70 protein-coding genes (1 of these 70 cut by a window edge) are annotated in these 55,218 nt (G+C 39.3%); 49 read left to right on the top strand and 21 right to left on the bottom strand.

Annotated features, from left to right (window positions below):
• Nucleotides 1-46 precede the first annotated feature (46 nt).
• A complete protein-coding gene (locus FCL54_RS08320) occupies nucleotides 47-409 on the bottom strand; it encodes a DUF3899 domain-containing protein (protein ID WP_138125257.1) in 363 nt (120 codons plus the stop codon).
• 472 nt (nucleotides 410-881) lie between these two features.
• Between FCL54_RS08320 and FCL54_RS08315 the strand changes: the two genes are divergently transcribed.
• From FCL54_RS08315 to FCL54_RS08295, 5 genes are all read left to right on the top strand, one after another.
• Nucleotides 882-2,582, top strand: a complete 1,701-nt coding sequence (locus tag FCL54_RS08315) for a peptide ABC transporter substrate-binding protein (RefSeq protein WP_138125255.1) — start codon at nucleotides 882-884, stop codon at nucleotides 2,580-2,582.
• A gap of 189 nt (nucleotides 2,583-2,771) precedes the next feature.
• Nucleotides 2,772-3,698, top strand: a complete 927-nt coding sequence (gene opp3b / locus FCL54_RS08310; protein ID WP_138125253.1) for an oligopeptide ABC transporter permease — start codon at nucleotides 2,772-2,774, stop codon at nucleotides 3,696-3,698.
• Nucleotides 3,699-3,700: 2 nt separating this feature from the next.
• Entirely contained in the window at nucleotides 3,701-4,726 is a 1,026-nt protein-coding gene (gene opp3C / locus FCL54_RS08305) for an oligopeptide ABC transporter permease (RefSeq protein WP_425467115.1), read from the top strand.
• Between the two features lie 11 nt (nucleotides 4,727-4,737).
• A complete protein-coding gene (locus FCL54_RS08300) occupies nucleotides 4,738-5,808 on the top strand; it encodes an ABC transporter ATP-binding protein (RefSeq protein WP_138125251.1) in 1,071 nt (356 codons plus the stop codon).
• On the top strand, nucleotides 5,801-6,730 hold the full coding sequence (locus FCL54_RS08295; protein WP_138125249.1) for an ABC transporter ATP-binding protein: 930 nt from the start codon (nucleotides 5,801-5,803) through the stop codon (nucleotides 6,728-6,730). Before FCL54_RS08300 ends, FCL54_RS08295 begins: the two co-directional genes overlap by 8 nt.
• A 69-nt stretch (nucleotides 6,731-6,799) precedes the next feature.
• Here the strand turns inward: FCL54_RS08295 and FCL54_RS23910 are convergent, their stop codons facing one another.
• Both FCL54_RS23910 and FCL54_RS08290 read right to left on the bottom strand, forming a co-directional pair.
• Nucleotides 6,800-6,973, bottom strand: coding sequence for a hypothetical protein (locus FCL54_RS23910; RefSeq protein WP_171016743.1), 174 nt, complete (start codon nucleotides 6,971-6,973; stop codon nucleotides 6,800-6,802).
• 235 nt (nucleotides 6,974-7,208) lie between these two features.
• On the bottom strand, nucleotides 7,209-7,745 hold the full coding sequence (locus tag FCL54_RS08290) for an HD domain-containing protein (protein ID WP_138125248.1): 537 nt from the start codon (nucleotides 7,743-7,745) through the stop codon (nucleotides 7,209-7,211).
• 237 nt (nucleotides 7,746-7,982) lie between these two features.
• On the opposite strand from FCL54_RS08290, the gene FCL54_RS08285 reads away from it, so the two are divergent.
• The 3 genes from FCL54_RS08285 (at nucleotide 7,983) to FCL54_RS24575 (ending at nucleotide 10,326) form a co-directional block, all read left to right on the top strand.
• Complete coding sequence (locus FCL54_RS08285; protein ID WP_246055178.1) at nucleotides 7,983-9,194, top strand: putative glycoside hydrolase; 1,212 nt, start codon at nucleotides 7,983-7,985, stop codon at nucleotides 9,192-9,194.
• A gap of 381 nt (nucleotides 9,195-9,575) precedes the next feature.
• Nucleotides 9,576-10,151 (top strand): GNAT family N-acetyltransferase, encoded by a 576-nt coding sequence (locus FCL54_RS08280; protein ID WP_138125246.1) that lies wholly within the window; start codon nucleotides 9,576-9,578, stop codon nucleotides 10,149-10,151.
• Between the two features lie 46 nt (nucleotides 10,152-10,197).
• Nucleotides 10,198-10,326, top strand: a complete 129-nt coding sequence (locus FCL54_RS24575; RefSeq protein WP_281281356.1) for a hypothetical protein — start codon at nucleotides 10,198-10,200, stop codon at nucleotides 10,324-10,326.
• Nucleotides 10,327-10,378: 52 nt separating this feature from the next.
• On the opposite strand, the gene FCL54_RS08275 is transcribed toward FCL54_RS24575, so the two are convergent.
• Together FCL54_RS08275 and FCL54_RS08270 are read right to left on the bottom strand one after the other, a co-directional pair.
• Nucleotides 10,379-13,432 (bottom strand): efflux RND transporter permease subunit, encoded by a 3,054-nt coding sequence (locus tag FCL54_RS08275; protein ID WP_138125244.1) that lies wholly within the window; start codon nucleotides 13,430-13,432, stop codon nucleotides 10,379-10,381.
• 7 nt (nucleotides 13,433-13,439) lie between these two features.
• Nucleotides 13,440-14,642, bottom strand: coding sequence for an efflux RND transporter periplasmic adaptor subunit (locus tag FCL54_RS08270; RefSeq protein ID WP_138125242.1), 1,203 nt, complete (start codon nucleotides 14,640-14,642; stop codon nucleotides 13,440-13,442).
• A gap of 285 nt (nucleotides 14,643-14,927) precedes the next feature.
• On the opposite strand from FCL54_RS08270, the gene spxA reads away from it, so the two are divergent.
• Nucleotides 14,928-15,323, top strand: coding sequence for a transcriptional regulator SpxA (gene spxA / locus FCL54_RS08265; protein ID WP_138125239.1), 396 nt, complete (start codon nucleotides 14,928-14,930; stop codon nucleotides 15,321-15,323).
• A 44-nt stretch (nucleotides 15,324-15,367) separates the two neighbouring features.
• Here spxA and FCL54_RS08260 read toward each other — a convergent pair whose 3' ends face one another.
• The gene (locus FCL54_RS08260) at nucleotides 15,368-16,012 is read right to left on the bottom strand and encodes a TerC family protein (RefSeq protein ID WP_425467118.1); all 645 of its coding nucleotides are present in this window, start codon (nucleotides 16,010-16,012) and stop codon (nucleotides 15,368-15,370) included.
• Nucleotides 16,013-16,367: 355 nt separating this feature from the next.
• On the opposite strand from FCL54_RS08260, the gene mecA reads away from it, so the two are divergent.
• The 4 genes from mecA (at nucleotide 16,368) to pepF (ending at nucleotide 21,897) form a co-directional block, all read left to right on the top strand.
• Nucleotides 16,368-17,042, top strand: coding sequence for an adaptor protein MecA (gene mecA, locus FCL54_RS08255; protein ID WP_138125235.1), 675 nt, complete (start codon nucleotides 16,368-16,370; stop codon nucleotides 17,040-17,042).
• A gap of 121 nt (nucleotides 17,043-17,163) precedes the next feature.
• Nucleotides 17,164-18,675, top strand: coding sequence for a cardiolipin synthase (cls, locus tag FCL54_RS08250; RefSeq protein ID WP_138125233.1), 1,512 nt, complete (start codon nucleotides 17,164-17,166; stop codon nucleotides 18,673-18,675).
• Nucleotides 18,676-18,751: 76 nt separating this feature from the next.
• Nucleotides 18,752-19,933, top strand: a complete 1,182-nt coding sequence (locus tag FCL54_RS08245; protein WP_171016742.1) for a competence protein CoiA — start codon at nucleotides 18,752-18,754, stop codon at nucleotides 19,931-19,933.
• Between the two features lie 143 nt (nucleotides 19,934-20,076).
• Complete coding sequence (gene pepF, locus FCL54_RS08240) at nucleotides 20,077-21,897, top strand: oligoendopeptidase F (RefSeq protein ID WP_138125229.1); 1,821 nt, start codon at nucleotides 20,077-20,079, stop codon at nucleotides 21,895-21,897.
• A gap of 205 nt (nucleotides 21,898-22,102) precedes the next feature.
• On the opposite strand, the gene FCL54_RS08235 is transcribed toward pepF, so the two are convergent.
• The 4 genes from FCL54_RS08235 to FCL54_RS08220 all read right to left on the bottom strand — a co-directional run bounded on the left by FCL54_RS08235 (nucleotide 22,103) and on the right by FCL54_RS08220 (nucleotide 24,410).
• Complete coding sequence (locus FCL54_RS08235) at nucleotides 22,103-22,282, bottom strand: hypothetical protein (RefSeq protein WP_138125227.1); 180 nt, start codon at nucleotides 22,280-22,282, stop codon at nucleotides 22,103-22,105.
• Nucleotides 22,283-22,365: 83 nt separating this feature from the next.
• Nucleotides 22,366-23,244 carry a ClpXP adapter SpxH family protein gene (locus tag FCL54_RS08230; protein ID WP_246055190.1) on the bottom strand — a complete coding sequence of 293 codons (879 nt, stop codon included), beginning with the start codon at nucleotides 23,242-23,244 and terminating at the stop codon, nucleotides 22,366-22,368.
• A 62-nt stretch (nucleotides 23,245-23,306) separates the two neighbouring features.
• Nucleotides 23,307-23,687 carry a globin domain-containing protein gene (locus FCL54_RS08225; RefSeq protein WP_138125223.1) on the bottom strand — a complete coding sequence of 127 codons (381 nt, stop codon included), beginning with the start codon at nucleotides 23,685-23,687 and terminating at the stop codon, nucleotides 23,307-23,309.
• A gap of 132 nt (nucleotides 23,688-23,819) precedes the next feature.
• Nucleotides 23,820-24,410, bottom strand: a complete 591-nt coding sequence (locus FCL54_RS08220; protein WP_138125221.1) for a CYTH domain-containing protein — start codon at nucleotides 24,408-24,410, stop codon at nucleotides 23,820-23,822.
• A gap of 126 nt (nucleotides 24,411-24,536) precedes the next feature.
• On the opposite strand from FCL54_RS08220, the gene FCL54_RS08215 reads away from it, so the two are divergent.
• The 4 genes from FCL54_RS08215 to FCL54_RS08200 all read left to right on the top strand — a co-directional run bounded on the left by FCL54_RS08215 (nucleotide 24,537) and on the right by FCL54_RS08200 (nucleotide 27,429).
• A complete protein-coding gene (locus FCL54_RS08215) occupies nucleotides 24,537-24,920 on the top strand; it encodes a UPF0738 family protein (RefSeq protein WP_138125219.1) in 384 nt (127 codons plus the stop codon).
• A gap of 38 nt (nucleotides 24,921-24,958) precedes the next feature.
• Entirely contained in the window at nucleotides 24,959-25,576 is a 618-nt protein-coding gene (yjbM, locus tag FCL54_RS08210) for a GTP diphosphokinase (protein WP_138125217.1), read from the top strand.
• A 35-nt stretch (nucleotides 25,577-25,611) separates the two neighbouring features.
• Nucleotides 25,612-26,409 (top strand): NAD kinase, encoded by a 798-nt coding sequence (locus FCL54_RS08205; protein ID WP_138125215.1) that lies wholly within the window; start codon nucleotides 25,612-25,614, stop codon nucleotides 26,407-26,409.
• Between the two features lie 111 nt (nucleotides 26,410-26,520).
• Nucleotides 26,521-27,429: an RluA family pseudouridine synthase gene (locus FCL54_RS08200; protein WP_138125213.1), complete on the top strand. Its 909-nt coding sequence runs from the start codon at nucleotides 26,521-26,523 to the stop codon at nucleotides 27,427-27,429.
• On the opposite strand, the gene prpE is transcribed toward FCL54_RS08200, so the two are convergent.
• Nucleotides 27,418-28,155: a bis(5'-nucleosyl)-tetraphosphatase PrpE gene (prpE, locus tag FCL54_RS08195; RefSeq protein ID WP_138125211.1), complete on the bottom strand. Its 738-nt coding sequence runs from the start codon at nucleotides 28,153-28,155 to the stop codon at nucleotides 27,418-27,420. The genes FCL54_RS08200 and prpE overlap by 12 nt on opposite strands.
• A 332-nt stretch (nucleotides 28,156-28,487) precedes the next feature.
• On the opposite strand from prpE, the gene mgtE reads away from it, so the two are divergent.
• On the top strand, nucleotides 28,488-29,849 hold the full coding sequence (gene mgtE / locus FCL54_RS08190) for a magnesium transporter (RefSeq protein WP_138125209.1): 1,362 nt from the start codon (nucleotides 28,488-28,490) through the stop codon (nucleotides 29,847-29,849).
• A 39-nt stretch (nucleotides 29,850-29,888) separates the two neighbouring features.
• Nucleotides 29,889-31,739, top strand: coding sequence for a monovalent cation:proton antiporter family protein (locus FCL54_RS08185; protein WP_138125207.1), 1,851 nt, complete (start codon nucleotides 29,889-29,891; stop codon nucleotides 31,737-31,739).
• Between the two features lie 150 nt (nucleotides 31,740-31,889).
• On the opposite strand, the gene FCL54_RS08180 is transcribed toward FCL54_RS08185, so the two are convergent.
• Nucleotides 31,890-33,224: an N-acetylmuramoyl-L-alanine amidase gene (locus FCL54_RS08180; RefSeq protein WP_138125205.1), complete on the bottom strand. Its 1,335-nt coding sequence runs from the start codon at nucleotides 33,222-33,224 to the stop codon at nucleotides 31,890-31,892.
• Nucleotides 33,225-33,367: 143 nt separating this feature from the next.
• On the opposite strand from FCL54_RS08180, the gene FCL54_RS23905 reads away from it, so the two are divergent.
• From FCL54_RS23905 to FCL54_RS08170, 3 genes are all read left to right on the top strand, one after another.
• On the top strand, nucleotides 33,368-33,523 hold the full coding sequence (locus FCL54_RS23905) for a hypothetical protein (protein ID WP_171016741.1): 156 nt from the start codon (nucleotides 33,368-33,370) through the stop codon (nucleotides 33,521-33,523).
• A gap of 99 nt (nucleotides 33,524-33,622) precedes the next feature.
• Nucleotides 33,623-34,399: an enoyl-ACP reductase FabI gene (fabI, locus tag FCL54_RS08175; protein WP_138125203.1), complete on the top strand. Its 777-nt coding sequence runs from the start codon at nucleotides 33,623-33,625 to the stop codon at nucleotides 34,397-34,399.
• Between the two features lie 109 nt (nucleotides 34,400-34,508).
• Nucleotides 34,509-34,937: a CotO family spore coat protein gene (locus tag FCL54_RS08170; protein ID WP_171016740.1), complete on the top strand. Its 429-nt coding sequence runs from the start codon at nucleotides 34,509-34,511 to the stop codon at nucleotides 34,935-34,937.
• 37 nt (nucleotides 34,938-34,974) lie between these two features.
• Here the strand turns inward: FCL54_RS08170 and FCL54_RS08165 are convergent, their stop codons facing one another.
• Complete coding sequence (locus FCL54_RS08165) at nucleotides 34,975-35,481, bottom strand: CotY/CotZ family spore coat protein (protein WP_138125199.1); 507 nt, start codon at nucleotides 35,479-35,481, stop codon at nucleotides 34,975-34,977.
• A gap of 227 nt (nucleotides 35,482-35,708) precedes the next feature.
• Between FCL54_RS08165 and FCL54_RS08160 the strand changes: the two genes are divergently transcribed.
• Nucleotides 35,709-36,011, top strand: coding sequence for a hypothetical protein (locus tag FCL54_RS08160; protein ID WP_138125197.1), 303 nt, complete (start codon nucleotides 35,709-35,711; stop codon nucleotides 36,009-36,011).
• Between the two features lie 29 nt (nucleotides 36,012-36,040).
• Here the strand turns inward: FCL54_RS08160 and FCL54_RS08155 are convergent, their stop codons facing one another.
• The 4 genes from FCL54_RS08155 to FCL54_RS08140 form a co-directional block, all read right to left on the bottom strand.
• The gene (locus tag FCL54_RS08155) at nucleotides 36,041-36,724 is read right to left on the bottom strand and encodes a DUF421 domain-containing protein (protein ID WP_138125195.1); all 684 of its coding nucleotides are present in this window, start codon (nucleotides 36,722-36,724) and stop codon (nucleotides 36,041-36,043) included.
• A gap of 79 nt (nucleotides 36,725-36,803) precedes the next feature.
• Nucleotides 36,804-37,244, bottom strand: coding sequence for a GNAT family N-acetyltransferase (locus tag FCL54_RS08150; protein WP_138125594.1), 441 nt, complete (start codon nucleotides 37,242-37,244; stop codon nucleotides 36,804-36,806).
• A 6-nt stretch (nucleotides 37,245-37,250) separates the two neighbouring features.
• Entirely contained in the window at nucleotides 37,251-37,766 is a 516-nt protein-coding gene (locus FCL54_RS08145) for a YjcG family protein (RefSeq protein WP_138125193.1), read from the bottom strand.
• Between the two features lie 170 nt (nucleotides 37,767-37,936).
• Entirely contained in the window at nucleotides 37,937-38,662 is a 726-nt protein-coding gene (locus FCL54_RS08140; RefSeq protein WP_138125191.1) for an alpha/beta hydrolase, read from the bottom strand.
• A 127-nt stretch (nucleotides 38,663-38,789) separates the two neighbouring features.
• Here FCL54_RS08140 and FCL54_RS08135 point away from each other — a divergent pair, with 127 nt between their 5' ends.
• Nucleotides 38,790-39,338, top strand: a complete 549-nt coding sequence (locus tag FCL54_RS08135) for a phosphatidylglycerophosphatase A family protein (RefSeq protein WP_138125189.1) — start codon at nucleotides 38,790-38,792, stop codon at nucleotides 39,336-39,338.
• Between the two features lie 248 nt (nucleotides 39,339-39,586).
• Here the strand turns inward: FCL54_RS08135 and sat are convergent, their stop codons facing one another.
• The 3 genes from sat to FCL54_RS08120 all read right to left on the bottom strand — a co-directional run bounded on the left by sat (nucleotide 39,587) and on the right by FCL54_RS08120 (nucleotide 44,103).
• Nucleotides 39,587-40,723, bottom strand: coding sequence for a sulfate adenylyltransferase (gene sat, locus FCL54_RS08130; protein WP_138125187.1), 1,137 nt, complete (start codon nucleotides 40,721-40,723; stop codon nucleotides 39,587-39,589).
• 116 nt (nucleotides 40,724-40,839) lie between these two features.
• On the bottom strand, nucleotides 40,840-42,561 hold the full coding sequence (locus tag FCL54_RS08125; protein ID WP_138125185.1) for an SLC13 family permease: 1,722 nt from the start codon (nucleotides 42,559-42,561) through the stop codon (nucleotides 40,840-40,842).
• 414 nt (nucleotides 42,562-42,975) lie between these two features.
• A complete protein-coding gene (locus FCL54_RS08120) occupies nucleotides 42,976-44,103 on the bottom strand; it encodes a tyrosine-type recombinase/integrase (protein ID WP_138125183.1) in 1,128 nt (375 codons plus the stop codon).
• Between the two features lie 205 nt (nucleotides 44,104-44,308).
• Here FCL54_RS08120 and FCL54_RS08115 point away from each other — a divergent pair, with 205 nt between their 5' ends.
• Nucleotides 44,309-44,533 (top strand): helix-turn-helix domain-containing protein, encoded by a 225-nt coding sequence (locus tag FCL54_RS08115; protein ID WP_138125181.1) that lies wholly within the window; start codon nucleotides 44,309-44,311, stop codon nucleotides 44,531-44,533.
• Between the two features lie 221 nt (nucleotides 44,534-44,754).
• Here the strand turns inward: FCL54_RS08115 and FCL54_RS08110 are convergent, their stop codons facing one another.
• Nucleotides 44,755-45,081, bottom strand: coding sequence for a helix-turn-helix domain-containing protein (locus FCL54_RS08110; RefSeq protein WP_138125179.1), 327 nt, complete (start codon nucleotides 45,079-45,081; stop codon nucleotides 44,755-44,757).
• 160 nt (nucleotides 45,082-45,241) lie between these two features.
• Between FCL54_RS08110 and FCL54_RS08105 the strand changes: the two genes are divergently transcribed.
• The 24 genes from FCL54_RS08105 to FCL54_RS08000 all read left to right on the top strand — a co-directional run.
• Nucleotides 45,242-45,469, top strand: coding sequence for a helix-turn-helix transcriptional regulator (locus tag FCL54_RS08105; RefSeq protein ID WP_138125177.1), 228 nt, complete (start codon nucleotides 45,242-45,244; stop codon nucleotides 45,467-45,469).
• Entirely contained in the window at nucleotides 45,469-45,663 is a 195-nt protein-coding gene (locus FCL54_RS08100) for a helix-turn-helix domain-containing protein (RefSeq protein ID WP_246055177.1), read from the top strand. Before FCL54_RS08105 ends, FCL54_RS08100 begins: the two co-directional genes overlap by 1 nt.
• Nucleotides 45,664-45,677: 14 nt before the next feature.
• Complete coding sequence (locus FCL54_RS08095; RefSeq protein ID WP_138125173.1) at nucleotides 45,678-45,965, top strand: hypothetical protein; 288 nt, start codon at nucleotides 45,678-45,680, stop codon at nucleotides 45,963-45,965.
• On the top strand, nucleotides 45,966-46,205 hold the full coding sequence (locus tag FCL54_RS08090) for a hypothetical protein (protein WP_138125171.1): 240 nt from the start codon (nucleotides 45,966-45,968) through the stop codon (nucleotides 46,203-46,205).
• Between the two features lie 153 nt (nucleotides 46,206-46,358).
• Complete coding sequence (locus FCL54_RS23900) at nucleotides 46,359-46,526, top strand: hypothetical protein (protein WP_171016739.1); 168 nt, start codon at nucleotides 46,359-46,361, stop codon at nucleotides 46,524-46,526.
• 590 nt (nucleotides 46,527-47,116) lie between these two features.
• Complete coding sequence (locus FCL54_RS08085) at nucleotides 47,117-47,947, top strand: DnaD domain protein (RefSeq protein ID WP_138125169.1); 831 nt, start codon at nucleotides 47,117-47,119, stop codon at nucleotides 47,945-47,947.
• A 15-nt stretch (nucleotides 47,948-47,962) separates the two neighbouring features.
• The gene (locus tag FCL54_RS08080; RefSeq protein WP_138125167.1) at nucleotides 47,963-49,264 is read left to right on the top strand and encodes a replicative DNA helicase; all 1,302 of its coding nucleotides are present in this window, start codon (nucleotides 47,963-47,965) and stop codon (nucleotides 49,262-49,264) included.
• A 216-nt stretch (nucleotides 49,265-49,480) separates the two neighbouring features.
• Complete coding sequence (gene fbpA / locus FCL54_RS08075) at nucleotides 49,481-49,645, top strand: Fur-regulated basic protein FbpA (RefSeq protein WP_138125165.1); 165 nt, start codon at nucleotides 49,481-49,483, stop codon at nucleotides 49,643-49,645.
• On the top strand, nucleotides 49,638-49,778 hold the full coding sequence (locus FCL54_RS23895; RefSeq protein ID WP_171016738.1) for a hypothetical protein: 141 nt from the start codon (nucleotides 49,638-49,640) through the stop codon (nucleotides 49,776-49,778). Before fbpA ends, FCL54_RS23895 begins: the two co-directional genes overlap by 8 nt.
• 2 nt (nucleotides 49,779-49,780) lie before the next feature.
• Nucleotides 49,781-49,975, top strand: coding sequence for a hypothetical protein (locus FCL54_RS08070; RefSeq protein WP_138125163.1), 195 nt, complete (start codon nucleotides 49,781-49,783; stop codon nucleotides 49,973-49,975).
• 4 nt (nucleotides 49,976-49,979) lie between these two features.
• A complete protein-coding gene (locus FCL54_RS08065) occupies nucleotides 49,980-50,582 on the top strand; it encodes a dUTP diphosphatase (RefSeq protein ID WP_138125161.1) in 603 nt (200 codons plus the stop codon).
• An 82-nt stretch (nucleotides 50,583-50,664) separates the two neighbouring features.
• On the top strand, nucleotides 50,665-51,039 hold the full coding sequence (locus FCL54_RS08060) for a replication terminator protein (protein WP_138125159.1): 375 nt from the start codon (nucleotides 50,665-50,667) through the stop codon (nucleotides 51,037-51,039).
• The gene (locus FCL54_RS08055) at nucleotides 51,039-51,746 is read left to right on the top strand and encodes a hypothetical protein (protein WP_138125157.1); all 708 of its coding nucleotides are present in this window, start codon (nucleotides 51,039-51,041) and stop codon (nucleotides 51,744-51,746) included. Before FCL54_RS08060 ends, FCL54_RS08055 begins: the two co-directional genes overlap by 1 nt.
• A 56-nt stretch (nucleotides 51,747-51,802) precedes the next feature.
• Nucleotides 51,803-52,012 (top strand): DUF3954 domain-containing protein, encoded by a 210-nt coding sequence (locus tag FCL54_RS08050; protein ID WP_138125155.1) that lies wholly within the window; start codon nucleotides 51,803-51,805, stop codon nucleotides 52,010-52,012.
• A complete protein-coding gene (locus FCL54_RS08045; RefSeq protein WP_138125153.1) occupies nucleotides 52,012-52,191 on the top strand; it encodes a hypothetical protein in 180 nt (59 codons plus the stop codon). The genes FCL54_RS08050 and FCL54_RS08045 overlap by 1 nt, the downstream gene beginning before the upstream one ends.
• 14 nt (nucleotides 52,192-52,205) lie before the next feature.
• The gene (locus FCL54_RS08040) at nucleotides 52,206-52,649 is read left to right on the top strand and encodes a hypothetical protein (RefSeq protein ID WP_138125151.1); all 444 of its coding nucleotides are present in this window, start codon (nucleotides 52,206-52,208) and stop codon (nucleotides 52,647-52,649) included.
• On the top strand, nucleotides 52,630-52,860 hold the full coding sequence (locus FCL54_RS08035) for a hypothetical protein (protein ID WP_138125149.1): 231 nt from the start codon (nucleotides 52,630-52,632) through the stop codon (nucleotides 52,858-52,860). Before FCL54_RS08040 ends, FCL54_RS08035 begins: the two co-directional genes overlap by 20 nt.
• A gap of 1 nt (nucleotide 52,861) precedes the next feature.
• On the top strand, nucleotides 52,862-53,452 hold the full coding sequence (locus FCL54_RS08030) for an HNH endonuclease signature motif containing protein (protein ID WP_138125147.1): 591 nt from the start codon (nucleotides 52,862-52,864) through the stop codon (nucleotides 53,450-53,452).
• Nucleotides 53,453-53,469: 17 nt separating this feature from the next.
• Nucleotides 53,470-53,757 carry a hypothetical protein gene (locus FCL54_RS08025; RefSeq protein ID WP_138125145.1) on the top strand — a complete coding sequence of 96 codons (288 nt, stop codon included), beginning with the start codon at nucleotides 53,470-53,472 and terminating at the stop codon, nucleotides 53,755-53,757.
• A 44-nt stretch (nucleotides 53,758-53,801) separates the two neighbouring features.
• Nucleotides 53,802-54,128 carry a hypothetical protein gene (locus FCL54_RS08020; RefSeq protein WP_138125143.1) on the top strand — a complete coding sequence of 109 codons (327 nt, stop codon included), beginning with the start codon at nucleotides 53,802-53,804 and terminating at the stop codon, nucleotides 54,126-54,128.
• Between the two features lie 44 nt (nucleotides 54,129-54,172).
• Nucleotides 54,173-54,481, top strand: coding sequence for a hypothetical protein (locus FCL54_RS08015; RefSeq protein WP_138125141.1), 309 nt, complete (start codon nucleotides 54,173-54,175; stop codon nucleotides 54,479-54,481).
• Nucleotides 54,482-54,524: 43 nt separating this feature from the next.
• Complete coding sequence (locus tag FCL54_RS08010; protein ID WP_138125139.1) at nucleotides 54,525-54,818, top strand: DUF3310 domain-containing protein; 294 nt, start codon at nucleotides 54,525-54,527, stop codon at nucleotides 54,816-54,818.
• A complete protein-coding gene (locus FCL54_RS08005; protein ID WP_138125137.1) occupies nucleotides 54,778-54,996 on the top strand; it encodes a hypothetical protein in 219 nt (72 codons plus the stop codon). The genes FCL54_RS08010 and FCL54_RS08005 overlap by 41 nt, the downstream gene beginning before the upstream one ends.
• Before the next feature lie 120 nt (nucleotides 54,997-55,116).
• A protein-coding gene (locus FCL54_RS08000; RefSeq protein WP_171016737.1) for a hypothetical protein crosses the window boundary here: on the top strand, nucleotides 55,117-55,218 show its start. 105 nt of this gene lie beyond the right edge of the window; the window shows 102 of its 207 coding nt (coding positions 1-102); its start codon is at nucleotides 55,117-55,119; its stop codon lies off the right edge, out of view.

Here is a 55,218-nt window from a genome sequence, read left to right as displayed (position 1 = left end):
TATTTGTAAAAGTAGTATACAAAAAGCCAAAAGGAAAGGCAACTAATCAAATCATTGAAAAGCCAATAAAAATAGAAATCAGAAACAATGCTCCCCCTGCAATGATCATTGCATAAGTAAAAGGAAACGTATAATCAACAAAGTATGGGATCTCCTGTTCGTCGTCTTCGATCATTTTTCGTTTCTGTGTGCTTTTAATAAATCGCCTAAAGCTGTAAACTATTCCGTTGAAGAAACCAGTCTGCAATACATAAAAAATGCCGCCGATCATCAACAGGGCCAGACTGACAAGGAATACATTATTCACATAGTTCAATATCGAAAACCCTCCAAAGAAGAGCGTTAATCCAAAAGATATCAACAGAGATCCTGCTACTGTTACAAGGATTTTACCAAATAAATTTTTCATTTGTGCCTCCAGAGCCAAAAATATTCCATTCTAGTATATAAGAAGTTGTCTTAACGTACAATAAGATTTGTCGAAGTGATGCTTCAATAGGTTTGTAAAGAGGATTTACATATCCTTTATTTTTCAGAAAGTTGTGTATCTATTAAAAGATGTATAGGCTATACAATGTGTATTGAAGAATGACTGAAAAAGAAATTATAGGTATTTGTTTTCATGCAAAAGAATGCAATTTTTAAAAAACAGTTTCAAAAACACTAAAATAACACTAGGTCTTAGTACCTATTTTTTGTTACGAAACCGTAATGAACACGCGGTTTTTGTAAATTTTGATAAAAAAATCTTATGCAAAATAGTTAGAAAACTTGTATAATACGAATTGTGGATAGCAATTCACATCTGTTTTGGATGTGTAAAGCTTTTTTTGAAAGGTAGCTTTATATGGGCTGCAAAATTAAAGGGAGGTCATCACAACATGAGGAAGACTAAATGGACAGTATTTCTTTCGTTAATCCTTGTCCTGAGCATTTTCCTTTCTGCATGCGGAGGCGGCGGAAACAACAATGCTGGTGAGGGCGGCAACGAAGGCGGAAACGCTGAAGGCGGCGAAGGAAAAAGTGAACAAGTACTTAACCTGCTTGAGTCTGCAGAGATTCCATCAATGGATACGACTCAAGCGACTGACGCAACATCTTTTAATGCGATGAACCAGATTTTCGAAGGACTTTATCGTCTTGATGAGAACAACAAACCGGTTCTTGGTATGGCTGCAGATGAGCCGAAAGAAGAAGAAAAAGACGGAGAAACAGTATATACATTCACAATCCGCGATGATGCAAATTGGTCTGACGGTACTCCGGTAACGGCAAACGATTTCATCTTTGCATGGAAGAAAGCAATGAATCCTGATTCTTTATCTCAATATGCTTCTATGTTTGGTACCGCAGGCATCAAAAACGCTAACGCGATCATCACTGAAGGAGATCCGTTATACGGAAAAGTCGATGAACTTGGCGTTAAAGCAGTAGATGATAAAACACTAGAAATTACAGTTACACAAAAAGTACCTTATTTCAAATCATTGCTAACTTTTGCTACATTCTATCCACAACCAAAAGATTTTGTTGAAAAGCAGGGTGACAAGTATGCGCTTGAAACTGACACTATGCTTTACAACGGACCATTCGTAATGTCTGAGTGGAACCACGGTGACGGTTGGACATTCGAGAAAAACCCTGAATATTGGGATAACGAAACTGTAAGCCTTGAAAAAGTAACTTACAAAATCGTAAAAGACGTTGCTACTGGTGTTAACCTTTATGAAACTGGAAAAGTTGACCGTGCTGGATTGAGTGCAGACTTTGTTGACCAGTATAAAGGCAACGAAGATTTCGTTACACGTCTTGAACCAACAATGTTCTTCTTACGTCTGAATCAGAAGAACGAAGCGTTAGCTAACACAAATATCCGTAAAGCACTTTACCTTGCTTACGATAGAGAAGGTCTAGTTAATGTACTACTTAACAATGGTTCTGTTGCAGCAAAATACTTCGTACCAAAAGAATTCGCATTTGGCCCTAACGGAAAAGACTTCCGTGAATTCGCTCCAGATGGTTTCTTAGCGGACAAGGGAGCAGAGGAAGCAAAAGCAGCATGGGAAAAAGGTCTTCAAGAGATTGGAAAAGACAGTGTTGACCTAGAATTCCTGACTACAGACACTGAACTTGCTTCTAAAATTGCAGAATATGCAAAAGAACAGTTCCAAACTAAACTTGAAGGTTTGAATGTAACGATCAACAAACAGCCTTGGAAACAATTCCTAGAGCTTGAAACTGCTGGTGACTTTGATATCTCTACTGGAGGCTGGGGTCCAGACTATCCAGATCCGATGACATTCTTGTACATGTTTGAAACAGGTGCAGATTACAACCGTATGAACTATACCAGCGAAAAATATGACAAGCTAGTTTCCGGAGCTAAAAAGGAAACTGACCTTGAAAAGCGCTGGAAAATGATGCAGGATGCTGAAAAAGTTCTTATCGAGGAAGATTTTGCGATCGTACCAACATACCAACGTGGTACTGCAAGCCTTATGAAGCCTTATGTTAAAAATTACTTCCTTCACCCGTTCGGTGCTGATACAAGCTTGAAATGGGTTAAGATTGAAGGTAAATAATCTTCTCTGAGTAACTTAAAAGCATTTCAGGAGAGTATATGTCATCCTGGCATATACTCTCTTTTTACCTGTATTAACAATTGTCAAAAAAGTGTGTATTTCCGTTATTCACAGAAAAAAAACACTTGATATCGACAAGTTTTCGACAGATAATAAAAAAGCAGGTATTTTTTGAGGAGGTTGGTTGTAGTGGGACGTTATATTGGCGGAAGGGTAGTATCAATGCTAGTTACCTTCCTTATTATCGCTTCATTGACGTTTTTCTTAATGAAATTGCTTCCTGGTACTCCGTTTAACAACCAGGAAAAAATGTCAGAATCACAAATTCAACAAATGAATGAAAAGTACGGATTGAACGATCCGGTACCGGTTCAATATGTAACATACATGACGAACTTGTTTAAAGGCGACCTTGGAGTTTCATTCCAGCAGGACGGGCGTTCAGTAACAACGATCATTGGGGAAAGAATTGGGCCATCTGCATATCTTGGTTTTCAATCTCTTTTAATTGGTACCATTTTCGGGTTGTTGCTTGGTATAATTGCGGCTTTAAAACATAATACTTTTCTGGATTATGGTTCTATGATAATCGCAGTATTAGGTATTTCCATTCCTTCATTCGTCATTGCTGGTATGATGCAATACTGGGTTGGTGTTAAGTGGGGAATGCTGCCGGTTGCATACTGGGAAGGATTTGAATACACGATTATGCCGACAATTGCGATTGCTGCTGCTGTAACAGCAACGATTGCAAGGTTCATGAGAACAGAAATGCTTGAAGTATTAGGTCAAGACTATATCACTACAGCGAAAGCAAAAGGATTAACAAGTACTGCAGTTGTTATTAAACACACTATTCGAAACGCTTCCATTCCAATTATTACGATCATGGGACCGATGGTAGTAGCTTTGATGACGGGTACACTCGTAATTGAGCAAATCTTCGTTATCCCGGGACTCGGTGAAAAATTCGTATCGTCTATCATGACAAACGATTTCCCGATCATCATGGGAACAACCTTATTCTTTAGTATTCTATTTATAGTAGTTATCCTCGTAGTAGATGTGTTGTACGGAATTGTAGATCCAAGAATTCGTTTAGCGGGAGGGAAATAAAGATGAGCATGAGACAAGAGCAACTGCCAGATTTAACAGACGACATGTTCCAGCCCGCCGACATCGATTCATCTAAAAACGAAGAGATCGCTGGAGAGAGTACAGGCTTTTGGAAAGACGCGTGGAGAAGACTTCGTAAAAACCTTGGTGCGATCATTGGAATAGTTATTATCGTAGTATTATCTTTACTTGCGATCTTCGGGCCAATGATGAATGAATATAGCTATCATGAACAGGACCTGATGCGTGCAAAACTGCCAGCTAAGGTACCGGGCTTAGAGAACGTTGGATTCCTCGGTTTGAATGGAGTCGATATTCGCGGTGTTGACCAGTATGAAGCAAAGGGAGTAGACGAATACTTCTGGTTTGGTACCGACGAGTTTGGCCGTGATCAATGGACACGTGTGTGGCAGGGAACAAGGATATCTCTGTTTATCGCACTTGCAGCAGCATTTATTGATTTTGTGATCGGTGTAGCATATGGTGGAATTTCTGCTTTTTATGGCGGCCGTGTTGATAATATATTACAACGTATCATTGAGGTATTAGTAGGTATACCTAACCTTATCCTTATCATTTTGTTTATCTTGATCTTTGAGCCAGGGATACTCTCAATCATTTTGGCTCTGGCAGTAACCGGATGGATAGGAATGGCCCGTATCGTTCGTGGGCAGGTTCTGAAGTTGAAGAACCAGGAATTCGTTCTAGCATCAAGAACGCTTGGTGCTTCTGATGGGCGTGTAATCGGAAGGCACTTGATTCCGAACGTATTGGGACAAATCATAATCACAACGATGTTTACCATTCCAAATGCTATCTTTTTTGAAGCTTTCTTGAGCTTTATCGGTTTAGGGATTCGACCGCCTGAAGCATCGTTAGGATCCATCATCAATAATGGATTTTCAAGTTTGCAAATTTATCCGCACTTAGTGTTATATCCGTCGATCGTAATCAGTTTATTGATGATTGCATTTAACCTTGTAGGTGACGGATTGCGCGATGCGTTTGATCCTAAGTTACGTAAATAGGGGGAGATAAAATGGAAAAAATTTTAGAAGTGAAGGATCTACATGTCTCCTTCGATACGTTTGGAGGAGAAGTAAAAGCCGTTCGCGGTGTAAACCTTCATCTTGAAAAAGGGGAAACCCTGGCGATTGTAGGGGAATCGGGTTCTGGTAAATCGGTAACTTCCAAGGCTATTATGGGGCTTATTCCGAATCCTCCTGGAAGAATTAAAGAGGGTGAAATTTTATTCGGCGGTAAGGATCTAGCTAAGATGTCCGAGAAAGAGCTTCAAAGCATTCGCGGATCTGAGATTTCAATGATTTTCCAGGATCCGATGACTTCCTTAAACCCGACGATGACAGTCGGAAAGCAGATAATGGAAGGGCTTATTAAGCACCAGCGATTGAGCAAGACAGAAGCAAAATCGCGTGCTATCGAGCTATTAAAACTAGTAGGAATTCCAAACCCGGATACTAGAGTGAGTCAATACCCTCACCAGTTCTCAGGTGGTATGCGCCAGCGTGTTGTCATTGCGATCGCACTTGCATGTAATCCAAGAATTTTAATCGCTGATGAGCCTACAACTGCACTTGACGTAACAATCCAGGCGCAAATTCTTGAATTGTTAAGAGACTTACAGGAAAAAATGGGAACGTCTATTATTTTTATCACGCATGATCTTGGTGTTGTAGCAAACATTGCGGATAGAGTAGCAGTTATGTACGCTGGCAAAATAGTAGAAACAGGAACAGTGGATGAGATTTTCTACAATCCACAGCATCCATATACATGGGGATTACTTGGATCAATGCCATCTCTGGATACAAGTGAAGAGGAATTGATTGCAATTCCCGGGTCACCACCGGATTTAACGGATCCTCCAAAAGGGGATGCATTCGCGCCTCGTAACCCGTATGCGATGAAAATCGATACGGAATTAGAGCCGCCATTATTTAAAATTTCAGATACTCATTATGCGGCAACATGGCTGCTTCACGAAAAAGCGCCAAAAGTAGAGCCACCTGAAGCGATCAAGAAGCGCATGAAAGGAATGGCATCCTCAAAGCCGACAATGGTGACGAAAGATGGTGAGCGTAATGGCTAATGAGAAATTACTTGAAATAAAGAATTTAAAACAGCACTTTAAAGTTGGCAAATCTGTTGTTAAAGCGGTTGATGGCTTAACATTTGATATTTATAAGGGAGAAACTTTCGGTCTTGTTGGAGAGTCGGGCTGTGGAAAATCAACAACCGGACGTACCATTATCCGCCTGTACGATGCAACAGACGGCGAAGTTATCTTTGATGGAGAAAATGTTCACGGCAAGAAGAATGCCAAAGAGTTAAAAAAGTTTAACCGTAAAATGCAAATGATATTCCAGGATCCATACGCTTCTTTAAATCCGCGTATGACAGTGGCTGATATTATCGCTGAAGGAATCGATATTCATGGCCTGGCTAAAAATAAGGAAGAAAGAATGGCTCGTGTTCATGAATTGTTAGAAACGGTAGGACTTAACAAAGAACACGCAAACCGTTATCCGCACGAATTTAGTGGAGGCCAACGTCAGCGTATAGGTATTGCACGGGCACTTGCAGTTGATCCCGAATTCATTATTGCCGATGAGCCTATTTCAGCTCTTGACGTGTCTATTCAGGCACAGGTCGTAAACTTGATGAAAAAGCTTCAAAGGGAAAAAGGGTTAACTTATCTTTTTATCGCCCATGACCTTTCTATGGTTAAGTACATCAGTGACAGAATCGGTGTTATGTATCAGGGTGAAATCGTGGAATTAGCAGATAGTGATGAGTTATATGCTGATCCGTTACATCCATATACACAATCATTATTGTCAGCGATTCCTCTTCCAGATCCTGAATATGAGCGTTCAAGAACACGTAAATTATACGACTCGGAAGATTATGCACCGAAAAGCGGTGAAAAGCGTGTTCTTAGAGAAGTCAAAAAAGGGCACTGGGTCGCATGTACCGAAGAAGAATACGAACAATTTATGGCCACTGTTTAATATGAAAAAACGATCTTTTTAGATCGTTTTTTTATTATCTATTGATAGGTCAATTCAACTTGTTTCTCCCTACCCGTTTTTTCGTTTGTGCTTTTGATACTGGTGAAGGATAAACAAAACAATTGTTTGAATAAGCAAATAAGATAGTAATATAGAAGGAATTTCGAGTATAGAATAATCCAGTAGAATAGCGATAACAAGTAAAGCCGAAGAAATTCCTGCCATGAATTGAAGATGTGCCATATATAATCTCCTCAGAAAAATGTTTTTAAATAACTTATGTTTTCTCATGTTGAAAATACAGAGGGATAAATCATAACTTGGAGTTTGACGTTAACGTATTCATCTTTTTCTTTATCAATATAACAGGCAGAACAACCTTCGTCGACTGATTATGGAAATATCGAAAATTTGACATAATGTTTGGGAAAATAAAAATGACTTGGCACCTGGCCAAGTTCATCTTGAAAGCGTGCTGTTATACGCTTTGTTTTAAGGTGGTACTTTCGTATTCTGCTTCTATTTTTTTATCGAGTTTTGCGATGAGCTTTGCTGCTTTTTCTGCAGAAATTTTTTTATAGTGATGTTTACCCCCAGGTTCTTCATCAGCTTCATCAGCCAGTGCAACAACCTTTTGAAGAGGAGTCAGTTGCAGGTTTCCTCCGGGTATAAATGAATCGGTATGGAATAGAATAGCAAGAGCAATTTCTTTAGCGTTTTCCCTGTCCTCTCCTAATTTAATGAGGAGTTTATGAGCCCTCTCAGATCCTTTTATTGCATGGATATCGTTCTTCTTATAGAGTTCAAAGTCCCATTCACCGTTCCTGTACCAGGTGTAATGCCCAATATCATGCAAAAAGGCTGCTTTTACAGCTAGATCGACATCCACATTGTATTGTTTTGCCAGGCGAAAGGCATGAAATGCGGTAGAAATAGCATGATGGAGCCCGGAGCGCGAGATATACTTCCTCGTATATGAATTGGCAAAAAGATCGCCAAGTGATACTTTTCTCATACCAGCACCTCCTTGGAATTATATTTATTCCATTTTTGTGATGATTTTAAACCGTATATTAGAAGGACTTTTTAAATATATTGTTTAACAATATAACATGTGAGGAATATCAAATCAATAGTGAAAATTGCGCTTGTAAAGATTGGAGGGGTTGGATAATTTGTCTATTAATCTCCTTTAAAAAAGAATTTATTGGAAGTATAATAGAATAAGCATATAAAAAGGAGAGAGGAAATAGTGCGCCAAAAAGGAAAGAAGTTAACATCAGTTCTGATCGCATCACTGGCTACCCTTTTGTTGGCACCGGCAGTCTTTGCCGAAGAGGAAGCAAAAGCTTCGTCATTGCATAGTGAAGTGGCATTATCGGAGCACAATTTAGAAGTACCAGAATTTATGCCAAGGTTTGTTTATGATTCGGGATTTAATTTTGATTATCCCGATGCAGTTAGAGGTATTTATCTAACAGGCCATTCAGCAGGGGGAGCTAAATTTGACAAGCTGGTAAACCTTGTGAAAAACACTGAATTGAATGCGATGGTAATCGATATAAAAGATGATTATGGTAATCTTACATATGTTCCTGAAAAAGATTCCCCGATTGCTAAACTCGATATCGGAATGCCGTTTATTAAGGAACCGAAGAGTGTATTGAAAACACTTGAAAAGAACGAAATTTATCCGATTGCGAGAATCGTTGTATTTAAAGATACAGTCCTGGCTAAAAAACGCCCTGAACTTTCTTATAAAGACGGTGGGCAAGTTTGGACAAACGGACGGGGAGACGCCTTTGTAAATCCTTTCTTGAAAGAAGTTTGGGACTACAATGTACAAATTGCAATCGAAGCGGCGAAGATGGGCTTCAAAGAAATTCAATTTGACTATGTTCGTTTTCCAGAAGGATTTGAAAAAAGAGATGATGAGCTGACATATTCTATGGGTGAATATAAGGATCTGAAAATGGACAATGTTCAAAAACGTGTGAAGGCAGTTACTGATTTTGTTGCATACGCAGAAGAGAAGCTCCAGATGTATGATGTTGATGTTTCCGTTGATATTTTTGGTTACACTGCAACTTTGCCTGAAGCGCCTGGCATCGGCCAAAACTTTACGAAAATTTCAGAGCATGTCGATGTAATCTCTTCAATGATTTATCCAAGTCACTGGGGCTCGTACTTTGGCATCGCTAAACCAGATCTTGAACCGTATCGCCTCATTACAGAATATGCGAAAGTAGAAGGCAAAAAGTTAGCTGCAATGAGCGATCCTCCGACTTCTCGTCCTTGGATTCAGGATTTCACAGCTTCCTATCTTGGTTCGGGAAATTATCAGGTCTACGGGAAAAGGCAAGTTGAGGAACAGGTAAGAGCGTTAAAAGAAAACGGCATAAATGAATTTTTGCTGTGGAATGCTGGAAACAGATATACGCCAAATGTAAACTACACTCCATAAATGGGAAACCACCTTCTTATTAAGCAGAAGGTGGTTTCTTCTCATTTTCTCCGTTTCACAGGATGCCAACTGTTTTGACTTTTTTTCGTTTCGTTAAGTAGTGAGGATAGTGTCCTTCTTCCAAATACTTTTTGTCCAATAAAAGTGCCTATAATACCTAGAAAAGCTGTCAAACCAATAATAAGCAACCCAAATAGCAAAAAATCCGTTAGAAAGGAAGCCATAGTTACACCATCCTTAACTGTTGTTATGTTTATTGTAATGAATGTTTAAAGAAAATAGAAGTGGGGAAAAGTAATATTTGGCATGGGCTAATCGCCATCTGCAGAATTTTCTTAATATGTTATAATAAAAATGTAAATAAATAAAAGGAGTAGATCAATGAACTGGTACGAAAAGCTAAAGCAATATTTTCCAATCGAAGAAATGAAATCTAAAGAACACATGGAACTACTACTTGAAGAAAAAGGAGACGTCTATCATAAGGATGAAGGTCCAAATCATGTATTGATGTACGTGGAGCTGCCTGACTTTGTCTTTGTAGATTATATTTTCGTTTCCAACAAAGCTAGAGGCCAGGGAATTGGAAGAAAGTTGATCGAAAAATTAAAAAGCAAGAATAAGCCGGTTATCTTGGAAGTGGAACCTGTCGATTACGAGGATACAGACACTGAAAAAAGACAGCGTTTTTATAAGCGCGAAGGATTCCATCATGCAAAGTCCATCGGATATCGCCGCCGTTCACTAGCTACCAATGAAGTTAATGAAATGGAGATCCTTTACTGGGCCCCAAATGATATGAGTGAAGAAGAAGTGTTTGAAGCGATGAAACATACGTATGAGGAATTTCATACGTACAAAGACAAAGAGCTATACGGTAAATCGTATTTGCCAGTGGATGATGTTCTTGTTCTTGAAAGTGAAAAGAAAGAGGACAAAGAACCTGTAGAAGAGTAAGTACTTTTCAGCTATGGAAGTTCTTTAAAAAAGAGGTGTCTTTCAAATGAAGAATCGTGACAAAAAGCGCAAGAAGAAACGTGAACTGCTGAAAGACTTGTTGAAAAAGAACTTGAAAAATTGGAAATCAAAATCCGGAAAAGAACCTGCATCAAATGCAAAAACTTCAGCATAGAAAAAAAGGAAAGCCCAGTGGAGGCTTTCCTTTTTTGCATAAATAAGACGAATTATCCAGAAATCTGTTCTTTTTTCCTCTCTTTTCTCCTGTCGAAAAGATAATAAATGACGGGAATAAAAATTAGGGTAATAAATGTTGCAAATGTGAGTCCGAAGACAATGACGATCGCCATCGGCTGTTGGATTTCCGTACCCTCTCCAAAGCCGAATGAGAGGGGGATCAACCCAAGGATCGTCGTTAATGCAGTCATTAAGATCGGACGCAATCGGGTTGGTCCAGCCAGCAATATCGCATCCCTTGTTTCCATACCACTCTTTTTTAGATGATTTATATAGTCGACGAGTACAATTGCATTATTGACTACTATTCCTGTTAATATCAGCATACCAACAAGGGAACCTACTCCAAGAGGCTGGAAGGTGACAAGAAGTCCAACAATAATGCCAATGACAGTTAAAGGAACAGAAAACATGATGATAAACGGATAGAAGAAAGATTCAAACTGTGCAGCCATCACCATATACACTAAAACGATCGCTAATGCTAAAGCGCCGGACAATTTGAAGAAGGCATCGTTCATCTGTTCATTCTGTCCACCAAACGTAATTTTATATCCCTGGGGAAGACTAATTTTATTCTTTATATCAGAGCGAATATCTTCGATTACATTTCCAAGATCCCTATTCAGAATAGAAGCGGAAACTTCCACCTGCCGGAGTCGGTCTTTCCGAGTGATTTCACTTGGGCCCTGGCCCCTTTTTATATCAGCAACCGATTCAAGAGGTATTTTTTCACCAGTTGGGGCTTGGATTAGAATTTGACCGAGTGCATCGACTGACCGTGAATACTTTTCCTCAACCTTTAAATGAATATCAATTCTTTCTCCATCTCTTGAAAGCTGGCTAGAAACCGTTCCTCTTGTTGCCTGGCCAATCACCGAGGCAATTTGCGCAGTACCGATTCCATAGTTAGAAGCTTTTTCTCGATTTACAAGAATCTCTACTTCTGGATTATTAGTATCAAGGCTTGAAGTAGGTTCCCGTACACCTTTCACATCAGAAATAATACCGATAACTTCCTCAGATAAATTTTTTAGAACCGGTAAATCAGAACCGATGATATTGATGACCACAGGATCTTCCGAAAAGCCTGAGTCACTTGCGGAAACTGATATATCTGCATTTGGAATGGACTTAAGTTGTTTTCGAATATTTTCGGCAACCTCTAAGTCTGATTTTGAACGTTCGTCAATAGGTACAAGCAAAATGCTATACGTTGCCCTGTTTGTTTGAGTACCGGCAGCAACAGTAAAGTTATCTGTGCCTCCAACGGTCAAGTAAGATAATTTAACCTCGGGAACCTTGTCTATAACTTTATTGATATCTTCTGACATTTTATAAGTTGCATCCAGTGAACTGCCTGGCGGGAGCTTTGCAGTGATATTAACAAAACTCTGATCCTGTGCAGGCAAAAACTCTGTTCCGATGAAAGGTATTCCTGCAAGTGAGATAACCAGCAAGGCAACCGTTCCAATCGCCGTCTTTTTAGGAGAACGCAATGCTCTATCCAGCCATTTTCCGTAAAATTCGTTTAAACTTTCGAACTTTAGCTGAAACAAAGATTTTTTTGCATTCCCTTTCATAAATTGGGAAGATAATAAAGGAACAATGATCAGTGCTGTAAATAGAGAAGCAAGCAATGAAAATGTTACAGCTAGCGCGAGAGGCTTAAATAACTGTGCTGCAAGACCCTGTACAAATATGATCGGAAGAAAAACTACCACTGTAGTCAACGTTGAGGCAATGATCGCACCACCTACTTCACTCGTCCCTTTCACGGCAGCTTCTTTAAGAGGAAGCCCTTCCTGCCTCAGGCGAAAGATGTTTTCGAGAATAACGATGGAATTGTCCACCATCATTCCTACACCGAGTGCCAGCCCTCCTAACGTAAGCAGGTTCAACGTTTGGCCGCTAAAATACATTAAAATAAAAGCAGTTACAATCGAAATGGGAATAGACAATCCAACAATCAATGTAGATCTAATATTCCTTAAAAAGAGATATAAAATAAGTGCTGCGAGAAGGCTTCCGATTATCATATTCCAAACTACAGCACGAATAGATTGATTAATAAATTTCGCTTGATCAAAAATAACACTAACTTTTGAACTTTCTGGAAGTTGTTTTTCGAGTTCAGCAAGTTTTTTATTAATATCATGGACAACCTTTACTGTATTAGCACCTGATTGTTTTTGAATAGAAAATCCGATGCTTGGTTCTCCGTTTAAATAACTTAGTTGCGAAGATTCTTTCGTTGTTTCTTTGATTTGGACAAGATCATCAAGTCTATACACTCCCTGTTCTGTAGGAACAGGAAGGGATTTGATATCTTCTATCGATTTAAATTCGCCAACAACCCTGGTAGGGAGATTTTTGTTTTTATCTTCGATCGAGCCTGTTGGCAGATTGAAGTTTTCAGTGCCTATGATTTGATCCAACTGTGACAAAGTGATGCCAAACTGGCTCAGGTAATCAGGATCGGCAGTCAAAAGGATTTCCTTTTCCGCTTTTCCTTCAATCGTGACAGCCGCCACGCCAGGAACAGAATCAAGTGCTGGTTTGATCTGGTTTTCAACGATGTTTTTTATTTCAAAAAGGTTCTCGCTGTCACTTGTAACTCCCATTTGCATGACTGGAATATCACTTGGATTAAAGCGAAGAACCTTGGGGGCAGGCACTTCTTTAGGCAAAGCGCTCCGTACGGCGTCAATCTTTTCCCTCATCTTTAACGCGGAAAAATCCATATCGGTGCCCCATTTAAAAGAAACTAAAACAAGTGCGCCACCGTTTCTGGATATGGAAGAAACACTTTCAACGTTTGGAAGTGTTCCCATGACATTTTCGATAGGGGAAGAGAGGAGTTTCTCTACTTCCTCCGGGCCAGCTCCTTCATAGTTCACCGTTACTGCTGCAACGGGAAACGTTAAATCCGGGAAGAGGTCAACCGGTAAGTTCCTTAATGATACTGAGCCGATTATTAACAAGAAAATAATTACCATCGACATGGCAATCGGCCTAAAAACGGATAGCTTAGCGATGTTCATGCTGTAATCACTCTTTCACTGAAATTTTCGCATTATCGGATAGGCGGTCTTTACCCTGGGTAACTACCTGGTCGTTCAGACTTAACCCGCTCGTTACCTGTATATCTGCACCACTATGCACTCCGGTTTCAATTTTTTTCTTAACTGCAGTTCCATTCTCGTTTACAAACACAAAAGCCTGCTCGTCCTCGTATAGAACAGATTCTTCTGGCACAATCTTTGCGTTGTTGATCGTATCGATAGATACAATGCCATTGGCCTTCATGCCTCCCTTGATCTTAAGTTCCTTATTTTCAACTGGAATTTCGATCAAGTAGGTGCTTGTTTGTTGTGTGGTTGTAGGAGGCACACTTGTGATTTTACTTTTGTATATTGCGTCCATTCCGCCAAAACTTATTTCAATTTCCATGCCTTCATTGATCTTCGAGATTTCAAAACTATTTACTTGAAATGCAGCAACTACCGGGTCCATCTGTACAACCATTCCTAGAGGGGAACCAGGAACAGCGGTTCCGTTCTCTTCGACATTCATCTGGGAGATTGTCCCGCTTATAGGGGCTACGACAGTAGTTGCCTTAAGCGATTCCCGTGCTTGTTTTAGTTTTAGCTTAGATTCAGCAAGTTGATTTTCCAGTTGAATGACACTAGAAGATCCGACCTGTGGCATTTTCGATGCTGCTTGAGAAAGTTGGGCCTGCTTAATCGCTAGTTCAAGGCTTTGTTTTAATACATCGAGTGATTCAAGCTCTTCGGTTTTTATATTGGAGAGCATTCCTTGTGAATTTTCAAGAGATTGGTCCAGGTCTGCTTGAAGGGCTTTTAACTGTTCCGCATTCTTTTTTGAAGCGTCCATTGCTTTTTTTGTGTCCGCAACAGCTGATTCCAGCTGATTAACCGCTTTTTCCATTTGGATAACGTTTTCCTTTGCGAGCTGGTTGTCCAATACGATGAGAACATCGCCTTTATTGACTTTATCGCCGACTGAAACATTTACTTGCTTAACCTCAAGGGGATTCGGAGCCATTAGAGGAATAGCGACACTTGGCATAGCTTGTCCGGCTAATTCAAGGTAATCATTTATATTTTTTGAATGCACTTTAACCGTTTTCACAGGTATAGCTTGTTGGGAAGTATCTTTCGTCGTAATTTCTTTCGTTGAACAGCCGTATAGAAGAAAAGCAACCATTAACACGATGACTATCTTTTTCATTCTTTCACCTCATATTTATTCTTTCACATTCGAAAAGTATCATGTAGCACAAAAAAAGAAGAATTCGTTAAACTTTTTCAAAAAAGAGGTTTATCGGTAAGGAATGCGGGTATTTAAAATAAGGACTAGTTTATTGAAGTGGTGTATCACTATTGTATAACTTACATATAATTTTTGATATACCCTATCTATATTATAGGAATTGTAGTATAATATGGATTGTGAGATAAGAATTTTTCTAATTTAGACATAACAGTTTTATATAAATGAAAGGAGCCCTTCCTTATGGTAACGTTGTATACTTCTCCCAGCTGTACGTCTTGCCGAAAAGCAAAAGCATGGTTAGTTGAGCACGATATTCCATTTACAGAAAGAAATATCTTTTCTGAACCATTATCAATCGAAGAAGTAAAAGAGATTCTTAGAATGACAGAGGATGGAACAGATGAAATTATATCAACCCGTTCAAAGACTTTCCAGCAATTGAACTTAAATCTGGATACAATGTCTTTGCAGGATTTGTTCGAATTAATCAGTGAGCATCCTGGATTGCTTAGAAGACCGATCATTTTAGATGAAAAACGGTTGCAAGTAGGATATAACGAAGATGAAATTCGACGTTTCCTTCCTCGTAAAGTACGGACGTTCCAATTGCAGGAAGCTCAGCGTTTAGTAAACTAAAAAAACTTCTACAGAGGGTTCTCTGTAGAAGTTTTTAATTTTCTTTACGAATTTGCGTTGCTCGAACGTAACCGGTTCGTTGTCCAACCAGCAAGTATAACTCCTGTGATAATTGCAAACTGGATTCCGTTTTCAAGTGCTGGAAACTGGATTAATATAAGGGTCAATTCTTCTGCACTGGTGATCATTTTACCAGCCGTAAGGGAGAGGATCCCTGCACCTATGTAAATGAGAGCAGGAAACTGTTCCATCGCAAGAAGTATTAATTTACTTCCCCAAATAATGATCGGAACAGATATGAGCAAGCCTATAATGATAAGGGTTATATCCCCGTTGGCCGCACCGGCGATGGCAAGTACGTTATCAAGACCCATCACTAAGTCTGCCACAACAATGGTACGGATTGCTCCTAATAACGATCTTGATGCATGAATCGTTTCTGTTTCTTTTTCTTCCACCAGTAGGTTATAAGCGATCCAGATCAGAAGGAGTCCACCAAGGATCAGCAGATAGGGAAGCTGAAGCAAATGAACGGCAATCATAGTCAGAGAAACTCGAATAAAAACAGCTAACAGTGTTCCGAGGAAAATCGCTTTGTTTCGCTGGCGATCTGGCAATTTTCTACTGGCGAGAGCGATGACGATCGCATTATCTCCGCCAAGGACAAGGTCAATTCCAATAATAAGCATGACTGAAGTTAACCATTCTAGATCGAGCAAGTGAGAAATCTCCTTCCCATTCTTGATTAGCAAGTTAGTGTCATTGGGGTACATGCCCATAAGCCTGTATTATAAGTATGTTTGAGAACGATGAATATGAGATGATTTTAGGATAATATTTTGTTTTCTGCATAATGTTATGATAAACACCCATTTTAAAAATCAACGTTTTTTTATTTCCATTCTTGCGTGTTTTATCATAGAATGAAAGTACAAGATATAATGATTGAAACCATTTTATTTGGGGAATGAGTAATAGTAAGATATTATAGAACAAGGGAGATGCCTTCCGGTTACAAATAAACAGGAGGGGAGAGAAGGGTTTATGGAAATAGAACGAGTAAATGAATTCACGTTAAAATTTTTTATAACATATAGAGACATCGAAAATCGCGGCTTTGATAGAGAAGAAATCTGGTATGACCGGGAAAGAGGAGAAGAACTTTTCTGGGAAATCATGGATGAAGCGCATCAAGAGGAGCAGTTCCCGCTTGAAGGACCGTTATGGATTCAGGTTCAAGCGCTAGAAAAAGGGCTGGAAATTGTTGTAACTCGTGCACAGATGTCAAAAGACGGATCAAAATTAGAGCTTCCAATTTCAGATGAAAAGCAAATTGATCTACCGGTCGATGAAAATATCGAAAAGCTGCTTGATCAAAAGTTTGCTCAAGATGAGGATTCTGATCTTAACGACGAGACAACAAACAGCCCGTTATCATTCATGATCGGCTTCCATGATTTCGAAGATGTCATCGCATTAAGCCATCAGTATACACCATTTGATGCAGCATCAGAACTTTACCACTTTGAAGGCCGATATTATCTTCACGTCGTTTTTGGTGAAGAAAGTACTGAGGAAGAACAAGAAGATCAACTTAGCCAACTGCTTGAATTTGGCTATGATGCTGAAGTGACCCTGCATCGAGTACAGGAATACGGAAAGGAAATTCTCTCGGAAAACGCACTGGAACAGCTTAAAAATCATTTCCCAATGCTATAAATATGAGCCGATTTTCTATTTTGTGAAAATCGGCTCTTTTGTTTTCTGTAAAGGAAAGATTCATAACGTTATGATATGATGGGAACAGAAGTGTGAACCGTTTAGTAAGGAGAACAGAAAAATGTTTAAGCGAATTCAGATTATTGTTTTTGTATTGTTTGTAGCATTGGCACTCTATTTTACAGAGCAGTATTGGGAGAACTGGCTGCTTGGGGTGATAAGTATCCTTTTTTCCTTGTCAGCATTTTTTATTGGGATCGTTATTTTTCTGGAGAACAGGCATCCATCAAAAACTATTACCTGGCTGATCGTCCTGGCGGTCTTTCCTGTCGTTGGTTTTGTTTTCTATATTGTTTTTGGACAGGATTATCGTAAGAAAAAGCTTTTTCAGAAAAAGGCTGAACTGGACGAACAGGCTTTTATGAGAATTGAAGGCAATAGGACATTGAATGAAAATGAACTCGAAAAGATGGGAGACCACCAAAAGTTACTGTTCAGGCTTGCACATAATCTGGGGAAAAGCCCTATTTCCTTTGCGACAGCGACAGAGGTTTTGACAAATGGCAAGGAAACTTTTGATGAAATACTGAAAGCCCTCGAACAGGCTACCCATCATATTCACCTGGAATACTACATAGTTAGAAGCGATGAAATTGGAGAACAGATTAAAGAAGTGTTGATCAGAAAGGCAAAAGAAGGAGTAGAAGTTCGTTTTCTTTACGACTCAGTAGGCAGCTGGAAGCTTTCAAAAACCTATATATCAGAGTTGCTTGCTGCTGGAGTCCAAATGATTTCATTTTCTCCGGTAAGGCTGCCGTTCCTGAATAATAAAATTAACTTCCGTAATCATCGGAAAATCATCGTCATCGATGGAACCATTGGTTTTTCGGGAGGACTAAATATTGGAGATGAATATCTTGGCAGAAACAAATACTTTGGCCTCTGGAGAGACACGCATCTCTTACTGAAAGGGGAAGCAGTAAGGAGCCTGCAGTTGATTTTTCTTAGGGATTGGTACTATATGACTGACCAGGCACTCCTCGACCAGGATTATTTGTCACCAGACCTTGAAGTGCTCAGTGATACAGGTGGCGTGCAAATGATAGCGGGGGGGCCGGACCAGCACTGGGAAACGATTAAAAATTTATTTTTCTCGATGATCGTTTCTGCCAAGAAATCAATCTATATCACTTCTCCGTATTTTATTCCGGATGAAGATATTTTAAGTGCATTAAAGGTAGCAGCATTAAGCGGTATCGATGTCCGAATCATTGTACCCGACAGGCCTGACAAGCGAATCGTTTTTTATGCTTCACGTTCCTATTTTCCCGAGTTGCTTGATGCTGGAGTAAAGGTTTATGAATACAAAGAAGGCTTTTTGCATAGCAAAGTTATCATTGTGGACAATGAATTGGCTTCTATAGGGACTTCCAACATGGACATGAGAAGCTTCCACTTGAATTTTGAAGTGAATACATTTCTTTTTAAAACGAATAGTACTACTAAGTTGGTCAAAGATTTCTTAAACGACTTAGACCATTCGAAGCCGATTGAATTTGTTCATTTTAACAAAAGGCCCATTCTTGCAAGAGTTGTGGAGTCTACATCTCGATTGTTATCCCCTTTATTGTAAATGAATGGATATAAAAGCAGCGCGATGCTGCTTTTTTTGTTGTATAATAGTTTTATTAAAAAGAGAGGGTGGTGCAATGCTTACTGCTATGCGAAAGAACAATGAAATCATTTCCCTGCTTGATCCATGGGAAAAACAGGAGTTGTTGACTCTCAGGGTAAAAGAATCGTTCAGCTGCCCTGCCTGTAAGGAACCTGTGAGACTTAAGCTTGGTACCAGGAAAGCCTGGCATTTTGCACATGAAAGAATGGCATGTGAAATAGAAACAGAACCGGAGTCAGATTATCACATCAAGGGTAAAAAACAACTTTTTGAGTCTATATTTAGGAATCATGCCACTGTCTCCATTGAGCCATATCTAAAGTCGATCAAGCAACGTCCTGATCTCCTCGTCACTTCTTCTTTATCCCCCATCGCACTGGAGTTTCAATGTTCCACAATCCCACACGATTCACTTTCTAGAAGAACAATTTCTTATATTAGCAAAGGAATTAGGCCTGTCTGGATACTTGGCGGCAATAGGTTGAAAAGGAAAAGCTTTTCTGTTTTTTCCTTAACACCTATGGATTTTTTGACCGCAAGGATGAAAGAACCAGAAATGATTTACTTAACTTACTATTGCCCAATTTCTCAACAGCTGGCTTTTGTTTATGATATCCATACTATTTCTCCTTCCTCTGTGTTTGCTTCGGTTATATTTGAGAAAAATGTTTCTTTACGCCTCTCTACTTTGATAAACCCATCCTTACCACAACAGTTCCCTTATGAAGATTGGCTTGCTGTTAAAAGAAAATGGCGGCTTGGAAAACAATTTCCCTTTACTAACTCTTCCTTTTTTCATAAAAGATTTTACGAGCTTGGTATGCCGGTTTCTTTATATCCCTGTGAGGCAGGCATACCAACTAAATTTGATTATTGGTTTGAAACTCCAGGTTATTTATGGCAAAGCTGGATTCTGTTAAAGTTGATCCCTTCTTACGGAAGAGACGAAGTGTTTTCATTCCGGGACATATACGAAGAAATGAAGATATTGCGGGCAAAAAAGATTATTAAAATTAGAAACCTTAAATTCTTGAAAGAGACACATTACTCCTTTTCAATAGCGGATTATTTAATTAAATTATCCAGACTGGGTTTACTGGAGCAGGTCGACGGGTTAACATTCAAACGAAGAGAAAAAGCAAAACTTCCATCGTCCCTTGAAAAAGCGTTTGCCTGTGACCGGGAAGTCCTGGACTTTCTGTATTCTAAAAAATGAATTTTTTAAAATCAAAAGGAAAATGAAATGGAAAAGAGAAAACATGTAAGAGTTAAATGATTTAGAATAATTTGGCTAACATGGTAAGATAATGAGAGGAGCCATCAGGCTTATCATTGAAAGATTTTAATGGAGGTGTCGTAATGTCTGAGGAACAAAAAGTAAAAAAACTTCCTCAAAGGGAAGAAGTAGCAGCAGAGGATAGGTGGAATTTAGAAGCGATTTATGAAACGGATGAAAAATGGGAAGAAGAGTTTAAAAATGTAAAAGAACTGCTGCCTGAAATGGAAAAGTACAAAGGCAAGCTTGGAGAGTCTGCTGAAACGCTCTTTGAGGCGTTGAAGAGGCAGGATAAAATCACAATGAAACTTGGAAAATTATATACATACGCACACATGAGGTATGATCAGGATACAACAAACTCGTACTACCAGGGTTTGAATGATCGTGCTGCAAATCTTGCTACTCAAGTTAGCAGCCAACTTGCTTTTGTGGTGCCAGAGATATTAAGTATACCGGAAGAAACCATCCAAACATATTTAAATGAAAACAAAGATCTCGAATTATATAAACAGGCGTTGGATGAAATTAATCGCCAGCGGCCGCATGTACTTTCTAAAGAAGAAGAAGCCCTTCTCGCGGGTGTGAGTGATGTTACGAACAGTTCAAGCAATACGTTTGGAATGCTTAATAACGCTGATCTTAAGTTTCCTTCCATAAAAGATGAAAACGGTGAAGAAACGGAAGTTACACACGGCAGGTATATTCGTTTTCTGGAAAGCAGTGATAGAAGAGTACGTAAAGATGCCTTTAAAGCAGTATACAATACGTACGGCAAATTTAAAAATACGTTTGCCAGTACGCTTAGCGGAACAGTAAAAAGAGATAACTTTTATGCTAATGTTCGTCATTATGATTCTGCAAGACAGGCTGCACTCGACAATAACAATATTCCTGAGGAAGTCTATGATAACCTTGTGAAAACAGTTAACGATAATCTTGGTTTGCTGCACCGATACGTTAGACTTAGAAAAAAAGCGCTCGGACTTGATGAACTTCATATGTATGATCTCTATACCCCTTTAGTGAAAGATGTAAAGATGGATATAAGCTATAATGAAGCCAAAGAATTGATTCTAAAAGGGCTTGACCCGCTTGGAAAAGAATACCTTAATATTTTGGAGGAAGGCTTCGAAAACCGATGGGTGGATGTTCAGGAAAACGCAGGGAAGAGAAGCGGTGCGTATTCTTCCGGAACTTACGGCACAATGCCATACATCTTAATGAACTGGCAGGACAATGTGAACAATTTATTTACCCTTGCCCACGAGTTCGGGCATTCTGTACACAGTTACTATACTCGCGAAACCCAGCCTTATCCTTATGCAAATTATTCTATTTTCGTGGCTGAAGTTGCATCAACATGCAATGAGTCGCTTTTGAATCACTACCTTTTAAATGAAACAGAGGATAAGAAGAAAAAGCTATATTTATTGAATCACTATCTTGAAGGCTTCAGGGGAACAGTGTTCCGCCAGACAATGTTTGCAGAATTTGAGCATGAGATCCATGAACGTGCAAGAAACGGAGAAGCCCTTACCCCTGAACTTCTAACAAAGCTATATTATGATTTAAATGTTAAATACTTCGGTGATGATCTTATAATTGATGAAGAAATAGGATTAGAATGGTCAAGAATTCCTCATTTCTATTACAATTATTATGTTTACCAGTATGCAACCGGTTTTAGTGCAGCGGCTTCGCTTTCAAAACAAATCCTGGAAGAGGGTGAGCCGGCAGTTGAACGTTATATTAATTTCTTAAAAGCGGGAAGCTCTGACTATCCGATCGAAGTGCTGAAAAAGGCGGGGGTAGATATGGCGTCACCTCAACCGATCGAAGATGCTCTGAAAGTCTTTGAATCGATTCTAACAGAAATGGAACAACTTTTGTTTAACGACTAGACCAAATGAAAAAGCTGGTCAGCAGTAACTTACGTAGCATATGTCGCAGTTTACCTATTTAGTGCAAAAACAAAAAAAATACGAAAACGCCGAAAGAAAAATCCGAACTAATTCAAATTCTTATGAAAGAATTTTGAATCATAGTTCGGATTTTCTTTTGGATAAAATACTTTTGTACCAGCCTCTTTTTAATTGTTCCAAAAAGTTACTTTCCGAATCCCCTGAAGCGATTCCGTTCGTTTAGAGTATTCACTGTAAGCAATATTGAGAGAAACAGGAACACGATTCCGAGAACAAGAGGCGTAAACTTCATAACTGAAAGAACGAAGAATACAAAGCTGATCAACACAAGTATAAAACATAGCAACAATAAGTACTTATTCATCTTTCTCCCTCCTAATATATTTTATTGGTTTGGTGTTACGTTATGTATAAGAAAAAATCAGGACAGCTGAACGCCGTCCTGAATTAATCACCAATGTATCTCCAGAAAGTACCGTATTTTACCGGTATTCTTTCCACTACCTGTTTAAGGGATAAAGCTTTCATTTTTGATTCTGCTAAACTGGAAGAAATGCCGTAAACGACCGCTACTTCCTGTGTTGCTACAAATTTATACTTTTTCAAGAAATCTTCAAGGGGAGGTGGAGCATCTGGTGTCGGATCAACTTTTAGCATTTCCCTTAGAATATTGACATAGACGTCATAGTTATACATTCCGGTTACTTTAATGCCTTCTTCATCTATGTTTTCATTAAAAAACACTAATGTCGGTAGTTCATCTACTTCCATTTCATATGTGATTTTCATATCACACTGAAAGGCTTTTATTGCTCCCTGGGAATGAAGATCTTTTTGAAACTCATGCAGGTCAAGGCCTGAGTCTTCAGCACAATGAAGAAGCACTTCTTCTTTTGTGATATTTTGTTTCTGTAAGAAGACCACTTCCCTTAATTTCCGCAAGAAACGCGAACCGGCTCTTTTTCCCTGCAGTTCTGCAGCCTTGACTGCGATCGATGCTCCATAAGGCGTGCTGATAGGATCCTCAAACCAGAGATCCCCATCACAAGACATTCCAGACCGGTTAGCAGTTTGCTCCCATTTTTTTGCCATGTCTTTATGGTTGTTAATCCCTTTTTTCTTTTTTCTATATGAATTCAAGGTAGCCAAATTACCGCCGATTAAGTGTCGTATCGTAAAATAATCTCCGTATTCTATTTGAAGTTTTTTAATGATAGGCTCTAATCCCCAGCACTCTGGACATAAAGGATCTACAAAAGAGTATATCTCAATTGGTTTAGAAATCCGCTGGGAGGAGGTGGCACATTCAGATTCGCATTGATGTATGTTTTCAAATCCAGGATCGCTGCCGGACCCAGCATCATAAAAAGTCAATATGATTCTCCTTTCTAATCCAGTTTGTCTGTGTTGACCATGTGATGTGCAGTAAACGTAAGCCTGCTGAATATTTGATCGCGCATAGGATTTTCAAGCCCGATCTCATCCATTGCTTCATCCATGCAGGACAACCATGCATTCGCCCTGCCAGGTGTAATTTCAAAAGGCAAATGGCGAGCTCTTAACATAGGGTGCCCGTCTTCATCTGAGTATAGGGTAGGCCCGCCGAGAAACTGTGAAAGAAATTGATGTTGCTTTCTTTGTGTTTCTGTCAAATCATCCGGGAAAATCGGGATTAAGTCAGGATGTTTTGCGACCCTTTTATAAAATGCGGCTACAAGCTTTTTTATCGTCTCATCGCCGCCGATTGCTTCGTATGGAGTTTGATTCATCGTAATTCTCCTTTAACCAACAAACATTTTACAAGTTTATTTTAGCAAGCCGTAACGAAAGGAGGCAAATAATCGGATTCAGAGAGCAAAATATCGGACAGTAGATAAAACAAAAAAACAATAGCCTCTAAGCTATTGTTCTCCATTCAGCTTTTGTTTATAGTCAAAAAAACGGCGGATTTTGTTAGGTGTTTTTCTCTCCGGTATCTGATTCTGTTTAAGAAAATAGTAAAAAGCAGTTTTTCCTGCTTCCAGATCTGTTACTTCGAATTCCAATTCGTAATCCTCGGTGCCAAGGTAACAACTTCGGTCAAGGACGAGAAGTCCGTTCGAAAGCTGTTTTTCAAATCGGAAAGTTGTTAAAGTCCCTAAAAAAGTAACCCGGTTGGGATCGACCGAAAGTGCTTTTAACGCTTTGTAAACTTCTCCAGTTGGAAACGTTTTGCCGTTTTTAATATTTTCCAGTTCGTCATCGGTAATATTCTGATGGGTTTCAAGCAAGGCTTCTTTATGCGGTTGTTTTAATGTTAATGTGTTTTTTTCGTTTTTCACCCTTACACGTAACGCAGACCCGGCTGCCTTCAGCAGAAAATCCGGGGTGTCGAAGTAAAGGTTATGCTGTTCGATTATTTCGTTATCTGTAACCGAATAAGATAAAAGGAGTTTTTTGTACTCTTCCCTCGTTAGTAAGTTTTTAAATTCAATTTCCAACTCTTGTCCCATGAGACTATCTCCTCTCCGCAGGCTAATGGAAATTATGCCACAGTTAACAGAAATGTACAAATCATGAAAAGGGAGTATGGATTATGATAAACTAATGATGATGTTTTATAGAAGGGAGAATTTATTATGGCTAACAGATATAATGTGACATTCTTTGAAGACCAGGAAAGTGAAGCTTCGTTTAAAATAGATGATAATGCTTTATCGATAAAGAATCTTGAACCAGCAGAAAGGGTGCTCGTCGATTCAGATAATATGGCTTTCATTTATTTATTCGACGGGGAAGAAGGGTATACGTATTTTGGTTTCCAAAAGGATACCTGGCCGATGCTAAATATGATGATAAAGAATGACAAGAAAGTATACATACTCGATAACGAGAACAACAAAAAGGAACTTATCCAATTAAAAGAGGAAATGGAATACTTGATTGAGAATATTAATGGGAATGCAAATTACGGAGTTGACCTCGTGTCTGCAGTAGAAGAAGTGTTCTTCGCTTCTGCTTAGGCACCGGTAATGTTGAATTTCTAGCTGGTGGTGGTTGCATGGATTGGGAAGTGTTCTTAACGCCGTATAAACAGGCTGTTGAAGAGCTTAAGATAAAGTTTAAAGGAGTAAGGGATGAATACGAACAGGCGGACCATCATTCGCCTATTGAATTTGTCACCGGAAGGGTAAAGCCGATCAGAAGTATACTGGATAAGATGAAGAGAAAAAGGATCTCAATGAAGAACCTCGAGGAAGAGATGCATGATCTAGCTGGAATTCGAGTTATGTGCCAGTTCGTCGAGGATATTAACAGGGTTATTGAACTTATCAGAAAGAGGAACGATATAGAAATAATAGAAGAGAGAGACTATGTAACAAGGCAAAAAGAAAGCGGGTACCGTTCTTATCATGTCGTTGTGAAGTATCCTGTTCAGACGATTGAAGGAGAAAAGCAAGTGCATGTCGAGATCCAAATAAGGACACTGGCCATGAACTTCTGGGCAACGATTGAGCATTCCCTTAACTACAAATACAATAAAAAAATACCGATCAATATTCAAAAGCGTCTGCAGCGTGCCGCTGAAGCTGCCTCAAGGCTTGATGAAGAAATGTCTGAAATCAGGGATGAAATAAGAGAAGCACAAAAGGTTTTCCAAAAGAAGGAAGAAAAATAGCCGAGTATCGAAATAAGAAAACAAGGGTGTTGCCGATGAAGTTTTCTATTATGTCAAAGGGAGATAAGATTTCCAATAGACTTCAACACAGGATAAAAAACTATCTTGTTGATTTTAACCTTGAATACGATGAAGGAGAGCCTGATATCGTTATTTCAGTTGGTGGAGACGGAACATTGCTCCATGCTTTTCACCATTATATCGATCGATTAGACCAGACAGCTTTTGTTGGCGTTCATACCGGCCATCTGGGTTTTTATGCGGACTGGGTGCCTGATGAAGTGGAAAAGCTTGTGATACACATCGCTCGCACACCTTTCCAAATCGTTGAATACCCTCTTTTAGAAGTGACGGTGAGATATCTTGATGATTCTAAGGAAAATCGATACCTTGCTCTTAATGAGTGTACTGTTAAAAGTGTAGAAGGGTCACTTGTCATGAATGTGGAAATTAAAGGCGATCTCTTTGAAACGTTCAGGGGAGATGGACTATGTATTTCTACTCCATCAGGAAGTACTGCTTATAATAAGGCGCTCGGAGGGGCGATTATTCATCCTGCCCTGCCTTCAATTCAGCTTTCTGAGATGGCTTCGATCAATAATCGCGTGTTCCGTACAGTCGGCTCGCCGCTTGTTCTGCCACAGCACCATACCTGCTTGCTCAAGCCGGTCAATGATGTTGATTTTAACATTACGATCGACCATTTATTTTTACTGCAAAAAAAGGTGAAGTCCATCCAATGCCGGGTTGCAGAAGAAAAGATCCGATTTGCACGTTTCAGGCCCTTTCCTTTTTGGAAGCGAGTCAAAGAGTCATTTGTAAACGATGAATAAAAAGAAGGATTTTTTAGAAGCAGCGCAGGAGAAGGTTGATCATTAAGACTCCGGCCTGCTTCTGTTTTATGGAAAAGGCAGCAGAACTGACTATTAGAAAGGATAAAGTAAATGGAAAGATTCAGCATACATTGGACGATTGATTCTAACCATTCCGGGATGGTATTAAGGGATTTCTTGATCCGTGAAAAACAAGTTTCTCGAAGTGCACTCACTGACATTAAATTTTCAGGTGGCGCCCTCCTCGTTAACAATAAAGCTGTAACAGTAAGAGAGGTTTTAGCCGAAGGAGACAGCGTGACTGTTATCTTCCCTGCAGAGTCCGCCAGTGGATCAATGAAGGCTGTGGAACAAGGCCTCTCCATTATCTATGAAGATGAGCATATCCTGTTGCTGAACAAGCCGCCGTATTTGCCAACCATTCCTTCAAGGCATTCCAAAACATCACTTGCACAGGGAGTGCTTTATTATTATAAAACGAAAAAGATTGACCGAACGATCCATGTTGTGAACAGGCTCGACCGGGATACGTCAGGAATCGTTTTAATTGCCAAGCATAGATACGCCCATGACCTGCTGGCAAGGCAACAGAAAAAACAGGAAATCAATCGTTTATACAGGGCGGTTGTGCACGGCTATATGAACGAGAGCACGGGGAGGATAGACCGACCGATCGGAAGAAAAGAAAACAGTATCATCGAGCGGTGTGTAAGAGAAGATGGCCAGAGAGCGGCAACTAATTATGAAGTCATAAAAAGGGCAAAGGATTGTTCTTACTTGTCTTTATGGCTTGAAACCGGCCGGACACATCAGATTAGAGTTCACCTTTCTTCTATACATCATCCATTAGTAGGGGATGACTTGTACGGCGGAAAAATGGACAAAATCAAAAGACAGGCGTTACATAGCTATAAAATTTCATTTTTTCATCCTTTTACAGGAGAGAAAATGACATTCAAGGCTTCTTTTCCTGAAGATATGAGCAATTTGATCGATAAAAACTTCGACTCAATCGAATGATTTAAATTTTTCAGGGACAAAAGGCAAAGAGGAAGGAACTGATACCGTAGACATCTCAGGATAGCGAAGTGCAGTTAACGATCCTCCGAAAACGCAACCTGTATCGATATTGATTGTGTTTTTTACTTTTCTCGGCGTTCTTACCGGGGTATGACCGTATACGATGAGTGGCTTCCCGTCATATTTTTGCGCCCAGTCCAGTCTTACTGGAGAGCCGTCAGGATTTTTTTCGCCGGTAATATCGCCGTATAAAACAAATGTTTTTACCTTCTTATTCTTTTGGCCGATGTAATCTTGTCTAATGCCTGCATGTGCCGTAATAAGGTTCCCCTCATCAAGTGTTAAATATAGAGGGGCGTTTTCATATAGTGATTTAAATATTTGTGAGATGCTCCCCCTTGTTTCGGGGTCTAACTGCTCCAATTCTGCGACTGTTGTTTCCAGGCCGTGTGTGACCTGCACATTTCTTCCGATTAGAAAGCGATACAGTTTGTCACAATGGTTTCCTGGCGTATAGTAAGCTTTTGATAATTCTACAAGCCTGTATACCGATTTCACAACAGACAGAGATGCAGGCCCCCGATCTGTTAAATCTCCTAAAAATACAAGCCGTCTTCCTTCCGGATGAATAGGTACGCCATGTTCCCAGCTGTATCCTTTCTTTTTTGTTAACTGTTCAAATTCCCTATAACATCCGTGGATGTCACCGATGATATCGAAACACATTGGAATTCACCTCTATAATAGATTGGTTAAATTATCTTCTATTTATCTTTTCCACAATTGGAAAGTATCTAACGAAAGAAAGTGTGCAACGCGGCGGGCATAAAAAAAGGGAAAAAAGGGAATTAACATTGCAATCACCAAACACTTTCTTTTAAAGAAAGGAATAATTTCCTTTGACAAACTAACATTTTAACTACTACTATAATGAAGTATTTTAAATTTATAAATTCGAAAAAACCAAATGGTTTTTCTTAACATTATTTTTAACGGGTTCTACAATTTGAATCTTATACACTGAAGGTTTTTTCACCAGTTTTCTAGGAGGTGTGCCCATGTCACATCCTGAGCAAGAACAACAGAAATTATACGACGATCTTATTAAGCCATTAGAAAATGAGCAAATAGAGGACTTCAGGGAACTTTTCCTTGATATACACCCTTATGATCAAGCCCAGTTTTTCTTGACGGTGGAAAGTGAAGTTAGACTTAGAGTATATACATACCTTTCACCAACAGAAATGGCCGAGATCTTTGAGAATTTTGAGATAGAGGAACAGGAAACATTTATTTCAGAAATGGAGCCGCGTTATGCAGCACAAATGCTTGCAGAAATGTATGCCGATGATGCGGTCGACGTTTTAAATGAGCTCGAAGCAGAACAAATAGCCAGCTATTTAACGATTATGGATGACGATGCGGCAAAAGAAATAAAGGAACTTTTGCATTACGAAGAGAAAACTGCCGGATCGATAATGACAACTGAGTTCGTTGCGATACGAGCGCATCAAACGGTGAAACGGGCGATGCAAATTTTAAGGCAGGAAGCACCGGATGCTGAAACCATTTATTATATTTTTGTAGTTGACCACCAAAAACGCCTTGCAGGTGTTATATCATTAAGGGATATAATCATTGCTGATGAAGATACTGTTATTGAAGAAATAATGAACGAACGAGTCGTGTCTGTTTCAGTTGGTGAAGATCAGGAAAATGCTGCAAGAATTATGAAAGATTATGATTTGCTTGCACTGCCAGTAGTCGATTTTCAAAACCATTTACTAGGAATTATTACTGTCGATGATATCGTGGATGTTATCGATGAAGAGGCGTCCGAAGACTATTCCAGGCTAGCGGGTATCAGTGATGATAGAACTTCAGACCGCGGACCCTTTTCTGCGGCCAGGAAGAGGCTGCCCTGGCTGATTATATTGCTTTTTCTTGGCATGATGACAGCGAGCCTGATCGGCCGGTTCGAAGACACGCTTGATAAAGTCGCTATTCTCGCAGTTTTTATACCATTGATTGCCGGAATGGCCGGTAATACAGGAACCCAGGCACTTGCAGTTGTTGTTAGGGGTATTGCTACAGGAGACTATAACGATTCAAAGAAAATGAATTTAGTTGCAAGAGAAGCAGGGACCGGCCTCATCATAGGATTGGTTTGCGGAGTAGTTGTATGTCTAGTCGTTTATTTATGGCAGGGTTCCATCTTTCTTGGTATGTTGGTTGGCTTTTCACTTTTGTGTACATTGATTGTTGCAACACTGGCAGGAGCATTAGTTCCTTTGTTCATGCATAAATTAAACATTGACCCTGCTGTTGCGTCAGGACCATTTATAACTACAATAAATGACATGATAAGTATTCTGATTTATTTTGGCATGGCAACAGTATTCATGAGCTATTTACTTTAATCTGATGCCCTTCTGTAATCTTGATAGAGGAGGTAATATATGGAACACAGCGCTTCAGTTACATCTTTGCTAATTGTTATTCTAGTAGCATTCATTATTCCCATTTTACTGCACCGTTTAAAGCTAAACATTCTTCCGGTTGTAGTAGCTGAAATTATAGCAGGGATTATCATTGGGAAGAGCGGTTTGAATATTGTGGAGCCGGATGCCTGGCTTGAGATTTTGTCCACCTTCGGATTTATTTTTTTAATGTTCCTGAGTGGATTAGAAATTGACTTTTCAGTTTTTGCGAGCAAGCAAAAAAAGGCTAAGCTTCCGAATGGAAAGAGAGAGCCTAATCGTTTGTTAGTTTCTTTGGTTATCTTTGCGTTAGTGTTTGCTGTATCCTACATTCTTTCCCTTTTGCTGGTTTGGATGAATTTTACGGATAACGCGTTTTTCATGACTTTGATTATTTCCACAATTTCTCTTGGAATAGTCGTGCCGACATTAAAGGAGGCAAATGTTTCTAAGAGTGCGATCGGGCAAACGATATTACTGATTGCAGTAATAGCAGATCTTGCTACAATGATCCTTCTGGCGGTATTCGTATCGTTTTATTCAGCTGGGCAAGGAAATATGTGGCTTCTGTTAATACTCTTTGGAGGCGGTATCCTTCTGTATTTCCTTGGGGCGTACTTCCGCCATATGACCTTTATCGAAACATTGTCAAAAGGAACCATTCAGATCGATACAAGGGCAGTGTTTACGCTTATCATCGTACTGGTCGGTTTATCAGAGACGGTGGGAGCGGAAAATATACTTGGAGCCTTTTTGGCAGGTGCTCTCGTGTCGCTGCTTTCTCCGAATCCGGATATGGTCCAAAAGCTGGATTCATTTGGATATGGCTTTTTAATTCCGATCTTTTTCGTAATGGTCGGTGTGGAACTCGAAATATGGTCTCTTTTTCAGGACCCAAAGGTTATTATGCTAATCCCTTTATTGCTGATCGGATTATTCGCTTCAAAACTTTTGCCCATTGTTGTGTTAAGAAAATGGTATGATTGGAAAACTGTTTTAGGTTCCGGATTATTATTGACTTCAACCCTTTCCCTTGTAATTGCAGCAGCAAAGATCGGTGAGCGGATGGAGATTATCGATAACCAGTTTTCTTCGGCGTTAATCCTTGTAGCGATTATTAGCTGCATCATCGCTCCTGTGCTGTTTAAAAAGATTTTCCCGAAACTGAAGGAAGGGGAGCAGGCAAAGAAGCTTGCGATTATCGGTGCAAACCAGATGACGCTTCCTTTATCACTGGAACTGGATCCCAACTTGTACCGAACATATCTTTATCACACAAAACAGGAAAAGGTAGATGAAGAAAAACAAAATTCATGTTTTGCAGTAGAGGAATTACGAAATTATCAGATTGACTCACTTAAAGAGAAGGAAGTATTCGATGCAGATATTCTTGTGATTACGACAGGTGATGACGAAACAAATGCGGACATTGCGCTGTTTGCAAAAGAATACGGAACAGAAAGAGTGATTGCGAGAGTAGAAGTGCCGCATCTATCAGAAACCCTGAGAGAACGCAATATCGATGTATTTTCTACTTTCTTCTCCACTAAAGCAATCCTGAAAGCACTTATCGAATCGCCAAGTGTCGTAAACATTTTTACAAAGCAAGAAAATGCCCTTTACCAGATAAATGTGCATAATGCCGAATATGATGGGGTTCACTTGAGGAACTTCCCATATCTAGGTGATTCCATTATCGTGCGTATTTTTAGAGGAAAGGATTCCATCGTTCCACATGGAGATACCGAATTGAAGCTTGGTGATAGATTAATCGTTACAGGCAGCAAAGAAAGTGTCGATGAACTTCGCGGCTTATTGAGTTTTTATTAGGAAAAGCGTCCGGGCTCGGACGCTTTTTTCCGTATAGTAATGAATCATTTTTTGCAGGGGAGAATGTTCGAGCGCGATTACGCTTCCGTCCTCCCCTAAATGCGTGCCGGTGTGTCTTCTTTAAATCTCATTCATAACACGCTCTAAATCCTATCGTTGTTCCTTTAGGTCTCCGATCGTAAAGGAAAGCATTCGTCTATAGACATCCAGGATATTTTGCCCGTATGAGGTTCCTGGAACTGCCCACTTTCCGTTTAGGTCAGTCCAGGTAAGGGCGCTGCCCTGTTTTACCAGAGTGAACCTGGGATCGACAAGAGGATATTCGTAAGGAAGTCCTTCTGTTGAAGCGTAGGCAAACAGATGCTGGATGTGTGCAAGAACGCCTTCTTCAGGTGACTGGAAGGACGCACCTGGATTTCCGGGACCTGTTGCTCCGATGCCGGCGTAGTTATTTTGTCCTTTTTGAACGAGTCCGGTGAACCTGAAATAATTCGTTTCAAGGATAGCCTGGGCATAAGCAATATCTGCACGGATTCCGTATTCTTTCCCGAACTTTTTATAGTAGTATCCCAGGAGCGGCGATTCGGGATTTATACTTCTTGAAAAAGCATCCATCTGCCAGGCGCTTAGACAGGTCTCACCTAAAATAGTGATTTTCTTGATCGATTCAGGGGGAGCGGACAGCTCCTTATCCTCTGTAATGATGAATGCATCTGAGATTCCTGCCTTTTTTAATTCCGTTACACGCTTTTCTGCTTTTTCTTTAATCGAAAAAGCTCCTGCCTGTATTCGGTAATATAGTGTGCCAGAAACATCAGCAGAAACGATGGTAGGCTGAATCCCCTTTGAGTTAAGGAATTGTGCTCTTTTTTCTGCATTTGGTTTATTTCGAAACGATCCTGCGTTTACTTTATATAGCCTTTCTGAAACCTGTTTTTCTGGCAATTCAAGAGCAAGTGCAGTTCCGCTTGCAATCGCTCTGGCAGCATCTTCAATAAAGGCCTGGTTATTTAGCACTGCCAAATTTTCTTCATCATCTATAAACAATACTTCTAGCAGTAAAGCACTCATTTCTGTTTCTCTTAAAACATGAAAGTTCGCCCGTTTCTGCCCGCGATCTTTTACGTTATATTTGGTAAGGGTATCAGTGGCGAGATTCTGATGGATGATATCCTGATTTCTTTTCGTTTGCCGGGGAACTTTTCCATTAAAAATGAAACTTTCGAATCCGCTTCCTCCTGCTGCATTGTTATGGATAGAGATGAAAAAGTCAGCATTATTAGAGTTAGCGAAGTCAGTCCGGCCATCGAGCGGTACAGCTCTATCCTTCGTCCGTGTCATCAGAATGTTCGCTTCATAGTTCACCTGTAAAAAGTCTCTTACCTCTAAAGCGATTTTTAAGTTGAAGTCTTTTTCATCATATCCCCTGTATGTTGCTCCAGAGTCGCTGCCTCCATGGCCGGGATCAATCACGATTGTTTTCATATGATACCTCCTATCCTCCTTTAATATTATTCCAGGTACTATCTCGATATTGTTCTTTCTATCTACTATTCCGTACCTTATTCGAATGAATAGTAACCTGTTTTCGACAAATGCTATAAAAAAGCTTTGAGGAGTGGTTCAATATGGAAAAAATAAGTCTTCCAGTTGTCGTTTGCCCGGTCTGCAACAACGCACACAATATTGAGGAAGTGCTCACTGCACAGTCGAACCAGAATGTTATTTATCACTGCCCTAACTGCGGTTATGAAGTGAAAAATATTGAAACAAGCAAAGGGTGAAAATAAGCCTGACAGGGCAGGAACGTTCATGTTATACTGTTTTTATGACAAGGTACTAATAACAAACCATAATACTGAATATACAAAGGAGGATTACAAATGAATCTGTCATTAGATAATCGTACATACGTTGTGATGGGAGTCGCCAATAAGAGAAGTATCGCATGGGGGATCGCACAGGCGTTAAGCAATGCTGGCGCTCGTTTGATTTTTACATATGCCGGTGACCGCCTTGAGAAGAATGTTCGCCAGCTTGCAGATACGCTTGATCGTGACGATAGCATTATTTTGCCATGTGACATAACAGACGATGAAGAGATCGAGAAAACTTTCGCAACAATCAAAGAGGAAGTTGGCGTTATTCATGGTCTTGCTCATTGTATTGCATTTGCTAATACGGACGAACTAAAAGGGGAATATCTTAATACGAGCAGAGAAGGCTTTTTGCTTGCCCATAACATCAGTTCTTATTCTCTTACGGCAGTAACAAAAGCTGCAAGGCCATTGATGACTGAGGGCGGAAGTATTGTAACCATGACATATCTTGGCGGAGAAAGGGTTGTCCAAAACTATAATGTTATGGGTGTTGCGAAAGCTTCCCTTGATGCGAGCGTTAAATATCTTGCGAACGATGTCGGAAAAGATGGTATCCGAGTTAACGCAATCTCCGCTGGACCGATTCGAACTCTGGCAGCAAAGGGCATTTCTGATTTCAATAGTGTACTAAAACAAATCGAAGAGCGTTCGCCGTTAAGAAGAACAGTAACCCCGGAGGACGTGGGAAACACTGCTTTATTCTTGATGAGTGACCTTTCCAGTGCTATCACAGGTGAAATGATACATGTGGACAGCGGATTTAATACAATTAGCATTTAAGCAACCATGGCCATTCTTCTCCTGGAGAATGGTTTTTTTTTATGTCCATTTGTATCATTTTTTTGCTCTTGAATAGGATGTAAAGAGGAATGATAAAAGGAGTGATATGATGGATAATCTGAATAGAAAAAGGCGTAGAAGAAGAAAGGAAAATACTGATCCGGTCATGTATATCGCCCAGCCGAAACTTTCGCCTATTCAATTTGAAAGGCAGACTGTTGCTTCATCTAAAACAACTACAAAAGAAAGAAATAGCGATCTTCCTGTTAAAGACGCAGAAAACATCGAGGATAAGGAAAATGTTAAAACAGAAACGAAAACAGTCTCCTATCAGGAAATGGATAACGAGGAAAGAATAAATTACATTTTAAACATGCCTTTCCCGGTAAAAGTGGAAATTCAAACAGAAGAAAAAACACATAAAGGCATCATCACTGGAAAAGAAGAAGGACAGATTAAGGTTCGCACCATAGCAAGGCCGTATCGGGTTTCTTTGCATTTAGACGAAATTTTAGATGTTCGAATGATCAGCCTTTAAAGAAAGAAGGACTACCGCGATGGTAGTCCTCTTCATATTAGTCGTCGTGGTTACCGTTGCAAGGGCGTCCGTTAGTTGTGCCCATTACAGCATTTACAGCAGGCAAACAGCTTACTGCACAGAAGCAGGTAAGGTCAGCTGTGATACAAATGCCAGTTCTTGTGAATTCAGTTGATTCGTCGAATTGATCGCAAGGATTCTTCGGACCGTGGCCGCCGTTTCCGTTACCCATGCCATCAACTTCTAATAGTTCAAGAACAGCACAATCATGTTCGTCAACCGACTTAACTCTGAAGAAGAAGCTGCTCAAGCATTCAAATCCGCTGTTATCTCTTCTTACACCAAACCCTTCAAATGGTTCGCATCCACAATAAAGGATTAGTGGAATCGTGTTTAGATTGTTTCCTGCCACCGGGGAAACAAGATCTTCAATGGACTGTTCACAGCTCACACGACAACCTTCCGTTACTTCGGATTGCACATCGGCAATTCTTCTAAGAATATCACTGACACATTTGCCAGTCTTTCCATGTCCGCAACTCATTGATTAATCACTCCTTATTGAATTTTGTAATGTTTTATTACAGTACTATAGTATTTAGACAATCGGCTTCCGGTGACGGGTGCATGCCCTGATTTAAGGGAATTAGGCTGCCCAAATTGTAGGATAAGTGTCCAGCTGGCAATTATCTAAAAAAATGTTGTAAGCGCCTATACAGCCCTCCTGTTGGACGCATATCATGTCACGAATAGAGTTAAGGAGGGAAGAATATGGCTGAAAAAAAGAAAAAGGTTATTCAGGTTGATAAGCTGATCATAAAAGCAAACGAAGTTGTTATTGAAGGCGGAGGAAATGTTCAGGATAGAAGAGAGGCAAGAAATGAAAACATGGGTGGACCTTTCGACTTCTTCTTTGGACCAGGGCCACAATTTCAACAGCAACCACAACAGGGTCAGGAGACAGGGGAAGCTTCAGAGGAAGATCCGGAAGTGCCAGTTGAAGGAGAAAATGAAAACCAGGAAGGCAATGATGGTGGAGAGCAAGGACCACCAGGAGGCTTTTCCTGGATATAGGAAAGAGAGCAGAGAACTTCTGCTCTTTTTCAATCTTTTTTCTTTTTGGATATGAATAGCCCTTCGTCCTGTTTCCATTCGGCGTACATAACCTCTTTAGGGTCTGAAATGGATTGGCTTTTGAGCTGCTGATCCAGCCATTCTCTGGTTAAACCCGCTTTTTTTAAGTTTCCTTCATCTACACATCCATCGCTGATAAAAGCGACAGGGAGATAAACAGGCTTGATTGGAATATTTAAATCCTTATTTGTAGGGGTACCGTATTCTGGTTTTTTTAATACGCTTATACTTCCATTCGTTTCTAAGATAGCAAACTCAACTTCTCTTAACGAAAAAACATTTTTTTGGCGCAGCAGATTCTGAAGTTCATCTGTGTCCAGTTTGTTTCGTTTCAACTGTTGTCGGTCGATTTCACCATTTCTGATCACAATAGAAGGGTTTCCTTCCAGTACGGTTCTTGTTTTCCGAAACTTTTGGGTGAGAAGTTCAATTATAAAAATTAAAACAACCCACAAGATTACCGCATAAAAAATAGACCATATCTTAACATCTTTATCATAGATCGCGTTTCCTACGAGCTCGCCTAAAATGAGTGATGAAATAAAATCAAAAGGCGTTATCTGAGATATTTGCCTTTTTCCCAACAACTTTGTAAGTATTAAAAGCGAGAAAAAACCGAATACCAATTCAACTGTGGTATTTAAAATAGTCATGTTTCCCTCCATAACTTTATTGTTCTGCTGTTATTTTTCACATAGAAGGAGGAAAATAACCAAAGAAAAAACGGCTGTATTAAACAGCCGTTTCAGTGTTCAGTCTTTTCTTCATCGCAACATGCGGAATTCCCGCGTCCAGGAATTCACCTGAATCCGTTTCGTATCCTAACTTTCGGTAAAACTCTTCCGCGTGCGTCTGGGCATTCAATTTTAGTATGGAAAAATCCTGTTCATGTGCTTCTTTTTCAATATGTTTCATGATTTGCTTGCCAAGCCCGGTTCCTCGATGGGACTTGGCGACACATATCCGTTCCACTTTTCCAGTGGATTCAACAGTTCTCAGTCGTCCTGCCCCAACAGGCTCGCCTTCATCATAAGCAACAAAATGAATGCATTGATCCTCAAACTGATCGATTTCCTCTTCAGGCGGTACTTTTTGTTCTTCTACAAAAACTTCTGTTCTTACTTTATATGCATCATGTAACTCCCGCTCGGAGCGAACGCGTTTTACGAAAATTGCCAATTATCTCACCTTGCCAAGGTGGAACGTTTCAAAAACGGTCCATGAACCGTTTTCTAACTGATACAGGAGCTGGAAGCGGTCAACCTTTTCTTCATAATTGATATCCTTCATTTTCAGGCTTTGATAAACATCTGAATGCTCAGCGTCTGACAATTCTTGGCCAATTGTAATATGGGGCACGAAAGCATAGGACTGTCCTGTTTTTAAACCGTCAGAGTTAAGCTTCTCTTGAAGACTCATCAATTTTTCATCTTCTTTTACTTTTAAATATATAACATTGTTTGTAGGAGAAAAAGAACCTGCTTTATAAACATTAAGATTGAAAGGCTTGCTTTCGTCAGAAATCTGATGAAGCTTAGGTATCATTTCTTGGATTGTATCTTCATCTGCTTCGAAAGCTTCCTTCAAAGTTATGTGTGGAGGTATCAGTGCATAATGCGGGTCGTATCGTTTACGATATGAGTTCGCCAAATCCTGTAATTTTTTTGATGGAAATATTGCAATACCGTATTTCATTTTCTGTCCCTCCTGAAATTTCTCGAATTAAAGGGTGAATTGTTATAAGCCGTTCCCTTTATTCAAAGTACGATTGCCTTTTCTAATGAATTACAACTTTACCCTGTTTCCAAATAGAATATGCATTCTTAATTATAGCAAAAATTATCAAAATATTCGAATGGGATATTTTATTTTTTGAACATCATTTTTAACGCCCTTTTTAAATCCTTCTGCCAGTATTTCCAGGTATGATCACCTTCAAATTCCTCGTAGAAGTAATCGAAGCCGCGCTCTCCAAGAACTTTGTTAAGCTCACGATTAGGGGTAATAAAGTCTTTTGTTGTTCCATCTGTTGTTTTTACGTCCGTTTCTTCCGTTCCGGCTACATGATAGATTGACAGCAACTCGGGAGAATTAAAATCTTCTACCATTTGGATAATTTCTTCATTTACAAAAGGGGATTGCAATAAAACCTTCCCGAACGTCCGGGGGTACTGTAACGCTGTGGTTAGCGAGATGGTAGCTGCCAGAGAATCGCCGATCATAGCCCGGGAAGAACCTAAGTGATAAGTCGGAAACTGCTCATCTAAATAAGGGGAGAGCTCGTTCGCTAAAAAGCGCATAAAATCTCCCTGTTTTTTTCCGTCCGGATGGTACTTCTCTTTTCTTTCCTCGACGCTGTTATATGGTATGCCTACTACGATAAGGTCTTCAATTTCTTCTCCTTCTAGAAGCTCATCCATCGTACGGGCCATTCTTCCAAATTTGAAATAATCACTTCCGTCATGTGCGATAAGAAGAGAATATTTATAAAGTGTCGAATAATTATAAGGATAATAAATCATTAATGTAATTTCTTCATCCAGAATGCCGCTGTATATTTTGCGTTCTTCAATGCTGCCTCGATTTTTCATACCGTTGCCTCCAATTTACAAAAATATCTATGTTTTTCGCCTTATTTGACAAACTTTTCTAGGCTAGTGCTATAATAATTTTAACACAAATCGAATCGTGTTATGTAGGAGGAGAGGGGACGAGGTTATGAAGAAAAGGATACACAGCCGAGAAGTAGAAGCAGCTGCAAGAGCTTTACTGGAAGAAAGAGGCGTCACAATTTCCGATATCGCGGATATCGTTTATATGATGCAGGCTCCTTATGTTGATGAGCTAGGCATGGACGATTGCATTGATAGCGTTGAAGCAGTTCTAGAGAAGCGGGAGATTCAGCATGCTCTTTTAGTAGGGATTGAGCTGGATAAGTTAGCTGAACAAAATAAGCTTTCAGAACCGCTTCAATCGATCGTAGAAATGGACGAAGGGTTGTTCGGAGTGGATGAAACGATTGCGCTTGGGGCAGTGTTCGGTTATGGTAGCATTGCAGTAACCACATTTGGTCATCTCGATAAGAAAAAAGTAGGAATTATAGAAAAGTTAGATACTAAGGTGGGAGATGGCATCCACACGTTTTTAGATGATCTTATCGCGACCATTGCTGCCAACGCATCAAGCCGTCTTGCCCATCGTATGAGAGATCTAGAAGAGGAGCGGAACGATAGCCTCCAAAATGAAGAAGATAGGCAAACCGGATAATAGAAACTTAAGCAACTTTTCAGGTTGCTTTTTTTGGTTTGTTCAGAGAACAATAAAAAATATGTAGAAGGAGATGAAGGGTAATAAAAGGTTATTGATGGCAATAAGGAATGGATTTGGCAAGCCATACAGGATGCTTATAGCGGAAAAATCGCCTGCAGTAAAGCAGACGACGTTTGAGATAAGGAAATTACCAACGGTTCTTTTTCTTTTAAGGAGCAATATTTCTTGTCGGTAAAAAAATGTTGCTAACGGTTCTGCATTCCCTCAATGAGTATTTCAACTACCTCCGGCCTACTGAATTCAGATGGAGGCGTTATGCCGTTGCGCAGCATTTCTCTAACCTTTGTACCCGATAAAATGAGATGGTCTTTGCCTTCGTGCGGGCAAGTTTTCGTAGTAGCCATGTTACCGCATTTCTTACAATAAAAGCTGTGATCAAAAAAAATTGGAACAATTCCTAGTTCTTCCTGAGAAAAATCCCCAAAAATTTGTTGAGCTTCATAAGTTCCGTAATAGTCCCCTACGCCGGCATGGTCTCTTCCCACAATAAAATGGGTACAACCATAATTTTTTCGAACAATCGCATGGAAAATCGCTTCTCTTGGCCCAGCATACCGCATAGCTGCAGGAAAGACAGATAACATAACTCTGTCCAGAGGATAATACATATCAAGAAGGGCCTGGTAGCTTTTCATTCTTATTTCTGGAGGAATATCATCAGCTTTTGTCTCACCCACTAATGGGTTTAAAAATAAGCCATCTACAGTTTCGAGTGCGCACTTTTGAATATACTCGTGCGCTCGGTGGATTGGATTGCGTGTCTGGAATCCGACGACTGTTTTCCATTTCCTTTTTTGAAACTCTTCTCGTGTATTTTTAGGATCTAGTCGATAATCAGAAAAAAATGATGGATCTGTTCTTTTCGTGAGGGTCACTGGACCGGAAATATAGAATTCGCCCCGTTCGAATAGCTTTTTAACACCAGGATGAGATTGATCGGTAGTTTTGTAAATATGGCGAGCTTCTTTCTCTTTGTCAGGGGAAAATATCTCTTCAATTTCTATAACACCGTATTTTATATCTTTGTGAACCAGAACTGCTGTATCACCCTCTTGAAGCTGTTTTGCATTCTCACTTGTAACAGGGAGAGTAATGGGAATACTCCAGACAGTTCCATTAGCTAGTCTCATATTTCTTACTATTGATTCATAGTCTTTTTTTCCGACAAAACCGGTTAGCGGACTATATGCACCATTTGCGATTAATTCAAGATCGGAAAGTGAAATAGAATCTATCTGAATCACTTTTTTTACGTTTGAATAATCATAAGTCTCATTAATGCGATTAACTAACATACCACCATGAGGTTTGCTTAAGGACAATACGAACACTCCTTTAGTAAAGGCTGTCTTCAATGAATGGGAGCAACAATTGGATAGACTCTCCGATTGAAATTTCTATATCGGGGCTAGTGGGTTCTTGATTCCTTTCAAAACATTTATGACCAGATCAGAATAGCTGTTATTACAGTGATAACCATTGTAATAAAACTCAAAGGGGTTCCGACTTTGATATAGTCGGAAAATCGATATCCTCCTGGACCGTAGACAAGAAGGTTTGTTTGGTACCCGATCGGGGTGATGAAACTGCACGATGCTGCAATCGCAGTGATCATAGCAAACATTTTTGGATCATACCCCAGTTGTAAAGCGATTGAATATCCAACCGGAAACATTAAAGCTGCTGCTGCTATGTTATTCATTATTTCTGTAAGACCTGAAGTGATTGCATAGAACAGAAATGCAATTAGAAGAATTCCAGTATTAAAATTAACTAAAATATGGGAAATCAGTAAAGCAAGACCGGTTTTTTCTACTGCAGCCCCTATTCCGATAGATATAGCCATCAGAATCAATACATTCCACTTCAAGGCCTTGTATGCTTCTGAAATTTTTATAGTATTTGTAGCTAAAATTATTCCAGCACCAATCATTGCTGATAGTGAGACAGGAAAAATTTCAAAAGAGGCTGTAAGGATAAACCCGACCAATACATAAATCGCAATTCTTGATTTAAATGGTGGGAGGTCTTGTTTGAGCGTTATAGAGTTAACCACATAAAAGTCCTCAGAATAATCTCCTTGCATAAATCCTTTTCCGGTTAACAGCAAAAGAGTGTCGCCTGGTTTTAAACGAAGATTGCCAATACCTGAAACGATGTTTTTGTTGTTTCTTCTTATCGCCACGATTGCAGCATTAAACCTTCTGCGAAAATTACTTTCCTTAACTTTTTTATCTTGTAAAGATGAGGAACCGGATATTACTGCTTCAACTAAATTTATGTTATCCCGTTGATAAAGTGAGAGGTTTTCATATGATCCGATTTCCAGAACTAATCCAAATTTCTTTGCTATAGAGATAGCACTGTCAATATTGCCTGAAAAGATTAATTTATCATTTTCTTTCATGATATCCATGTTGGAGGCTGGAGAAATTGTTTGTTTATTTCTTATTATTTGAATTAAAAAAAGGTCTTGTAAATGTCTTAGTCCTCCAGTAGAAACAGATTTCCCAACTAAAGTTGAAGATTTCGGAACGGTAAATTCAAATAAGTAATCTTTTTCTTGTTCCTTTAATGAATCGGACAGCATTTTACGGTTGGGAAGTCGATGATGTCCATAAATAAGCATATAGATCAAACCTGCAACTGAAAGGGGAAGTCCAAAAACAACAAAATCGAGAAGTTTGAATCCTGGTAACCCTTTATCCAATAAAAGTCCGTGGACGATTAAATTAGTCGATGTACCGATCAGGGTGATGGAACCCCCTAATATTGCGGCGTATGAAAGGGGGATTAGGAATTTTGAAGGGGATAAACTCCTGGAAACGGCCCATTTTTTTATAACAGATATTAAAATTACAACAATCGGTGTGTTGTTCATAAAAGCGGAAAAGAACATTACAGAACCCATAAGCCTTGTTATTGTGTGTTTATAACTCTCTCCAGTCCCTAGTATTTTATCGAAGATTCTATGAAAAATATTAGTTTGTTGTACTGCACTCCCTATAATAAAAAGTAACCCTACAGTATGGACGCCTGGATTAGAAAATCCGGCCAAAGCTTCCTCAGGTGTTAAAATCCCGAATACAGTAATGGCAGCAAGAGTTAAAAACATAGTAACTTCCGGTAATAACCATTCTTTAATTAAAAAAGTAAACATAACTAATAATAATATACTGAGGAATACAATATTTACTGTTATCGTTATCCCAACCTTCTAACATTGCCAGAGTATATCTATCAATTTATATGTATGCTTTTATAAATATGCCGGTTCCTAAATTCCACGTTGGCATAGGTTTATAGATTAAATGAAAGGAAAAAAACACATGAAAAAAAGCCTGTTTCTCCATTGCGAGAAACAGGCTTGTATACTTTGTTATGTATGGTGACCCGTACTGGGCTCGAACCAGTGACCTCTACCCTGTCAAAATAGAGTCCAGTATTGGGTCAAATAAGAAAACCTTGATTTATAAGGGTTTGTTGTATGTCGTTTTGGGATTAATTGGTGTAAATAAGGCTAAAAAATATAAGTTTGTCGTCAAATTTGTCGTCAATGTCGTCAATAATGCCGTCAGCGGGTTTGCCTCATAGCTTGCTCGAATTTGTTTGCTGTGTCCTTTTGCATGTCTGGTATAACGTGTGAATAGGTGTCTAAGGTGATTCCAATACGACTGTGGCCAAGTCGCTCAGAAACAACCTTTGGATGTTCTCCTAATTTCAAAAGTATGGTAGCATGTGTATGGCGAAGATCATGAAAACGGATTTTTGAAAGTTGGCTTTGTTTAATCATTTTGTCAAAATGTCTTAACAGGTTGCGCGGATCTATAGGATTGCCCAGGTTATTACACACTACCAAATCATATTCTGCATACCCTGTCGGACCTAACAACAGCTTATTTTCATTAATCTGTTTTCTTCTTTTCTTTAATTCCTCTATGACATAAGGCGTGATTGAAATATTTCTTTTAGATCCTCTGGTTTTAGGCTCCTGGAAGTCCAGGCCGTCTCTAGTCCTGGTTAATGTTTGGGTAATGCTGATCCTTCCAAAATCTAAATCAACATCCTTCCATCGTAACCCGAGTATTTCACCTTTCCTCATTCCGGTGTAAATAGCCAATACATAAGCAATATGTAATGGTTCCTCTTCAGTATGTTTCAAGAAGCTGTTTGATTCCTCCATAGTCCATGTCTGAATTTCTTTTGCTTTTATTCGCGGGGGCGAAACTGCTTCCACAGGATTTTTTTGAATGTATTCCCATTCAATCGCTACCTTCAAAGATTTTCTAAGAATCGAGTGCATATCAACGATGTAGTCAGAGGAATAACCGGCGTCCTCTTTTTCTTTGTAAAAAGAATCAATGTCCTTCGGCTTAATGTTACCCAAAGGCATATCTCCAAAGGCAGGGATTAAATGTTTATCTATAATCCATTTATGAGTATCGAGTGTGGAAGCCCTGAGTGTTCTGGACGCTCTGTTCTCAATCCATTCATTTATAAAATCTTCAAAGGTCTTATTTGAAACCTCGAAGTATTCACCTTTGTTATATTGATTCATCAATTCATTGGCAGCTGCTTGTGCTGCTTTTTTTGTTTTAAATCCGCTTTTAGATTTGCGCTTTCTCTTTCCTGTGGTTGGGTCTTTCCCGAGATCGACTGTGAATTCCCAGGTGTTTCCCCTTTTTCGATAAGACCCCTTCATACAACTCACTCCTCATTTTTTTCTTCCTTTGTTCCGATCAGTAAATATTGCTGCACTTTGACTGTGACACCTTTGGGTAAATTTGGATTGTAGACCTTAATCAAAAGTTTTGCCCCCCTGTGACGAAATTATGACTTTACCTCTTATATACGGAATATTTTTCCGCTAGAATAGAAATTGGGCATATAAAATATGGAGGTATCGTATGGCGTATAAAGTCGGACGATGCCTTCTCCGCAAAAGATTAAGAGAAGTTAAAATGACTCAAATGGAATTGTCATTAAAGACCGGGATACCATTACAACAAATCTCAGACTATGTTAATCATCGAAGAAAATCTATGTCCCTTAATACTGCTAAGACCATAGCTACCGAATTAAGTTGCAACATCGATGATTTGTATGAATGGGTCCCTGTCGAAAGAAGTTGAATTGCGGGGAAGGTGGATAGCTGCATTGCAGCCGTCCGACTTCAACTACACTATTTAGTGTAATAAAGATTCGACAAAAAACCCACATATTTCATATGACCTAAATCGACAAATTATTACAAAAGTCCCATTTACGAACGTTTGTTCTTACTTCATTTTATACTTAATTTGGAAACAGAGCAATAAAAAAATGAACCCATTCTCCTATTTGGTAGAAGGGTTCATTTTTTAAAACGTTTTTCCATAAAATCTAATATTTCTTTTATCTCTTCAGGAGTTAAGTTTCTCTCTTCCATTTCCTCTCCAAAAGCAATCCAATCAACTCTTCCTTCTAATTCTTCCGGAAGATGTTGCTCTTCTCCAAAAAAGGTTGAAAATGGAACCTGTAGGGCGTCTGCAATATCCTTGAGAGTATTTAGATCGGGTTCCCTTTTACTTGTTTCGTATTGGCTAACAGCTGCTTCTGATTTATTTATTTTGTCTCCGAGTTGTTTCATCGTTAATTTTCGATTCTTACGATATTTTCTTATGAGTTTCCCAATATCCAAAACAACACCCCCTAACTAAATATATTACTATCTGTTAAGTGAAGAAGGAACTTATAACAAAAAACTTAACAAATTGACTGGAAAAGGGTTGACTTAACAAATTGTTATGTTTATTATAAGTACATAAGGACTTAACAAAACGTTAAGGTGGTGAAAATTAGTGAACAGTCTTATTATGGCCCGGTTAACTAAAAAACTTACTAAAAAAGAAGTGGCTGAAAAAGCAGGTATAACTCCAGCGATGTACTCCTATATCGAAAGTGGTGAAAGATCTGTCGACATAGAAACTTCTAAGAAAATTGCAAAAGCACTCGGTAAAAAACATGAAGATATTTTTTTGCCCAGTAGGTTAACAGTTCGTGAAGTTATTATACAGGAGGTGGAATGATGAAGGAGATTCACGAATATCCACCGGTGCTATCAGCAAAAGAAGTAGCAGAAATATACCAATGTTCTGTGTGGACGGCATACGACATGATGGAACGTAAAGATTTCCCTCTAGTTCGTGTAGGTAGGTTGAAGCGCGTTGGGAGAGACGCTTTTATCAAGTGGTTAGAAAAACAGGCTAATGAGGCCATATAAGGAGGATAAAAAACATGAATGGTATCGAAAAGAAGCTAGAAGTACTTCATCACGCTATACAGGATGGAGCTAGTATCAAAGTAAGTTACCATCGTTTACCGCAAACAGAAGCTTATGAAAAAGCTAATCATTATTCTTCTGAATTGGAAACGAATGTCGATGAAAGAATGGCAGAAGGAAGAAAATGGCTTAATGTTACTCCAGACCATGGTTTTGATATGACTTTTTTCATCAAGCAGACAAAAGAAGATCAAATAGCTGAATTAGAACAGCAATTAAAAGCTCTAAAGGAGGCAGAATGATTGAGCAACGTCATAAAGTCTTCTGGAAAAATAAATGAAAACAACCTCAGAAAACAATGGTTCATTACAAATATAAAAGCGAAGCTACTAAGCATTCAGATGATCGTTCAGGACGGAAGCGCATCGGGGGAAGAAATCATTGAAAACCTGAGTGATGTGATTGAATACCTGGATGATGAAATACAGGTTGAAGAAGGATATGAAAACAGATATACATATCCGCAAATCAAATTAGATTGAGCAGTTTTAGAAAGAGCTGCATCCAGCAGCTGATTTTTTTACCCTAACTTGCGAAATTTTGTGCTGAATAAGGTCGAATTAACAATGCAAACGTTGTTCTTTGTAAAGAACAGATAAAATCTAAATAAAATGTCGAGAGGCTAAAAAAGGAGAATGAGAACTATGCAAATAAGTAAAGAGCTTTTGGATTATGTAGCAGACGCGGATCTTCATACAAAACTTGATGGTGTTGAGCACTCCACAAATTTGAGAGATATCGTAACAGTGGGTTACATGGTTGAAAATGCACAAGAAGAAAGACAGCTAGCGCTGCCACGCTAACTGCCTCATATATATTGTTCGATGACGTTTAACAATTTAATAATATCAAAACTCTTCATTCACGGCAAGCTTGGTCTTGTCGTCAGGGAATAGGAACAACCCTATAATTATCTCCTCCAGTCCCTTGTTCCTATTCCTGACGATGTGACCAACATCAGAAAGAAGGTGAAATACATATGTTAGCTGAGCTTCATAAACGATTCCTGAGAGGGGAGAAGGTAACTGATATTGCTAAAGCGTTAAATATGGATTTAGACAGGTGTTACAAAATGATTAGTGAACAAAGGAAACTCGATCCAGAAAAGTGGCCTTCTCGTAAAAAAAGGTGGCAAAAAGGGGATACCGTATCACGTTTATGAATGTGAAAGCTGTTGTTTAAGTTTCGCAGTAGAGCAAGCATTTGAAAGCCAGGAAGATGTTACATGTCCAGTTTGCTGGACTGAAGAAAATGTAAGAGATGTTTGCTCTGGGGAAATGATGCTAAAAAAATGACCCGTGCTGGGAACACGAGTCGGTTGATTGCTTTTGTAGAAGTATATTTTTATTTTACATAGCAATCATTAAAAAATCAATCGAAAGGAGGGGCCCGGGTGAAAGAGGCATACTATTTTTCACATGACAGCAATGCCAGGCATGATCCTAAAGTATTGGCTATGAGAAGTGTATATGGTGCAGAAGGATACGGTTGGTACTGGATCATCATAGAAATGCTGAGAGACCAAAACGATTATCAGATTGAATTAAGCAAATACTGTTGGAATGCACTCGCAATGCAAATGCAATGCGATGCAGAAACGGCGCATAAATTTGTTGATGATTGCATTCAGGAATTTGGATTATTCATTTCTGATGAAAATCATTTTTGGAGCGAATCATTAAAAAACAGAATGAAAAAACGAGATGAAAAATCTGAGAAAGCAAAAAAGGCTGCACAAAAAAGATGGAAAAAAGCCAATAGCGACAAGGGTTCAGAGCAAACGGACAGCGAAAGTAATGCAGGTGCAATGCAAACGCAAAGCAAAGGCAATGCATTAAAGGAAAAGAAAGGAAAGGAAAGTAAAAGAAATACTCCTCCTATATCCTCCTCATCAGAAGAGGAAGCTGTGAAGAAAATATTTCATTTCTGGGATCAGAATGGATTTGGTTTTGGACACACAGAAATGAAAAACAAGCTCTTATCCTGGCTAGATGATTTTGACGAAGGTGGACCAATCATTCTTTATGCGATGGAGCTGGCTTGTGAAAGCAACAAGATGAATTATAGTTACCTAAAAAAAGTGCTTAAGAATTGGTCCGATAAAGGTGTACAGACTTTGGAACAGGCAAAAGCAGCAAGAAAAGAGTTTGTTGGCCAAAATCAAAGGGCAAGCCCTCCTTCTTCCAGTCAAAAAGAATTAAAGCCAGAAGATTATATGTTCTAAGGGGTTGGCCGGACATTGAACAAATTCGAGTTAGCGACACAAAACGAAGCATTCTATTTAGGCTCTATCCTTAAGGATCCGACCTTGTTAAACGAATCACGGTTACAACCTAAACACTTTTTTCATCAAAAAAATCGCGAACTGTTTAAAGCGATGATCGAGGTAAAAAACGAAGGCGAGGAAATCTCTGTTGTCTCACTAGCGATGCTTGGTGAATCCCAGACCATGAAGTTTGGCGGAAATGCCTACCTGTCAGAAATCATGAACGGTGTACCGAGTGTTCATTCGTTTCAGTCCTATGAGAAATTCATAATGGATTTTCATACTGTTCAGGTTGCTCAGGAGCATGTTAATAGTTTCCTAGAGAATACTAAGGAATCTCACAAACTAACAGAACTATCAAGTCTAATTGCAAACGTCACTAAGCTTGAAACCGCCACAGTGAAGAGAAATGAATCGTTCAAAGAAAAGCTAGCGAACAGGATGGAACAGCATTACAACAGTCCAAAAACAGGTCTGAGCGGCATTGATACTGGTTATGTCGGCCTAAATAAATACACTGATGGATTCCAGCGGACTGACTTGATTGTTGTTGCTGCAAGACCCAGCGTAGGTAAAACAGCCCTTGTTATGAACAGCGCCTTAAACGGCTTGAAAAATAACAAAAATCTGTTTCACACCATGTTCAGCATTGAGATGGCAGACGAGCCAGTGATAGACCGGTTGATTGCGATGGAAGGCAGAATCAACCTCATGAAGATGCGAAACCCAAATAAAACCTTTGATCCGAATGGGCAGGAGTGGGATAGGTATCAGATGGCAATAAGAACACTGGAAAAATTGAATGTTGATATCAGGAGAGAAAACACTGTTCCAGAAATCAGGTCAGCTGTCAGGAGAAATATCAAGGAGCATCCGGATAAAGATCATATTGTGTCCCTTGATTTTTTAACCCTGGTAAAGCATACAAACCCTTCTGGAAACAAACATAGTGATATATCCGATATCATAGTGGACCTGAAAGGGATAGCAAATGAATTCAACGTGCCGTTCATCGTTATCTCTCAGTTAAGCAGGTCAGTGGAAAACAGGCAGGACAAGCGTCCGGTGCTAAGTGATCTGAATGAATCTGGAACCATTGAACAAATAGCAGATGTTGTTATGCTGCTATATCGACCTGACTATTACCAAAATGATGATCCAGAAACAAAAGATCTTGTGGAGATCAACTTTGCGAAGAGCCGCCAGGGAAGGACGGGTTTGCACAAAATGAAGTTCGTAAAAGAAACCAACACCTTTCATGATCTGGTGTACTAATGACCATCAAAGAGCTGTACACGGATGCCATAGAGTATAACGAACCATCTTTGATACTGCTACTAGATTTTTTATTGAAAGAAAAGAAGGTCCTCACCTTAAACGATAGCACGGAAAAGCTACATTTTTACTTACGTCTTTACTTACGTCCTGATTTTAAGAACAAGATGAACGACCACTTAAAAGCCTACAAAGAAAAGAGAGAAGGGATTAACGATGGGAACATTAGCAAATAGCGTTGAGGTTAAGCGGAAGCGGTATATAGATTTTCTTTCTAATCTTGGTTATACCAAGTTGAAAGACGGCCGAACGTTATACGATCTTACTCTTTCAGACTTGGAGTATTTCTATAACCAAGAAAGGATGAAAGAAAATGATTAACTGGTACTTTGGCACTTCAGTTAAAGATAAAAAAATAGTGGTCCAGGCGGAAAAAGAAGCACATGCCAAATGGATGGCTGGGTGTTTACTAGGTTCCTGGAACTTAGTTTTGCTCAAAAGAGAGGCTGCTTAAGCATGGATGGGTTATACGTCAAATATGAAGTGAGAAAGAAGTCGGACGGTTCTACGGTTACCGGTTGCTTTGTTCTTAGACCTGATAAAGACCAAGCAGCACGGAAAGCTCTAAAAGCTTATGCAGCTGCCACACCAAATAGAGAACTAGCAAATGATATTTATGCCTGGTTAAATCATTTAAATGCAGAGGGGTGAGTTTGTGGACCTTGTAAAGCTATTAAAAAAGCAAAAAGAGTTGGATGATGTAATCGTTAACGATAAAAGTCTTTTTGGTGATAATCACGACTGGAAAACACTTGCTTTGGATGTGGAATTAAGCGAGTGCGCTAACGAATGGCGAGGTTTTAAGAAATGGAGTAACGATCAGGAACCACGAACACAAAAACTTAGAAGACCAGTAATGAATGATGAAGACAAGGAATATTACAATCCTTTGCTTGAAGAATATGTGGATTGCTTACATTTCTTTTTATCTATAGCAATCGAAAAAAGATGGCAAGAATCTTTGTACATTTACGAAGAAGCGATAATGGAAATCAAAGATGAAGGTCTAGATGGAGATGTAACAAAGGCCTTTTTAGAAGTTAAGTACTGGTTAATGAAATCTTTTGCAGAAAAAGGAATGGACGAAAAGGTTGAAAAAACCTTTGGTATTTCGAAACAAGAATTTTGCTTTAAAAATGCATGGTTTGTCTTTATAGCAATAGGCATTGTTGGCTTTTGCTTTGATTTGGATCAAATTGAAAATGCCTACTATGACAAAAACAAAGTAAATCATGAACGCCAGGAACAAGGCTACTAAAAAATTTACCCTTTTATACTGGTTTATTGTGGTAACTTATCCACTATTTATAAACATTTTATCCACAGGGAGGAAGAATAAGATGAAAGCTATCGATTTACAAAACTTTGCAGATGGAGCATTGGCGGAACGATTCAACCATGAATTAGGCAAGGTATTAGAAAACATTGCAGATCCAAACACTGACCCGAAGAAAGCCAGGAAAGTAACGTTGACTGTCACTCTTAAAGCGGATGAACAAAGGGACATTGCACAGGTCGGAATTGTTGCTAAGTCTACCATCGTTCCAGCAAAAGATATCGAGACTAAAATCATCATGGATACGGACAACACGGGTAAAGTTATCGGTTCTGAATTGAAGTCAGGACAAAAGGGACAGACCTATATTGATGATGAAGGCGATGTTGCGGATGACACTGGTAACAAAGTGATCGAATATCAAAGGAGGACTAAATAATGATTAAAGAAGCTATTGAGTACATTGTTCGGTTAGGAAATGTGGAAAGCTATAAAATTAACGGCCAGGAGTATTCTTCTGAAAGGCTGCATTTAATAGAAAAACCAAAAGCTTCACCATTTCAAGTGAGAAGCCTTTCTGGATTGGTTGAATATTTAAAGTCTAATTTTGACGGTGTGGAAAATTTAATGATTCATATTAGCAGCCCTACTGAAGTTTTAGCCTTCACACCAGTTAACGATGACTATAACAGAAGCGAATTTATCCAGGCATCAGCAATGATTCCATCCTTCAATTTCGATCGCTGGTATAACACTGAAGAGTTTAACATCAAGCTGCAATCCAGTTTTGTTAAAAATGAGGACCGAGACATCATGCTGAAGGTTGTTGGGAATATCAAAGAAGAAAACGTTAACACGATCGGTGATGATGGCGTCTCTCAAGCAGTTGTAGCAAAAACAGGGGTGGCGTCAGTAGGTAATGTAAAAGTGCCTAATCCGGTATCTCTAAAACCATATCGTACTTTTGTTGAAGTAGATCAGCCCGAAAGTGATTTTGTCTTCCGGATGAAATCAGGTCCATCATGTGCATTGTTTGAAGCTGATGGAGGTGCCTGGAAGCTAGATGCAATGAAAAACATAAAAAAATACTTAGAAGAATCACTTGCCAGTGAAATAGCTGATGGGAAACTTATCATCATTGCGTAACTAATCAAAATTGCCCCGGTCATCCCGGGGCTTTTATATAACAGGGGGGGGAAAATATGGAAACTCAAAAGGAATCTAAAGTAAGCATTGATAAAACAAAGAACGGCATTTACGTAGTTAGCAATGGAGAATTATTCAGCCTCCCAGCTCCTCCATCTGGTTTTGGGAAGACCATAGTTTTATGGCAGTACGGCGAATTCATGAATGCTGAGGAGTCTGCTATTTATCGTCCGAACGAACTTAATAAGAATCAGGGGGATGTTTGATGGCTAAACCAATTGAATTTATCGTCCGTCATAGTCTTAAAAACAATCGCTGGGAAGCATACGACAAAGAAGCAAACCGATTGATAGGACATACGAAGCCAGGTATCCAGAACCCAGATCGAATGATTGACGAGCTAGAAAAGGATCATGGCTGTAAATACATTAATGAGCAATCCTAAGGAGGATAGTATTTATGGGGGAAAAGAAATTGAAGTCATTTGAAGAGCTGGCTGAGGTACTTAATGGTGAGAAGAAGAAAGAAATCGAAAAGGTTAAGCGGAAATACAAAAAGGATGAACTTGCTGAACTTTTCCTTGATCAGAAGCGAGAAAGTGAAGTTAGACAAACGGTTATCGATGAACTAAGAAACAAAATAGATAATTATCAATACATTGACCAGGCTGTAAAACGCAAAGAGGGTTTTGCAATCGTTTCAGATGGTACGGTCGGCGGATCACACGTTTTGGTAAATGGAAAACTGCAGCATAATCTTTGTGGGGCCGGAATCATTGTTTCCTTATTTAAAGGAACAACTGCCTGGACAACCAGTCTTGAGGATGGGAAAAACTATTTGTTCACTTCATTTGGATATAACGAGGATAGAGAGGATGAACAAAATGAAAAACACTTTGGGTGATCTTAACAACCATTTATTCGCACAGCTCGAGCGTTTAAGTGATGAAGAATTGAATGGAGAAAAACTTAAAGAGGAAATCGATCGTGCAAAATCAGTAACGCAAGTCGCGTCTCAAATTATTGCAAATGGATCACTGGTGCTCGATGCTAAAAAATTGGCAGATGACAGAATGAATGCTGATACGAGAGTACCTAAAATGTTGGAGGGGTAAAATGCCTCATCGATATACAACAGAACAAGTGAAATTTCTTACACAAAATATAGAAGGCCGTAGCAGAAAAGAATTACATGAAATGTTTAATGACCATTTTGGATTAAACCTAAACCTTTCTCAAATCACTAGCGCCCTTAAAAACCGCGGCCTGAGCAATGGTTTGGACTCGCGGTTCAAGCCAGGACGCGTTCCGTTTAATAAAGGGAAAACAGGACCTGGAGCAGGAGGATGGGAGCCAACTCAATTCAAGAAAGGTCATAAACCTCATAATTATAAGCCGGTTGGTACTGAGAGAGTGAATGGTGATGGTTATGTTGATATTAAAATTGCTGATCCTAACAAGTGGAGGACCAAACACAACTTAATTTGGGAGAAAGAAAACGGACCAGTCCCTAAAGGTCACGTTGTGATATTCGGTGATGGAAATCGTTACAATTTCGATCTTGATAATCTAATCCTCGTGTCTAGGAAACAATTGGCCATGTTGAATAAACATAATTTGATTCAAAAAGATGCTGATCTTACCAGGACTGGAGTTATGTTAGCTGATTTATATAGAAAAATTGGTGAACGGAAGAAAGCTAAATAAATATGAGGTGAAGGTTAATGGCAGCGCTATTAGATGATGTGAATGTTATGCAGGAAGAGGAAATAGGCTGGATGATGGAAATGGACCGGAAAAATATAAACCGTTTGGCTATTAACATTTTAAAAGAACACAGGGAACGGATAAGAGATGTTCTGCCGATCATTAAGAAAACCACGTCACGGAAAAGGGCGGAGAAGAAGTTTAGGCTTGTGGACTATATTATCGGGCGAATGATTTTCTTTGATGAAAGCTTTGATGTAGCAAGAGATAAAGCGCTGATTGAAAATGAACTTGGGCGGATTTAATAGACAGTCGAACGATTATATTCAGTAAGAAAGAGGAGATGGAATTGAATAATACGAACGCAAGACTCAAATTGATTGAAGGCGCTATTGCAGATTCGGTTGAGGAATACGGGGATTATGAAACGGTTAAATTAGATTCTGCTGATGCACATTGGTTAGTTGATATGGTGAGAGAGTTTCAGAAGGAAAACAGTAAGGATAAGGCTTTACTTAAATGGCATAGTGAAAACCTTCACGCTTACATGTGTAGTGTTTGTGATAATAGATTTCACATTGAAGAGATATTGTACCCAACACATGTCACTTGTCCGTATTGTGGCGAAAACGATGTTTGTATAAATAGCAAAGACTATGCAAAGCTTGGTGAATAGTACGACGAAACTATTCATCAAAAATAAATAGGATGGTGCTACCATTGGATAATAAAAACCATTTGATAAATGAGTATAAGACGCATAGTGAATGGTTGATCGACCAAGTTAAAGAGAAGAATGCCAGGATTGAAGAATTAAAGGAAAACTATATGTATAAAGAATGCCTTATTTATTCCAAAGGAGACTGGATAGAAGCTGAATTTATAGGTGTATTCCAGTATTCAAATGTCACAGACCCTTCGCCAATGAGATGCGGTCATTCGGGTGGTGTAATTGCATATCCGATGGCAGTTGTTAAAGTGAACGAAAGATTAGTGGAAATAGGTTTATCGAATTTCAAATTCAAATAATGATTTGTTTCATTTACAACAATAAAATGAAGGAGGAGCAAAGATGCCAGGAGAACATGCTTGGGAAATTCCAGAGCTTGAGGATATTATTAACGAGCCAAATCACTACCACAAGAACGGAATTGATGTAATCGGTTTTAGTGAAATGCAGTTCCCTAAAGAAGAACTTAAAGGCTTTTACCGTATCAATGTCATTAAATATGCAACTAGATATGATCGGAAGAATGGTACGGAAGATCTGGAAAAGGCAGTGTTTTATCTGCGAAAACTAATTGAGTTAAGCCAGGAGGAAAAGGATGGGGAAGAAAAATCCTATCTTGCAGAAAAAGTGGAATGAAGGCTTCCATGCCGGAATGGAAGCCGGACGAAGACAAGCAGTGTTAGCCTTCGCTGAAAGGTTTGATCGGCTGGCAAATACAAAGGGATTCGGTGAAAAGACTATGGAAAAAATAATTAAGGTCATGGAGCTTCCTGTCGAGGAGGAAGTAGATGATAGGGATAAAAAGAGTAGATGACAGAATAATAGAGTACATTTGTCCTGACTGTGATATATCAGAAGTGACAGAACGGATCTTACCTAAAAAAACATGTCCTCATTGCAAGTTATTGATGGAGGCTTTTGAGTGGGAGGGACAATGAACTATCCTATACGCCTTCCAGAATCATTCCTGTACTTTAAAGAAAAAAGCGATAAACAGTTTGAACGTAGTGTAAAAAGCTATATAAAAAAGAATCAT

The sequence above is a fragment of the Exobacillus caeni genome, assembly GCF_005747095.1.
GTDB lineage: Bacteria > Bacillota > Bacilli > Bacillales > Guptibacillaceae > Exobacillus > Exobacillus caeni.
Note: the sequence above shows the minus strand (reverse complement) of the source record. Positions and strands in the feature narration are given on the sequence as shown.

Bases quoted from the DNA above. Each gene is read 5' to 3' on its own strand.
- pepF (WP_138125229.1), top strand. From the start codon at position 20,077: ATGTCTGAGGAACAAAAAGTAAAAAAACTTCCTCAAAGGGAAGAAGTA.
- FCL54_RS08205 (WP_138125215.1), top strand. From the start codon at position 25,612: ATGAAGTTTTCTATTATGTCAAAGGGAGATAAGATTTCCAATAGACTT.
- FCL54_RS08215 (WP_138125219.1), top strand. From the start codon at position 24,537: ATGGCTAACAGATATAATGTGACATTCTTTGAAGACCAGGAAAGTGAA.
- opp3C (WP_425467115.1), top strand. From the start codon at position 3,701: ATGAGCATGAGACAAGAGCAACTGCCAGATTTAACAGACGACATGTTC.
- FCL54_RS08135 (WP_138125189.1), top strand. From the start codon at position 38,790: ATGAAGAAAAGGATACACAGCCGAGAAGTAGAAGCAGCTGCAAGAGCT.
- FCL54_RS08200 (WP_138125213.1), top strand. From the start codon at position 26,521: ATGGAAAGATTCAGCATACATTGGACGATTGATTCTAACCATTCCGGG.
- FCL54_RS08320 (WP_138125257.1), bottom strand. From the start codon at position 409: ATGAAAAATTTATTTGGTAAAATCCTTGTAACAGTAGCAGGATCTCTG.
- FCL54_RS08125 (WP_138125185.1), bottom strand. From the start codon at position 42,561: ATGTTTACTTTTTTAATTAAAGAATGGTTATTACCGGAAGTTACTATG.
- FCL54_RS08170 (WP_171016740.1), top strand. From the start codon at position 34,509: ATGGATAATCTGAATAGAAAAAGGCGTAGAAGAAGAAAGGAAAATACT.
- FCL54_RS08140 (WP_138125191.1), bottom strand. From the start codon at position 38,662: ATGAAAAATCGAGGCAGCATTGAAGAACGCAAAATATACAGCGGCATT.
- FCL54_RS08165 (WP_138125199.1), bottom strand. From the start codon at position 35,481: ATGAGTTGCGGACATGGAAAGACTGGCAAATGTGTCAGTGATATTCTT.
- cls (WP_138125233.1), top strand. From the start codon at position 17,164: ATGTTTAAGCGAATTCAGATTATTGTTTTTGTATTGTTTGTAGCATTG.
- FCL54_RS08010 (WP_138125139.1), top strand. From the start codon at position 54,525: ATGCCAGGAGAACATGCTTGGGAAATTCCAGAGCTTGAGGATATTATT.
- FCL54_RS08260 (WP_425467118.1), bottom strand. From the start codon at position 16,012: ATGCTTATTATTGGAATTGACCTTGTCCTTGGCGGAGATAATGCGATC.
- FCL54_RS08225 (WP_138125223.1), bottom strand. From the start codon at position 23,687: ATGAATCAAACTCCATACGAAGCAATCGGCGGCGATGAGACGATAAAA.
- prpE (WP_138125211.1), bottom strand. From the start codon at position 28,155: ATGTGTTTCGATATCATCGGTGACATCCACGGATGTTATAGGGAATTT.
- FCL54_RS08045 (WP_138125153.1), top strand. From the start codon at position 52,012: ATGGCTAAACCAATTGAATTTATCGTCCGTCATAGTCTTAAAAACAAT.
- FCL54_RS23895 (WP_171016738.1), top strand. From the start codon at position 49,638: ATGATTAACTGGTACTTTGGCACTTCAGTTAAAGATAAAAAAATAGTG.
- FCL54_RS08295 (WP_138125249.1), top strand. From the start codon at position 5,801: ATGGCTAATGAGAAATTACTTGAAATAAAGAATTTAAAACAGCACTTT.
- mecA (WP_138125235.1), top strand. From the start codon at position 16,368: ATGGAAATAGAACGAGTAAATGAATTCACGTTAAAATTTTTTATAACA.
- FCL54_RS08220 (WP_138125221.1), bottom strand. From the start codon at position 24,410: ATGGGACAAGAGTTGGAAATTGAATTTAAAAACTTACTAACGAGGGAA.
- FCL54_RS24575 (WP_281281356.1), top strand. From the start codon at position 10,198: ATGAAGAATCGTGACAAAAAGCGCAAGAAGAAACGTGAACTGCTGAAA.
- yjbM (WP_138125217.1), top strand. From the start codon at position 24,959: ATGGATTGGGAAGTGTTCTTAACGCCGTATAAACAGGCTGTTGAAGAG.
- FCL54_RS08185 (WP_138125207.1), top strand. From the start codon at position 29,889: ATGGAACACAGCGCTTCAGTTACATCTTTGCTAATTGTTATTCTAGTA.
- FCL54_RS08070 (WP_138125163.1), top strand. From the start codon at position 49,781: ATGGATGGGTTATACGTCAAATATGAAGTGAGAAAGAAGTCGGACGGT.
- FCL54_RS08280 (WP_138125246.1), top strand. From the start codon at position 9,576: ATGAACTGGTACGAAAAGCTAAAGCAATATTTTCCAATCGAAGAAATG.
- FCL54_RS08315 (WP_138125255.1), top strand. From the start codon at position 882: ATGAGGAAGACTAAATGGACAGTATTTCTTTCGTTAATCCTTGTCCTG.
- FCL54_RS08025 (WP_138125145.1), top strand. From the start codon at position 53,470: ATGGCAGCGCTATTAGATGATGTGAATGTTATGCAGGAAGAGGAAATA.
- FCL54_RS08055 (WP_138125157.1), top strand. From the start codon at position 51,039: ATGATTAAAGAAGCTATTGAGTACATTGTTCGGTTAGGAAATGTGGAA.
- FCL54_RS08120 (WP_138125183.1), bottom strand. From the start codon at position 44,103: ATGAAGGGGTCTTATCGAAAAAGGGGAAACACCTGGGAATTCACAGTC.
- FCL54_RS08160 (WP_138125197.1), top strand. From the start codon at position 35,709: ATGGCTGAAAAAAAGAAAAAGGTTATTCAGGTTGATAAGCTGATCATA.
- FCL54_RS23905 (WP_171016741.1), top strand. From the start codon at position 33,368: ATGGAAAAAATAAGTCTTCCAGTTGTCGTTTGCCCGGTCTGCAACAAC.
- FCL54_RS08060 (WP_138125159.1), top strand. From the start codon at position 50,665: ATGAAAGCTATCGATTTACAAAACTTTGCAGATGGAGCATTGGCGGAA.
- FCL54_RS08245 (WP_171016742.1), top strand. From the start codon at position 18,752: ATGCTTACTGCTATGCGAAAGAACAATGAAATCATTTCCCTGCTTGAT.
- FCL54_RS08235 (WP_138125227.1), bottom strand. From the start codon at position 22,282: ATGAATAAGTACTTATTGTTGCTATGTTTTATACTTGTGTTGATCAGC.
- FCL54_RS08270 (WP_138125242.1), bottom strand. From the start codon at position 14,642: ATGAAAAAGATAGTCATCGTGTTAATGGTTGCTTTTCTTCTATACGGC.
- FCL54_RS08035 (WP_138125149.1), top strand. From the start codon at position 52,630: ATGAAAAACACTTTGGGTGATCTTAACAACCATTTATTCGCACAGCTC.
- fabI (WP_138125203.1), top strand. From the start codon at position 33,623: ATGAATCTGTCATTAGATAATCGTACATACGTTGTGATGGGAGTCGCC.
- FCL54_RS08300 (WP_138125251.1), top strand. From the start codon at position 4,738: ATGGAAAAAATTTTAGAAGTGAAGGATCTACATGTCTCCTTCGATACG.
- FCL54_RS08155 (WP_138125195.1), bottom strand. From the start codon at position 36,724: ATGACTATTTTAAATACCACAGTTGAATTGGTATTCGGTTTTTTCTCG.
- spxA (WP_138125239.1), top strand. From the start codon at position 14,928: ATGGTAACGTTGTATACTTCTCCCAGCTGTACGTCTTGCCGAAAAGCA.
- FCL54_RS08145 (WP_138125193.1), bottom strand. From the start codon at position 37,766: ATGAAATACGGTATTGCAATATTTCCATCAAAAAAATTACAGGATTTG.
- fbpA (WP_138125165.1), top strand. From the start codon at position 49,481: ATGGGAACATTAGCAAATAGCGTTGAGGTTAAGCGGAAGCGGTATATA.
- FCL54_RS08180 (WP_138125205.1), bottom strand. From the start codon at position 33,224: ATGAAAACAATCGTGATTGATCCCGGCCATGGAGGCAGCGACTCTGGA.
- FCL54_RS23900 (WP_171016739.1), top strand. From the start codon at position 46,359: ATGAGAACTATGCAAATAAGTAAAGAGCTTTTGGATTATGTAGCAGAC.
- mgtE (WP_138125209.1), top strand. From the start codon at position 28,488: ATGTCACATCCTGAGCAAGAACAACAGAAATTATACGACGATCTTATT.
- FCL54_RS08115 (WP_138125181.1), top strand. From the start codon at position 44,309: ATGGCGTATAAAGTCGGACGATGCCTTCTCCGCAAAAGATTAAGAGAA.
- FCL54_RS08290 (WP_138125248.1), bottom strand. From the start codon at position 7,745: ATGAGAAAAGTATCACTTGGCGATCTTTTTGCCAATTCATATACGAGG.
- FCL54_RS23910 (WP_171016743.1), bottom strand. From the start codon at position 6,973: ATGGCACATCTTCAATTCATGGCAGGAATTTCTTCGGCTTTACTTGTT.
- FCL54_RS08040 (WP_138125151.1), top strand. From the start codon at position 52,206: ATGGGGGAAAAGAAATTGAAGTCATTTGAAGAGCTGGCTGAGGTACTT.
- FCL54_RS08100 (WP_246055177.1), top strand. From the start codon at position 45,469: ATGAAGGAGATTCACGAATATCCACCGGTGCTATCAGCAAAAGAAGTA.
- FCL54_RS08095 (WP_138125173.1), top strand. From the start codon at position 45,678: ATGAATGGTATCGAAAAGAAGCTAGAAGTACTTCATCACGCTATACAG.
- FCL54_RS08030 (WP_138125147.1), top strand. From the start codon at position 52,862: ATGCCTCATCGATATACAACAGAACAAGTGAAATTTCTTACACAAAAT.
- FCL54_RS08275 (WP_138125244.1), bottom strand. From the start codon at position 13,432: ATGAACATCGCTAAGCTATCCGTTTTTAGGCCGATTGCCATGTCGATG.
- FCL54_RS08005 (WP_138125137.1), top strand. From the start codon at position 54,778: ATGGGGAAGAAAAATCCTATCTTGCAGAAAAAGTGGAATGAAGGCTTC.
- FCL54_RS08050 (WP_138125155.1), top strand. From the start codon at position 51,803: ATGGAAACTCAAAAGGAATCTAAAGTAAGCATTGATAAAACAAAGAAC.